Annotated in this window: 50 protein-coding genes and 2 tRNA genes (1 of these 52 only partly in view); 28 read left to right on the top strand and 24 right to left on the bottom strand. The window is 71.5% G+C overall.

The genetic code is table 11. The features are described from left to right. The 8 genes from LB823_RS08205 to LB823_RS08170 all read right to left on the bottom strand — a co-directional run. Window positions 1–836: the 5' portion of a hydroxypyruvate isomerase family protein gene (locus tag LB823_RS08205; protein ID WP_224646379.1), read on the bottom strand. 1 nt of this gene lie to the left of the window's left edge; only the first 836 of its 837 coding nucleotides appear in the window; the start codon lies at window positions 834–836; the stop codon is cut by the window's left edge — 2 of its three bases fall inside, at window positions 1–2. A 223-nt stretch (window positions 837–1059) separates the two neighbouring features. Beyond that, window positions 1060–2433, bottom strand: coding sequence for a nucleobase:cation symporter-2 family protein (locus LB823_RS08200; RefSeq protein ID WP_224646378.1), 1374 nt, complete (start codon window positions 2431–2433; stop codon window positions 1060–1062). A gap of 13 nt (window positions 2434–2446) precedes the next feature. Then, window positions 2447–3352 (bottom strand): factor-independent urate hydroxylase, encoded by a 906-nt coding sequence (gene pucL, locus LB823_RS08195; protein WP_224646377.1) that lies wholly within the window; start codon window positions 3350–3352, stop codon window positions 2447–2449. 5 nt (window positions 3353–3357) lie between these two features. Continuing rightward, window positions 3358–3705, bottom strand: a complete 348-nt coding sequence (gene uraH, locus LB823_RS08190) for a hydroxyisourate hydrolase (protein WP_224646375.1) — start codon at window positions 3703–3705, stop codon at window positions 3358–3360. After that, entirely contained in the window at window positions 3702–4223 is a 522-nt protein-coding gene (gene uraD, locus LB823_RS08185; protein ID WP_224646373.1) for a 2-oxo-4-hydroxy-4-carboxy-5-ureidoimidazoline decarboxylase, read from the bottom strand. The genes uraH and uraD overlap by 4 nt, the downstream gene beginning before the upstream one ends. Window positions 4224–4341: 118 nt before the next feature. Beyond that, a complete protein-coding gene (locus LB823_RS08180) occupies window positions 4342–4722 on the bottom strand; it encodes a helix-turn-helix domain-containing protein (protein WP_224646372.1) in 381 nt (126 codons plus the stop codon). Further along, window positions 4715–4957 carry a thiamine-binding protein gene (locus LB823_RS08175; RefSeq protein ID WP_224646370.1) on the bottom strand — a complete coding sequence of 81 codons (243 nt, stop codon included), beginning with the start codon at window positions 4955–4957 and terminating at the stop codon, window positions 4715–4717. Before LB823_RS08175 ends, LB823_RS08180 begins: the two co-directional genes overlap by 8 nt. 112 nt (window positions 4958–5069) lie before the next feature. After that, window positions 5070–5615: a TetR/AcrR family transcriptional regulator gene (locus tag LB823_RS08170; RefSeq protein ID WP_224646368.1), complete on the bottom strand. Its 546-nt coding sequence runs from the start codon at window positions 5613–5615 to the stop codon at window positions 5070–5072. A 71-nt stretch (window positions 5616–5686) separates the two neighbouring features. Between LB823_RS08170 and LB823_RS08165 the strand changes: the two genes are divergently transcribed. After that, window positions 5687–6658, top strand: coding sequence for an alpha/beta fold hydrolase (locus tag LB823_RS08165; RefSeq protein ID WP_224646366.1), 972 nt, complete (start codon window positions 5687–5689; stop codon window positions 6656–6658). A 43-nt stretch (window positions 6659–6701) separates the two neighbouring features. Then, window positions 6702–7004 (top strand): PIN domain-containing protein, encoded by a 303-nt coding sequence (locus LB823_RS08160; protein ID WP_224646364.1) that lies wholly within the window; start codon window positions 6702–6704, stop codon window positions 7002–7004. Between the two features lie 3 nt (window positions 7005–7007). On the opposite strand, the gene LB823_RS08155 is transcribed toward LB823_RS08160, so the two are convergent. Both LB823_RS08155 and LB823_RS08150 read right to left on the bottom strand, forming a co-directional pair. Then, the gene (locus LB823_RS08155; RefSeq protein ID WP_224646363.1) at window positions 7008–7556 is read right to left on the bottom strand and encodes an isochorismatase family protein; all 549 of its coding nucleotides are present in this window, start codon (window positions 7554–7556) and stop codon (window positions 7008–7010) included. Then, window positions 7553–8887 (bottom strand): nicotinate phosphoribosyltransferase, encoded by a 1335-nt coding sequence (locus tag LB823_RS08150; protein ID WP_224646361.1) that lies wholly within the window; start codon window positions 8885–8887, stop codon window positions 7553–7555. The genes LB823_RS08155 and LB823_RS08150 overlap by 4 nt, the downstream gene beginning before the upstream one ends. 18 nt (window positions 8888–8905) lie before the next feature. On the opposite strand from LB823_RS08150, the gene clpS reads away from it, so the two are divergent. From clpS to trbK, 11 genes are read left to right on the top strand one after another with little or no spacing between them, the layout of a single operon-like run. Next, on the top strand, window positions 8906–9253 hold the full coding sequence (clpS, locus tag LB823_RS08145; RefSeq protein WP_224646359.1) for an ATP-dependent Clp protease adapter ClpS: 348 nt from the start codon (window positions 8906–8908) through the stop codon (window positions 9251–9253). After that, window positions 9254–9862 (top strand): DUF2017 domain-containing protein, encoded by a 609-nt coding sequence (locus tag LB823_RS08140; RefSeq protein WP_224646357.1) that lies wholly within the window; start codon window positions 9254–9256, stop codon window positions 9860–9862. It abuts the gene before it with no gap. Between the two features lie 28 nt (window positions 9863–9890). Continuing rightward, the gene (locus LB823_RS08135) at window positions 9891–10331 is read left to right on the top strand and encodes a Mov34/MPN/PAD-1 family protein (RefSeq protein ID WP_224646355.1); all 441 of its coding nucleotides are present in this window, start codon (window positions 9891–9893) and stop codon (window positions 10329–10331) included. Continuing rightward, window positions 10331–10603, top strand: coding sequence for a MoaD/ThiS family protein (locus LB823_RS08130; RefSeq protein ID WP_224646353.1), 273 nt, complete (start codon window positions 10331–10333; stop codon window positions 10601–10603). The genes LB823_RS08135 and LB823_RS08130 overlap by 1 nt, the downstream gene beginning before the upstream one ends. Further along, window positions 10604–11572, top strand: coding sequence for a PLP-dependent cysteine synthase family protein (locus LB823_RS08125; protein WP_224646351.1), 969 nt, complete (start codon window positions 10604–10606; stop codon window positions 11570–11572). Window positions 11573–11608: 36 nt separating this feature from the next. Beyond that, entirely contained in the window at window positions 11609–12259 is a 651-nt protein-coding gene (locus LB823_RS08120; RefSeq protein WP_224646349.1) for a rhomboid family intramembrane serine protease, read from the top strand. Window positions 12260–12287: 28 nt separating this feature from the next. Beyond that, window positions 12288–13049 carry a cyclic nucleotide-degrading phosphodiesterase gene (locus LB823_RS08115; RefSeq protein ID WP_224646347.1) on the top strand — a complete coding sequence of 254 codons (762 nt, stop codon included), beginning with the start codon at window positions 12288–12290 and terminating at the stop codon, window positions 13047–13049. Between the two features lie 34 nt (window positions 13050–13083). After that, window positions 13084–13866 (top strand): ribonuclease PH, encoded by a 783-nt coding sequence (rph, locus tag LB823_RS08110; protein WP_224646344.1) that lies wholly within the window; start codon window positions 13084–13086, stop codon window positions 13864–13866. Further along, window positions 13863–14483, top strand: a complete 621-nt coding sequence (rdgB, locus tag LB823_RS08105) for an RdgB/HAM1 family non-canonical purine NTP pyrophosphatase (RefSeq protein ID WP_224646342.1) — start codon at window positions 13863–13865, stop codon at window positions 14481–14483. The genes rph and rdgB overlap by 4 nt, the downstream gene beginning before the upstream one ends. A 27-nt stretch (window positions 14484–14510) precedes the next feature. Further along, window positions 14511–15758 (top strand): LCP family protein, encoded by a 1248-nt coding sequence (locus tag LB823_RS08100; protein WP_224646340.1) that lies wholly within the window; start codon window positions 14511–14513, stop codon window positions 15756–15758. A gap of 56 nt (window positions 15759–15814) precedes the next feature. Further along, complete coding sequence (gene trbK, locus LB823_RS08095; RefSeq protein WP_224646338.1) at window positions 15815–16096, top strand: entry exclusion lipoprotein TrbK; 282 nt, start codon at window positions 15815–15817, stop codon at window positions 16094–16096. A gap of 69 nt (window positions 16097–16165) precedes the next feature. Here the strand turns inward: trbK and LB823_RS08090 are convergent, their stop codons facing one another. Then, complete coding sequence (locus LB823_RS08090; protein ID WP_224646336.1) at window positions 16166–16522, bottom strand: hemophore-related protein; 357 nt, start codon at window positions 16520–16522, stop codon at window positions 16166–16168. A 339-nt stretch (window positions 16523–16861) separates the two neighbouring features. Between LB823_RS08090 and LB823_RS08085 the strand changes: the two genes are divergently transcribed. Then, the gene (locus tag LB823_RS08085; protein WP_224646334.1) at window positions 16862–17290 is read left to right on the top strand and encodes a hypothetical protein; all 429 of its coding nucleotides are present in this window, start codon (window positions 16862–16864) and stop codon (window positions 17288–17290) included. A 165-nt stretch (window positions 17291–17455) separates the two neighbouring features. Here the strand turns inward: LB823_RS08085 and LB823_RS08080 are convergent, their stop codons facing one another. Together LB823_RS08080 and LB823_RS08075 are read right to left on the bottom strand one after the other, a co-directional pair. Then, window positions 17456–17962, bottom strand: coding sequence for a hypothetical protein (locus tag LB823_RS08080; RefSeq protein ID WP_224646332.1), 507 nt, complete (start codon window positions 17960–17962; stop codon window positions 17456–17458). A gap of 38 nt (window positions 17963–18000) precedes the next feature. Then, window positions 18001–18082: transfer RNA gene (locus LB823_RS08075), tRNA-Leu, on the bottom strand. An 86-nt stretch (window positions 18083–18168) separates the two neighbouring features. Here LB823_RS08075 and LB823_RS08070 point away from each other — a divergent pair. Beyond that, entirely contained in the window at window positions 18169–18639 is a 471-nt protein-coding gene (locus LB823_RS08070; RefSeq protein ID WP_224646330.1) for a hypothetical protein, read from the top strand. After that, entirely contained in the window at window positions 18636–19013 is a 378-nt protein-coding gene (locus LB823_RS08065) for a DUF3817 domain-containing protein (RefSeq protein ID WP_224646328.1), read from the top strand. Before LB823_RS08070 ends, LB823_RS08065 begins: the two co-directional genes overlap by 4 nt. A 66-nt stretch (window positions 19014–19079) precedes the next feature. Here the strand turns inward: LB823_RS08065 and LB823_RS08060 are convergent, their stop codons facing one another. Further along, entirely contained in the window at window positions 19080–20864 is a 1785-nt protein-coding gene (locus LB823_RS08060) for a long-chain fatty acid--CoA ligase (protein WP_224646327.1), read from the bottom strand. Window positions 20865–20964: 100 nt separating this feature from the next. Here LB823_RS08060 and LB823_RS08055 point away from each other — a divergent pair, with 100 nt between their 5' ends. Then, window positions 20965–22776 carry a DEAD/DEAH box helicase gene (locus tag LB823_RS08055; protein ID WP_224646325.1) on the top strand — a complete coding sequence of 604 codons (1812 nt, stop codon included), beginning with the start codon at window positions 20965–20967 and terminating at the stop codon, window positions 22774–22776. A gap of 109 nt (window positions 22777–22885) precedes the next feature. Further along, window positions 22886–27103 (top strand): AAA domain-containing protein, encoded by a 4218-nt coding sequence (locus LB823_RS08050; RefSeq protein ID WP_224646323.1) that lies wholly within the window; start codon window positions 22886–22888, stop codon window positions 27101–27103. Between the two features lie 27 nt (window positions 27104–27130). Here the strand turns inward: LB823_RS08050 and LB823_RS08045 are convergent, their stop codons facing one another. Further along, entirely contained in the window at window positions 27131–27937 is an 807-nt protein-coding gene (locus tag LB823_RS08045) for a shikimate 5-dehydrogenase (RefSeq protein WP_224646414.1), read from the bottom strand. Between the two features lie 78 nt (window positions 27938–28015). Between LB823_RS08045 and LB823_RS08040 the strand changes: the two genes are divergently transcribed. Continuing rightward, on the top strand, window positions 28016–29314 hold the full coding sequence (locus LB823_RS08040) for a hypothetical protein (RefSeq protein ID WP_224646321.1): 1299 nt from the start codon (window positions 28016–28018) through the stop codon (window positions 29312–29314). Here the strand turns inward: LB823_RS08040 and LB823_RS08035 are convergent. Beyond that, the gene (locus tag LB823_RS08035; RefSeq protein ID WP_224646319.1) at window positions 29289–30107 is read right to left on the bottom strand and encodes an NAD-dependent deacylase; all 819 of its coding nucleotides are present in this window, start codon (window positions 30105–30107) and stop codon (window positions 29289–29291) included. The two genes, LB823_RS08040 and LB823_RS08035, sit on opposite strands and share 26 nt — an antisense overlap. Before the next feature lie 308 nt (window positions 30108–30415). Here LB823_RS08035 and LB823_RS08030 point away from each other — a divergent pair, with 308 nt between their 5' ends. Genes LB823_RS08030 through LB823_RS08020 form a run of 3 tightly spaced genes read left to right on the top strand, consistent with a single transcriptional unit; the run spans window position 30416 to window position 45629 of the window. After that, complete coding sequence (locus tag LB823_RS08030; protein WP_224646317.1) at window positions 30416–39712, top strand: type I polyketide synthase; 9297 nt, start codon at window positions 30416–30418, stop codon at window positions 39710–39712. Between the two features lie 17 nt (window positions 39713–39729). Then, window positions 39730–40155, top strand: a complete 426-nt coding sequence (locus LB823_RS08025) for a holo-ACP synthase (RefSeq protein ID WP_224646315.1) — start codon at window positions 39730–39732, stop codon at window positions 40153–40155. Between the two features lie 20 nt (window positions 40156–40175). Further along, entirely contained in the window at window positions 40176–45629 is a 5454-nt protein-coding gene (locus tag LB823_RS08020; protein WP_224646313.1) for a carboxyl transferase domain-containing protein, read from the top strand. Window positions 45630–45939: 310 nt separating this feature from the next. Here LB823_RS08020 and LB823_RS08015 read toward each other — a convergent pair whose 3' ends face one another. Both LB823_RS08015 and bcp read right to left on the bottom strand, forming a co-directional pair. After that, window positions 45940–47085, bottom strand: coding sequence for an acyl-CoA dehydrogenase family protein (locus tag LB823_RS08015; protein ID WP_224646311.1), 1146 nt, complete (start codon window positions 47083–47085; stop codon window positions 45940–45942). Window positions 47086–47101: 16 nt separating this feature from the next. After that, complete coding sequence (gene bcp / locus LB823_RS08010; protein WP_224646309.1) at window positions 47102–47575, bottom strand: thioredoxin-dependent thiol peroxidase; 474 nt, start codon at window positions 47573–47575, stop codon at window positions 47102–47104. Window positions 47576–47593: 18 nt separating this feature from the next. Here bcp and LB823_RS08005 point away from each other — a divergent pair, with 18 nt between their 5' ends. Then, complete coding sequence (locus LB823_RS08005; RefSeq protein ID WP_224646307.1) at window positions 47594–47989, top strand: hypothetical protein; 396 nt, start codon at window positions 47594–47596, stop codon at window positions 47987–47989. A 30-nt stretch (window positions 47990–48019) separates the two neighbouring features. On the opposite strand, the gene LB823_RS08000 is transcribed toward LB823_RS08005, so the two are convergent. Then, window positions 48020–48883 (bottom strand): LysR family transcriptional regulator, encoded by an 864-nt coding sequence (locus LB823_RS08000; RefSeq protein ID WP_224646305.1) that lies wholly within the window; start codon window positions 48881–48883, stop codon window positions 48020–48022. A 124-nt stretch (window positions 48884–49007) separates the two neighbouring features. Between LB823_RS08000 and LB823_RS07995 the strand changes: the two genes are divergently transcribed. Continuing rightward, complete coding sequence (locus LB823_RS07995; RefSeq protein ID WP_224646303.1) at window positions 49008–50342, top strand: NAD(P)/FAD-dependent oxidoreductase; 1335 nt, start codon at window positions 49008–49010, stop codon at window positions 50340–50342. Here LB823_RS07995 and LB823_RS07990 read toward each other — a convergent pair. Next, window positions 50280–51500 (bottom strand): Ig-like domain-containing protein, encoded by a 1221-nt coding sequence (locus LB823_RS07990; protein ID WP_224646301.1) that lies wholly within the window; start codon window positions 51498–51500, stop codon window positions 50280–50282. The genes LB823_RS07995 and LB823_RS07990 overlap by 63 nt on opposite strands. Before the next feature lie 99 nt (window positions 51501–51599). Here LB823_RS07990 and LB823_RS07985 point away from each other — a divergent pair, with 99 nt between their 5' ends. Continuing rightward, window positions 51600–51845, top strand: coding sequence for a hypothetical protein (locus tag LB823_RS07985; protein WP_224646299.1), 246 nt, complete (start codon window positions 51600–51602; stop codon window positions 51843–51845). A gap of 232 nt (window positions 51846–52077) precedes the next feature. Beyond that, window positions 52078–52611 (top strand): hypothetical protein, encoded by a 534-nt coding sequence (locus tag LB823_RS07980; protein ID WP_224646297.1) that lies wholly within the window; start codon window positions 52078–52080, stop codon window positions 52609–52611. 56 nt (window positions 52612–52667) lie between these two features. Here the strand turns inward: LB823_RS07980 and LB823_RS07975 are convergent. Both LB823_RS07975 and LB823_RS07970 read right to left on the bottom strand, forming a co-directional pair. Then, window positions 52668–52740: transfer RNA gene (locus LB823_RS07975), tRNA-Lys, on the bottom strand. A 93-nt stretch (window positions 52741–52833) separates the two neighbouring features. Next, window positions 52834–54003: an acyl-CoA dehydrogenase family protein gene (locus LB823_RS07970; protein ID WP_224646295.1), complete on the bottom strand. Its 1170-nt coding sequence runs from the start codon at window positions 54001–54003 to the stop codon at window positions 52834–52836. Window positions 54004–54073: 70 nt separating this feature from the next. Between LB823_RS07970 and LB823_RS07965 the strand changes: the two genes are divergently transcribed. Together LB823_RS07965 and LB823_RS07960 are read left to right on the top strand one after the other, a co-directional pair. Then, the gene (locus LB823_RS07965; RefSeq protein ID WP_224646292.1) at window positions 54074–54598 is read left to right on the top strand and encodes a PH domain-containing protein; all 525 of its coding nucleotides are present in this window, start codon (window positions 54074–54076) and stop codon (window positions 54596–54598) included. Then, on the top strand, window positions 54585–56102 hold the full coding sequence (locus LB823_RS07960) for a PH domain-containing protein (protein WP_224646291.1): 1518 nt from the start codon (window positions 54585–54587) through the stop codon (window positions 56100–56102). The genes LB823_RS07965 and LB823_RS07960 overlap by 14 nt, the downstream gene beginning before the upstream one ends. On the opposite strand, the gene LB823_RS07955 is transcribed toward LB823_RS07960, so the two are convergent. Both LB823_RS07955 and LB823_RS07950 read right to left on the bottom strand, forming a co-directional pair. Beyond that, window positions 56089–56568 carry a nitroreductase family deazaflavin-dependent oxidoreductase gene (locus LB823_RS07955; protein WP_224646289.1) on the bottom strand — a complete coding sequence of 160 codons (480 nt, stop codon included), beginning with the start codon at window positions 56566–56568 and terminating at the stop codon, window positions 56089–56091. The two genes, LB823_RS07960 and LB823_RS07955, sit on opposite strands and share 14 nt — an antisense overlap. A 40-nt stretch (window positions 56569–56608) precedes the next feature. Beyond that, a partial coding sequence (locus LB823_RS07950) for a S1 family peptidase (protein ID WP_224646287.1) occupies window positions 56609–57273 on the bottom strand: 665 nt, incomplete at its 5' end.

Raw genomic sequence — 57273 nt, 5'->3', positions numbered from 1 at the left:
CAGGAGGCGGCGACGACGCGGGCCGCGCGCTGCTCGCGGGGGAGCCAGGCGAAGGGATCGTCCTGGGTCTGCTTGTACTCCAGGCCGATCGGCCCGCGGTAGCCCACGCGCTCGAGGTGGGCGAGGTGGCCGTCGAGGTCGAGGGTCCCGGTGCCGGGCTCGCCGCGGCCGGGATCGTCGGCGATCTGGACGTGGCCGATCAGGCCGGCGTGGGTGTCGATGGCGGCGGCGACGTCGTCGCCGTTGACCTGCAGGTGGTACAGGTCGGCGAGCAGTCGCAGGGAGTCGACGCCGGACTGCTCCCGGACGCGGTCGATGACGGTCACGGCGTCGGCCGCGGTGAGCAGCGGGTAGCGCGGGGCGCCGCTGACCGGCTCGATGAGGACGACGGCGCCGATCCCGGCGGCGGCGCGGCCCGCGGCGGCGAGATTCTCGGCGGCGACGGCGTCCTGCTCGGCGGGGTCGCCGCCGTCGATCCGGTTGCCGTACAGGGCGTTGAAAGCCGGGATGCCCAGGCGCTCGCCGATGCCGACGACGACGTCGATGTTGTCGCGGAACTCGGCGACGCGGGCGGGATCGGAGAGGATGCCGCGCTCGCCGCCGGGCATGTCGCCGGCCGCGAAGTTCAGGCCCGTGAGCTGCACGCCCGCGTCCTCGATCGCCGTGACGAAGGCGTCGACCTGACGGTCGCTCGGCACGGCCGTGGGGAACGGCCACCAGAACTCGACGGCCTCGAAGCCCGCCTCGCGGACCGTGCGGGGCCGCTCGAAGATCGGGGTGTCGGCGAGCAGGATCGAGCAGTTGACCGTGTACTTGGCGGGGGCGTTCGCGTTCATGGGGGCTCCTTCATCAGGCGGGGCGTACGGGCGATGCAGGTTCTGGCGAGGTCCGATACGACCTGCAAGCTTTCGCCTGTCGGAAAGATCATTTCCGTACAATGGAATTGTGGCATGTGATGGTGATCACGTCAAGGGGTTCGGGAAGAGGAGAGCCGGAGTGCGCATCGCACACTCCGGCTCTCGTCGAGGCGGTGCGGCCGGGCGGCCGACCGGGCGTGCCTCAGTCGCCGTTCGGGATCGGGTTGCCGCGTTCGTCGGGGGCCGCCGCGAACACCGAGACGTCCGGCCGGTTGCCCGCCGTGATCTCGTTGAACAGGAAGTTCAGGACCACCGCGACCACGGCGGCGGCGCTGATCCCCGAGTGCATGACCGTGCCGACCGCGGTCGGGAAGGCGTGCCAGAAGTCGGGCGCCGCCACGGGGATCATGCCCATGCCGATGGAGACGGCGACGATCACCATGTTGAGGTTGCCGTCGAAGTTCACGCGGGAGAGCGTCTTGATGCCGCTGGCGGCCACGGAGCCGAACAGCACCAGGCCGGCGCCGCCGAGCACGGGGTAGGGGATCGCCGCGATCACCCGGCCCACGACGGGGAGCAGTCCCAGGAACGCGAGGATGCCGCCGCCCATCGCCACCACGTACCGGCTCTTGATCCCCGTGAGCGCCACCAGGCCCACGTTCTGCGCGAACGCGCTGCACGGGAAGGCGCTGAACGCGGGGGCCACCGCGGTCGAGAGCATGTCGGCGCGCAGGCCGTTGGCGACCCGCTTGGAATCGACGGGGGTGCCGACGATCTCGCCGATGGCGAGGATGTCGGCCGTGGTCTCCGTCATGATCACCAGGATCACGATCGTCATCGAGATGATGGCGCCGATCTGGAACGTCGGGCTGCCGAAGTGCATGACCGGCGGCAGCGAGAAGATCGGTCCGTCACCGACCTTCGAGAAGTCGAGCTTGCCCATGAAGGCGGCGATGATCGTGCCGACGACGATGCCGATGAGGATCGACAGCCGCGAGATCGCGCCCTGGAACAGGCGGCTGATCACCAGGATGATCAGCACCGTGGCGCCGGCCAGCCCGATGTTGGCCATCGAGCCGTAGTCGGCGGCCTTGGCGTTGCCGCCCTGCGCCCAGTTGAAGGTCACGGGCAGCAGCGACAGGCCGATCACCGTGATGATCGTGCCCGTCACCACGGGCGGGAAGTACCGCACCAGTTTCGCGAACACGGAACTGAGGACGAGACCGATCAGGCCGGCGACGATGATCGCGCCGAAGATGGGCCGCACGCCGCCGTCCTGCGCGATCGCGGTCATCGTCGAGACGCTGGCGAACGAGAGGCCCTGCACGATCGGTAGGCGCGCGCCGAGCGGGCCGATGCCGATGGTCTGCAGGATCGTCGCGAGGCCGCTCACGAACAGGCCCGCGGTCACGAGCAGGCTCATGTCCGTGGCGGACAGGCCCGCGGCGCCGCCCACGATGAGCGGGGGCGCGATGACGCCGCCGTACATCGTCAGGATGTGCTGGAGCCCGTAGACGAAGGTCTTGCCGAGCGGGAGGCGTTCGTCCTCGGGCCGGACCTCGGTGGCTGTGGTCATGGTCGTCGCCCCGCTAGCAGAATCCGGGCACGCCGTGCCACGCCGAGCCGGCGTCGGACGCGTCGTCGCGCACGACGCTCGCCTCGATCAGGCCGTAGGGGCGGTCGGCCGCGATGAACACCTCGCCGGGGTTCTCCACGCCGAAGGGGGCGAGGTCCACCAGGAAGTGGTGCTTGTTCGGCGCCGAGAACTTGATCTCCGCGACCTCGGGGTGCTGCTCGAGCACGGACTGGCCCATGCCGTACAAGGTCTGCTGCAGTGCCTTGCTGTGGATCTCGGCGAACCGCTGGAGCATGATCGCGCGGATCGAGTCGAAGGACTTGTCCCAGTCCACGTCCGTGTGGTCGTAGCGCCACTTGGCGACGAGCGACGTGGCGAGGATCCGGTCGTCGGTCTCCTGCAGCGTCGTGTACTTGTCCTTGAGGAAGCCGTGGAACTCCGAGCCGGTGGACTTGAGCAGCGTCAGGTCGTGGATGCCGGACACCACGTGCGCGCGGCGGTCGGCGCCGCGGCCGTCGACGTTGACGACGGTGGACCGTACTCCGCCGCCGGAGCGGACGAAGGCGTGGTCGTGGCCGGCACCGTCGACCTGGATCCGGTCCCAGGGGTACTCGTGCACCTCGATGCGAGCGCCGTCGGCCTTGGGGGTGGAGTCGATGAAATGACCGCCCAGCGTGAGGGCGTAGTCCTCGATCGCGCCGATGCCCTTCTCCTTGGCGAAGGCGAACGAGGTGTTCTTCTGGGTGTCGGTCGGCAGCACCGCCGCCTGGTCGCCGCTGATGTGGGCGTCGGTGAAATCGCCGCGCAGCGCCGAGGACACGTTGAGGTCACGGATCGTGTGCCGGGCGGTGTCGCGGTAGATCCGCACCACGCGGTTCTCCGCCTTGCCGTACTGGTTGGGGCCCAAGTGGATTGCCATGGTGGTCAGCTTCCTTTGTAGGTGGAGTAGTGGAACGGGCTGAGGAGGAGCGGGACGTGGTGGTGGGGAACGGCGCCGTCGACCGCGATCAGGCGGAAGGTGATGGCGACCTCGGGGAAGAAGTTCTCCTGCCCCGTGGCCGTGGAGTACGTCGCGGTGTCGAAGGTCAGGCGGTAGACGCCGGCGGCCAGGTCGTCCGGGCCGAGGTCGCGGATCCGGCCGTCGTCGTCCGTGACGCCCTGTGCCACGGATTCGACGGTGCCGTCCGGCCCGACCCGGTCCATCCGGATCGGGACCCCGGCTGCGGGGACACCGCGCGCGGTGTCGAGGACGTGGGTGGTGACCGTGCTCATGACTGCCTCTCTGCGAGTTCGTCTTCCAGTTCGAGGACCCGGGCGAGGCGGCGCAGCGCGATCCCGCGGAGCTCGCGGGCGACTTCGGCGGCCTCGGCGTCCGGCGCGTTCTCGAGCCGCCGGTGCAGCTCGGCGAGCACCGTCGTCGCGTCCAGTCCCGCGGCGTTGATCAGGAAGACGCGGTCGAAGCGCTCCTCGTAGGCGCCGTTGCCGGCGAGGAGGGCGGCCTGCGTCTGCGCGTCGGTGGCGACGCCCGACTGCTCCCTGCGGGACCACGCGGCCTCGGTGGAGGCGCCCGCGGCGCGCTCGCCGATCCGCGGGTGGGAGGCGAGTGCGCGATCCACGTCGGCGGGGGTGAACGCCAGGGCCGCGGTGCCGGCCACCCGGAGGGCGTCGGAGGCATCGGCGTAGGGCCGTCCGTCGATGACCGCATCGCTCCAGGAGCGCACATCGCAACACGCGAGTAGAGTCGCCCGGATATCGGCCTCAGGCGCCGAGTTGAAGTCTTCGAGGTCCATCTGACCTGCCTTCTTTCGGTCTGCGGAAGAGGTTTTCCACTGATCGAAGAATGACATGTGATCTGAGTCACGTCAACAGTTTGTTGAAAAAATGTTGCCGAGCGTCGCTCGGTCCAGGTCAGGCGCGCAGGCGGTTGAGGTAGTTGTACACCGTGAACCGGGTGACTCCGAGCGCCTCGGCCACCGTCTCGGTGGACTTGCGGAAGGTGAACGCGCCGCGCTCCTCGAGCAGGCGAACGGCTCGCTGCTTGTCCTTGCGGTCCAACTCGTTCAGGGGTGCTCCCAGTTCCTCCGCGAGCAGCTCGAGGAGGGTGTCCAGGTCGCCGGCGAGGGGTTCCGCCGGGTCCGAGGCGGAGAGGCGCACGCCACCCACGATGCGGCCCTCCCAGCGCAGCGGCACGTCCGACGGCCGCAACTCGGCCACTGTCACGACGGTGCCGTCGATCCGGTCCACGAGGTCCCGCACGGCCTCGAGCAGCGGATGTCCGGGTTCAGTCATCGGTCCGCTCGATCTGCACGGTGACGCGGGTCGCGCCGCCTGTGAACGCCGCATCGAGGGCGTCCCGCAGTGCGTCGAGCACGGAATCGCGGTCACCCTCCACGGAGGTGCCGAGCGGACCGAAGTCGTGTTCCAGGCCGGCGGCCCGCAGTGCTCCGACGGCGCGGTCGGCGTGCGTCGGCACCGTTCCCTCGCCCTCGAAGGGTTCGCTGGTGAATTCGGCGGTCAGGCGCATGTCTGCACTGTAGCCCCGCCCCGATCGGAACTTAACAGCGTTAGCCCGCACTGCTTCCTGGGGAAACGTGTGCATCCGGCGCTCACTACCCGCGGGTCGGGTCCGGCGCGCGTCAGGTCCGGCGCGGGGCCGGGCCGGCGAGGTCGCGGACGGCGGCTTCGGCTTCGTCGGCGGTGACGACGCCGATCAGCGCGCGGTAGGCGAAGCCGTCCGCCGCGGCGAGGAGGGCCCGCGCGCGGTCGCGGTCACCGTCGAGCAGGTCCGTCGCGAGGTCCTCGGCGCCCCGCAGCGTCTCGTCGACGATCGCGCGGAGGTTGGGATCGGTGACCGCCTCGGCGAGGTAGGCGTACCAGACCTTCGCGCCGAGACGTCGCGCGCCGTCGCGCGGGATCGCGTGGGTGAGCAGCATCGTCAGGGCCTCGCCCGGATCGTCCGGGACGGGGTGGGCCCGCTCCGCCAGCGCCAGGTACGACGTGAGTGCGTGCCGGACGATGGCGTCGCGGGTGGGGAAGTAGTGCTGGATGCGGCCCATCGAGATGTCGCCGCGCGCGGCGATGGCGCGGAGGGTGACGGCGGAGATGCCCTCCTCGGCGATGATCGTCCATACGACGCGGTCGATCTCCGCGCGACGTTCCTCGTGGTCCACCTGCTTCGGCACCCGTCGATCGTAGCAATGCGAGTGCATCGCGAACTTGTTACAATGCGAATGCATTGCCAAGGAGGTGCGACATGGGACGACGGATCCGGCGAGCGGCGTTGGTCGGGGCGGTGGCGGCGGTGGTCCTCGGTGCGGTGGGCGCCTACCTCGTGCGCGATCCGAGCCCCGTCGGGTACTGGCGGTCGGCGGACGCCCGCGCGACGTACCTCGAGCGGTACGACCGCGCCCTCCGTGACCTGCCGGCACCGTCGGAGACGCGGGACGTGCGCACCGGGTACGGCATCGTCCGCGCCTACCGGTTCGGGACGCCCCGGCCCGGGGAGGCGCCGATCCTGTTGGTGCCGGGGCGATCCTCGGGTGCCCCCATGTGGGCGGACGTAGTGGCGCGCCTGCGCGATCGGGAGGTCTACGCCGTCGACGCGCTGGGCGATGCGGGCATGAGCGTGCAGGACCGGCCGCTGGCCGGCGCCGACGACCAGGCGGCCTGGCTCGCGGAGACGATGACGGCCCTCGGGATCGGCCGCGCGCACCTCGTCGGGCACTCCTTCGGCGCGTGGAGCGCCGCGAATCTCGCGGTGCGCCATCCCGATCGGGTCGCCACCCTGACGCTGTGGGAGCCGATCCTCGTCTTCGCCGGGCTGCGCTGGCAGATGTACGTCGCGACGCTGCCCTCGGCGCTGCCCTTCCTGCCCGAGTCGTGGCGGCGGAAGGGGCTCGCGTCCATCGGCGGGGCCGACGAGGCCGACACCACCGGCAGCCCGATCGGCGCCATGATCGACGCCGGCGCGGCGGGGTACCGCGCCGCGCTCCCGACGCCCGTCCAGCCCGACGACGCCGCGCTCGCGCGACTGACGATGCCCGTCTTCGTCGGACTCGGCGGCCGGAGCGCGGTCACCGACACCGCTGCCGCCGAGCAGCGGGCCCGCACCCTGCCGAACGCGACGGTCCGCGTCTGGCCGGACGGGACACACTCGCTCCCGATGGAGTACCCCGACGAGCTCCTTGCCGAACTGTCGGCCGTCCAGGCCCGGCAACCGTCGTGACCTGTTGTACGTACATGTACACAGCCGTACATGACCACCGTCAGTGCGCGCGGGTCTTGCGTCGGATGAGACGACGCGATTGCTCGAGCTGGTCGGCCGGCTCGACCTGTATCCGTTGGATGACCCCACTGCGCACTTGGCGCTGTCGCTCGCGGTGTCCTACGGGCTCCGAGCCGCGGACTCCGTGCACCTCGCGACGGCGATCGCCGCGGGTGCCGATCGCTTCCTGACCAACAACCGCAAGGACTTCCCGAAGTCGATCCGCGAGATCGACATCATCTACCCGGACGACCTCCCGGATCCCGGCGACGACCCCGCGGGCCCCGGCGACGAATCCGACGAATGATTCTCAGGCCACCGTGATCCCGGCGGCCGCGAACTCCGCCAGCGCGGCCCGCGTCGACTCCTCGGCGACGCCCGCGGTGTAGTCGGCGAGCACGCGCACCGTCAGGCCGGCGGCCACGGCGTCGAGGGCGGTGGCGCGCACGCAGTGGTCGGTGGCGATGCCGACCACGTCGACAGACGAGACGTCGTGCGCCGCCAGCCATTCCGCGAGCGAGGCGCCGTCCGGGTCGTGCGCCTCGAAACCGGAGTACGCCGCCGAGTAGGCGCCCTTGCTGAACACCGGCACCCGCACCGGCAGCCGCAGGTTCGGGTGGAACTGCGCGCCCTCGGTGCGCGCCCGGCAGTGCACCGGCCACGAGTCCACGTAGTCCGGGGTCGCGGAGAAGTGCGCGCCGGGGTCGATGTGCCAGTCGCGGGTCGCGGCGATCACCGGATAGGACTCCAGCAGGTCGTCGTGGATGCGCCGCGCCACCTGCGCGCCGCCCGCGACGGCCAGCGAGCCGCCCTCGCAGAAGTCGTTCTGCACGTCCACGACGATCAGCGCCGTCGTCATCGCTTCTCCTCCAGCCGGGTCGGGATCGCGGGCTCGCCGTTCGACAGTCCCAGGCCCTCCCACGGCAGCGTCACCAGGGCGTCGCGCAGGTGCGCCCGCGCGTCCTCGAGGGTCGGCAGCCCGTCGACCTGGTCGCCGCCGCGCACCAGCGGGATCTGCAGCGGCGTCGCGGTGAGGTGCGCCGGCACCGTCGGGGTGGCCCCGGGCCGGTGCAGCAGCTCCTCGACGATGGTGCCGGTGCCGCGCGCGAGCCGCACCGCGCGCTTCTCGCCGCCCTGGGTCTCTTTGTGCGAGCTGCGTTTCGCGACGGGCAGGCCGTCGACCTCGACGAGCTTGTAGACCATCCCCGCGGTGGGGGCGCCCGAGCCGGTGACGAGCGAGGTACCGACGCCGTAGACGTCGATCGGCTCCGCGCGCAGCGCGCCGATCGCGTACTCGTCCAGATCGCCCGAGACCACGATCTTGGTCCGCGTCGCGCCCAGGCCGTCGAGCTGCGCCCGCACCTGCCGGGTGATGATGCCGAGGTCGCCCGAATCGATCCGCACGCCACCGAGCTCCGGTCCCGCGGCCCGGACCGCGCGGTTGACGCCCTCGGTGATGTCGTAGGTGTCCACCAGCAGCGTGGTGCCGGGCCCCTGCGCCGCGACCTGGGCCGCGAAGGCGGCCTCCTCGTCGGGGCCGTCCGGGCCGGTGTGCAGCAGGGTGAAGGCGTGCGCGGCCGTGCCGCCCGACGGGACGCCGTACGTCCGGGCCGCTTCCATGTTGGAGGTCGTGGCGAACCCGGCGAGGTAGGCGGCGCGGGCGGAGGCCACCGCGGCCCGCTCGTGCGTGCGCCGCGAGCCCATCTCGATCAGCGGGCGCCCCGCGGCCGCGGACACCATACGGGCGGCGGCGGAGGCGATCGCGCTGTCGTGGTTGAGGATCGACAGGATCAGCGTCTCCAGGATCACGCCCTCCGCGAAGGTGGCGCGCACGGTAAGGAGCGGGGAACCGGGGAAGTAGAGCTCGCCCTCGCGGTAGCCGTCGATCTCGCCGGTGAACCGGTAGTCCCTGAGCCAGGCCAGCGTCTCCGCGTCGAGGAAGCGCTCGACGACGGCGAGCTCGGCGGGCCCGAACCGGAACCGGCGGAGCTCGTCGAGCACCCGCGTGGTGCCGGCCACCACGCCGTACCGGCGGCCCGCCGGGAGCCGTCGCGCGAAGACCTCGAAGACACAGGGCCGGTGCGCCGTGCCGTCCTTGAGGGCCGCCGCGAGCATGGTGAGCTCGTACTGATCCGTGAGCAGGGCGGAGCTGCGCCAGGAGGAGTCGGCCCCGTTTTCATCTACCGTCACACTGGGTACCCTAGAACCATGACCGACAGCAGCGCAGCGGCCCCGGGAAGTGACGGTGGTCCGGGCGGAGGTTCCACTGCTGCCCAGCCCGGTACGTCCGCGGTGCTCGAACGCAAGACCGACGAGGCGCTCGACAAGCCCTGGGTCACCGTGGTCTGGGACGACCCGGTGAACCTCATGTCGTACGTGACCTTCGTGCTCCGGAAGCTGTTCGGCTTCAGCACGGCCAAAGCCAAGGAACTGATGATGCAGGTGCACACCGAGGGGAAGGCCGTGGTCTCCACGGGCGACCGCGACAAGGTGGAGGCCGATGTCCGCAAGCTGCATGCGGCCGGCCTGTGGGCGACGATGCAGCGAGACGACTGAGTGCGTAACTGGCAGGTCAAGCGGGGCGTGCGCGGCGATGTCCGCTTCGTCTCGAAGATGGATCCGGAGGAGGTCGGCCTCGTCCGGTCCCTCGTCGGATCCCTGGTCGAGTTGTTCGACGAGCGGGAGGACTCGGCACCGCACGACGACCTCGCCGAGCTGACCGGGTTGCGGACCGGCCACGCCGAGCCGCCCCAGGAGACCGTGCTGCAGCGCTTGCTGCCCGACTTCTACCGGCCCGACGCCAACGCGCCGGGCGCGACCGAGGCACCGTCGGGCGAGCTGGCCCGCGACCTCAACGGCGCGCTCCGCTCCCTCAACGAGCCCGAGGTGATCGACGCCAAGCGCGATGCCGCGCAGACGGTGCTCGCCACCCTGCCCGAGCGGGCCGGCACCGTCTCCCTCACCGAGTCCGAGGCGCAGGACTGGCTGACCTGCATCAACGACCTGCGGCTCGCGCTCGGCACGCTGCTGGGCATCACCGCCGACCTGCCCGACGGGCCGTCCTCCGAGGACCCGGCCCGGGCCGGGCACGTGGACGTCTACCACTGGCTCTCGGCGATGCTCGACGTGCTGGTCTCGGTGATGCTCGACCGCGAGCCGGAATAGCCCGCGCCCGGCGGCGGTTGCACGGCACATGACGGAGCCGGGCCCGCCGCGCGGGTTGACGATCAAGCGCGACCTGGTGGAGCGGATGATCGCGCACGCGCGCCGCGACCACCCCGACGAGGCGTGCGGCGTCATCGCCGGGCCCGAGGGCTCCGACCGCCCCGAGCGGTTCATCGAGATGCTCAACGCGGAGCGCTCGCCCACGTTCTACCGCTTCGACTCGGGCGAGCAACTGCGCGTCTGGCGCGGGATGGACGACGCCGACGAGGAGCCGGTGGTGATCTACCACTCGCACACGGCCACCGAGGCCTATCCCTCCCGCACCGACGTGAAGTTCGCCTCCGAGCCGAACGCCCACTACGTCCTGATCTCCACCCGCGACGACCTCGGCCCCGACGCCGAGGTCCGCAGTTACCGCATCGTCGATTCCGTGATCACCGAAGAGCCCGTCCACATCCTGGAGGATTGATGTCCGTCACCGTGTCCATCCCGACCATCCTGCGCCCGCTCACCGGCGACCAGAAGCGCGTCCCCGCCGACGGCGCGACGCTCGCCGCCGTCATCGACGACCTCGAGACCCGCCACGCCGGGATCAAGGACCGGCTCATCGCCGACGGCGCGCTGCACCGGTTCGTCAACGTCTACGTCGACGACGAGGACGTGCGGTTCACCGGCGGCCTCGACACCCCCGTCGCCGACGGCGGCACCGTCACGGTGCTTCCCGCGGTGGCGGGCGGATAGGTGCGCTTCGACTCGCTGCTCGACTCGCTGGGCGGGACGCCGCTGGTCGGGCTGCCGCGCCTGTCGCCCCGCTGGGACGGGGCCGACGGTGCGCCCTCCGTCCGGCTCTGGGCCAAGCTCGAGGACCGCAACCCGACGGGGTCGATCAAGGACCGCCCGGCGCTGCGGATGATCACGGAGGCCGAGGCCGACGGCCGGCTCCGCCCCGGCGACACCATTCTCGAGCCCACCTCCGGCAACACCGGGATCAGCCTCGCGATGGCCGCGAAGCTCAAGGGCTACCGGCTGGTGTGCGTGATGCCCGAGAACACCTCCGCGGAGCGGCGTCAGCTGCTCACCATGTACGGCGCCGAGATCATCTCCAGCCCTGCCGCGGGCGGCTCCAACCGCGCCGTGGCGGAGGCGAAGAAGCTCGCCGCGGAGCACCCGGACTGGGTGATGCTCTACCAGTACGGCAACCCCGCGAACGCCCGCGCGCACTACACGGGGACGGGGCCGGAGCTGCTCGCCGACCTGCCCGAGATCACGCACTTCGTCGCGGGTCTCGGCACGACGGGCACGCTCATGGGCACCGGCCGCTACCTGCGCGAACACGTGCCCGGCGTGCAGATCGTCGCCGCCGAGCCGCGGTACGGCGAGCTCGTCTACGGGCTCCGTAACCTCGATGAGGGCTTCGTCCCCGAGCTCTACGACGAGACGGTCCTGACGCGGCGGTTCTCCGTGGGCGCCTACGACGCGGTGCGCCGCATGCGGCAGCTCATCGACGACGAGGGGATCTTCGCCGGCGTCTCCACCGGCGGGGTGCTGCACGCCGCGCTGGGCGTCGCGAACAAGGCCCTGGCCGCGGGCGAGCGCGCCGATGTGGCCTTCGTCGTCGCGGATGCGGGATGGAAGTATCTGTCGACCGGCGCGTACGACGGTACGTTGGAAGATGCGGAGGAGGCCCTCGACGGCCAGCTCTGGGCGTGAGTGAAGCACCGCCTCCGCTCGCGCGAGGAGGTCGCCATGACGGTTCCCATCAAGGACGAGCGGTCGCCCGTGCGGCGGGTGGCCGGGAGCACGGCCGGACGGTCCGCGATCGTGATCGCGGTCTTCGTCGCCGCGCTATGGGCCATCGAGGTCGTCGACACCGTCGCCGGCAACTCCCTGGACCAGTGGGGCATCCACCCGCGGGACGGCGGCGACGCGATCCGCGGGATCGCCGCCGCCCCGCTCCTGCACGGCGGCTGGGAGCATCTGGCCGCCAACAGCGTTCCCGCGCTGATCCTCGGCTTCCTGGGCCTGATCGCGGGTGCCGGCCGGTTCCTGCTCGCCACCGCGATCATCTGGCTGGTGTCGGGCGTCGGCGTGTGGGTGACGGGCGGCACGAACACCGTGGTGATCGGGCTGTCGGGGGTGCTGTTCGGCTGGATGACCTACCTGGCGGTGCGGGGGCTGTTCACCCGCAAACCGCTCGACATCATCGTCGGCGTGACGCTCATGGTGCTCTACGGAGGCATGCTGTGGGGCGTTCTGCCCGGTCAACCCGGTGTCTCGTGGCAGGCGCACCTGTGGGGCGCCGTCGGCGGCGTGCTCGCGGCGGTGCTGCTCGGGCGCCGCGCCCGCACCGAGTCCGGACCTGGCAATTCGCGTGAGGTCGGCGCGATTGCCTCGTGACGATCGCGGATCTGGCAGCATGTGCTTCATGCGTCTCACCATCCTCGGGTGTTCCGGCAGCGTCGGCGGTCCTCGGGCGGCCTGCTCGGGATACCTCTTGGAGGTGGACGGGCAGGATCCGGTCGTCATGGATTTCGGACCCGGGGTGTTGGGGGAGTTGCAACAGCGAGTCGACCCGAACACGGTCACCGTCATGCTCTCGCACCTGCACGCCGACCACTGCCTCGACGTGCCGTCGCTGCTCGTGTGGCGGCGCTACCACCCGGAGCCCGCGGTGGGCCGCGCCCGCCTGATCGGCCCCGCGGACACCCCGGAGCGCCTGGGGCGCGCCTCCGCCGAGTCGGCGGCGATGCTCGACGACATCTCCGACACGTTCGACTTCTCCGCGTGGGCCGAGGGTGAGGACCACGTCGTGGGAGGCCTCACCGTGCGTCCCTTCCGCATGTTCCATCCGCCCGAGTCGCACGGCCTGCGGATCACGTCGCCGAGCGGCAAGGTCCTCGCGTACACGGGCGACACCGGCGTCTGCGACAACCTCGTCGAGGTCGCCCGCGGCGCGGACGTGATGCTGGCCGAGGCCAGCTGGACGCACGACCCCGCGAACCGCCCGCTGGGCGTGCACCTCTCGGGCGTCGAGGCCGGCCAGGCCGCCGCGGACGCGGGCGTCGGGCGGCTGCTGCTCACCCACATCCCGCCGTGGACCTCGCGCGAAGCGGTGCTCGCCGAGGCGCGCTCCGTCTACGACGGGCCGGTCCACGCCGTGACGGGCGGCGACGTCTTCGAGCTCTAGCGCCCCCGCCGACGGGAGGCGATAGGCTGGGTCCGTGAGCAGACGCGCAGACGGCAGGGCCGACGACGAACTCCGCCCCGTGACCATCACCCGGGGATTCACGCAGAACCCCGCCGGTTCGGTGCTGGTGGAGTTCGGCAACACCAAGGTGCTGTGCACCGCCAGCGTCGAGCTGGGCGTGCCCGGCTGGCGCCGCGGATCGGGCCAGGGTTGGCTGACCGCCGAGTACTCGATGCTCCCCGGCGCCACCCACGAGCGCAGCCGCCGCGAGTCCACCAAGGGCAAGGTCGGCGGCCGCACCCACGAGATCTCCCGCCTCATCGGCCGGTCGCTGCGCGCCTGCATCGACCTCGCGGCGCTGGGCGAGAACACGATCGCCATCGACTGCGACGTGTTGCAGGCCGACGGCGGCACCCGCACCGCGTCGATCACCGGCGCCTACGTCGCGCTGTGCGACGCCGTGACCTACCTCGGCGCCGCCGGCAAGCTGACCGACCCGCAGCCCATCTCGTGCGCGATCGCCGCCGTCTCGGTGGGCGTCGTCGACGGCCGCGTCCGGCTCGACCTGCCGTACGAGGAGGATTCGCGCGCCGAGGTCGACATGAACGTCGTCGCCACCGACACCGGCACCCTCGTCGAGGTGCAGGGCACGGGCGAGGGAGCCACCTTCGCCCGCACCACCCTCGACTGGATGCTCGACTCCGCGGTCGCCGGCACCGAGAAGCTCTTCGCCGTGCAGAAGGAGGCGCTCGCGGCGCCGTACCCGGGCGTGCTGCCGGAGTTCGAGGGCGAACAGAAGAAGAAGTTCGGGCAGTGACCGGCACCCGGCTGCTGCTCGCCTCGCGCAACGCGAAGAAGCTCCGCGAGCTGCGGCAGGTCGTCGCCGACGCGGGCATCGTCGGTCTCGAGGTCATCGGGCTCGACGAGGTCCCGGCCTTCGAGGAGCTGCCCGAGGACGCGCCGTCGTTCGAGGGCAACGCGCTCATCAAGGCCCGGCAGGGCTACGAGCGGACCGGACTGCCCTGCCTCGCCGACGATTCCGGCATCTGCGTCGACGCCCTCAACGGCATGCCCGGCGTGCTCTCGGCGCGCTGGTCCGGCCGCCACGGGGACGACCCGGCGAACACCGCCCTTGTGCTCGCGCAGATCTCCGACACCCCGGACGAGCGGCGCGGCGGCGAGTTCGTCTCGGCGTGCGCCCTCGTGGACGGCACGGGGGAGCGGACGGTGCGCGGCACCTGGCGCGGCACCGTCCTGCGGGAGCCCCGCGGCGACGGCGGCTTCGGCTACGACCCGGTCTTCCTCCCCGAGGGCTCGGACCGCACCGCCGCGGAGCTGACCGCGGAGGAGAAGAACGCGATCAGCCATCGCGCGCGGGCGCTCGCCCAGCTGGTGGAGCCGCTCCGGGCACTCGCGGCGCGCGTCCCTGAGTAGCGCCGCTCCGCGCGGTAATGTCGCCGCGTGAAGCGCAGACCGTCGGGAGCGCGGGGTGGCCGCGTGGCCATCGCGCTGCTGTCGGCCGTCGTGCTCGCCGTCACCGGAACCGTCTGGTGGAGCACCAATCTGGTGATCGGCGGCTTCAACGTCTCCCGCGCGCTCGCCGAGGCCAAGGTCGCGAAGTCCACGGGCGGCGCGAAGAACATCCTGCTGATGGGCCTCGACACCCGGCGCGACCAGAACGGCGACCCCCTCCCCGCCGACGTGCTCCAGCAGCTGCACGCCGGTACCAGTGACAACGGCGGCTACAACACCAACACCCTGATCCTGCTGCACGTCCCCGCGGACGGGAAGAAGGTGACCGCCTTCTCGATCCCGCGCGACGACTACGTGACCTTCGTCGGCGTCGAGTCGAAGAAGAAGGGGAAGATCAAGGAGGCCTACGGCACCCGCAAGGCCGAGGTCGAGGACGAGCTCGCCGCCACCGGCGTCTCCGACCGCAAGGAACTCGAGAGCAAGGCCCGCGAGTCCGCCCGCGCCGCCACGATCGCCACCGTCGGCCGGCTCGTGGGCGTGCCGATCGACCACTTCGCCGAGGTCAGTCTCGTCGGCTTCTACGATCTGGCGCAGACGCTCGGCGGGGTCGAGGTGTGCCTGAACAACCCCGTCCGCGACAGCTACTCCGGCGCCGCCTTCCCCGCCGGCCGGCAGAAGCTGAACGCGGCGCAGTCGCTGGCCTTCGTCCGGCAGCGGCACGGGCTCGCCGACGGCGACCTCGACCGCACCCACCGGCAGCAGGCCTTCATCGCCGGAGTCATGGTGCAGCTGCAGAAGCAGGGCGTCTTCGGCGACGTCCGCAAGCTGCAGTCCCTGATCGCCGTCGCGCAGAAGGACGTCGTCGTGTCCGACGGCTGGGACCTGCAGGAGTTCGCGCAGCAGGCCGGCCAGATCGCCGGTACGAACCTGACCTTCACGACCCTGCCGGTGCTCGGCTACGACATGATCGACCAGCAGGCCGTGAACCTGGTGGACCCGAAGGCCATTCGCGCGCAGGTGCAGAAGGCCTTCGGCCAGTCCGTGCCCGCGCCGGACGATGCCGACGAGGCCTCCGACGCCGCGGAGACCGGTGGCGCGACCCCGGCCCCGAAGCCCGTGGGCTTCACCGCACCTCGCGCGCCGGGCACGACGACGGTGCCGACGACCGCCGCAGCGGGTCCGGTGCCGGATTCCGGGACCACGCTGCGCGGCGGCGAGATCCCCTGCGTCGACTGATGCGACCCGCGTGTCGGTAGGGTCGACCCGTCCCGTCGTCCAGCCGGAAGGTGCCCATGTCGAAGCCCACCATCGGAATCCGCCTCGGTGCGGCGGTGCTCGCCGTCGCCGCGCTCACCCTCACCGGCTGCACGAAGCAGGGCGGTGACACCACCTGCGAGAACTATCAGAAGATGTCCGACGCGGACCAGCGCGAGCAGGTGACGAAGCTGTACAAGGACAAGCACGGCGACGAGCCCTCGGCGCTCGTGATCACGGGACTGCAGCAGCAGGCGATCGTCTACTGCAAGACGGCGGGCAAGCCGGATTCGAAGATCAAGGAGATCCCGATCTCCTGACGGATCGTGCTCGTACGGCGAAGGCGCCGACTCCCGGTGGAGTCGGCGCCTTCGTGGTGCGTGGGGCGATCAGTACTGCGAGCAGGTCGACGCGACGACGCCGATCGTCTGATTGATCTTCCCCTGGTTCTGGCCGTAGTACGCCGCGAGCTGCGGGTTCTGCCGGCCCAGCTCGTGGATCCGAGCGGTGCGCTCGGCGGGCGGCAGCGTCAGGATCCGTTCGGCCTCGGCGCGGCCGCCGGGCACCTGATTCACCATCGTCGCCGCCTCGGGCGCGACGGCGACCAGCGCGCGTTCGACCTGGGCCACCGTGCAGTTCGTGCCGGGTACCGGGTCGGACGGTGCCGCCTGAGCCATCGCGGCGGGGGCCAGGGCGAGGGCGCCGGCAGCGCCGGCGGTGGCGGCGATCTTCCATCGTGTGAGCATGTCGTTCTCCCTTCGTCGTCGCTCGGATCCACCGGTGGGCGGTCCGAGCCACTCCTCCGAACGTAGCGGGGTGAAACTGAGTTCCTCCGAAGAGAATTCACAGGCATTCACAGGAGGCGGACGGGTTCGGCCGGGAAAACCCACTATCGCCTGGAGCTTCTTTCATGAGAAGCGACGAGGAGATCTCCGCAAACGGCATCCTCTGTTGTCCTATGTCCGCCGGTGATTGGCCGGCGGTGTGGTAGCGGCGAGTGGCGGTGCGTTGCGTGCGGGCGTGCCCGACTGTTCGGAGGCCTGCCATCTGCACTGTTGTCGATTCGGTGCGCTATGTTAAGCATCATGAACTCAGGTCATCGGTCGGAGGTCGCGGCGATCTCGGCATTCGCGCTGCCTCTCGTCGCGCTGGTGCTGCTGTCCGGCTTCAACGGCTTGAGCCCAGATCTGGTGTCGAAGGTCCGGGTGGATCTTGTGCTGATCGGCTTGGCGGTCTGCGCACTGGGCGGGTTGGGCCTGCTGTCGCTCGGTCGAGGCGCGGGGATTCTCGGCTTCGTCGCCGCCGTCGTGGTCGGGCTCTGCGACGTCGGAGCGATGATCGCCGGCGCATCTGCCCTGTCGGCGATCTCGAGCGGCGACGTACCCGGGTTCGCCGTCGGGCTCGGGCAGGTGGTGGCGGTGGCATTGGCGGCTGCAGGCGTGGCGTTCGTGGTCCACCTCGCAACCTTCACGCGGCCCGGGCGGGGCGACGGCGCACCGTCGCGCGAGGTCTGACGGCCACGCCGCACGCCGAGCGCCGCGGGGCAATCGGCAGCGCGCACCTGCGCCGGTCTCGTTGCCTTGCTGCTGATGTGGAGGATGAGTTGATCGGCGGCGGGCGCGTTCCTCGTTCCGGCCCGGAGTGCCCGAGGCGTAGGAGCTCCGGCCGGTGGCTCGACGCTAGAGCAGCGCGCGGGCGGCCGTCGCGGCCGCCGCGACGACGAGGGGGAGGCCGAACATCGCGGCCAGGCCCGTCGGGCTCAGCTGCTCGCGGACGTGGAACATGTAGTCGCCCCATCCCTCGGCCGATTCGGTTCCGCGGACGACGACCCACGACGGACGCCACCAGCACAGCACGATCCAGTCGAAGATCAGGTCGATCACGCAGAACGCGAACAGGGTCGCGAAGGCGATCCCGTAGGCCTGCAGGAACCCGGAGGCGGGGGCACCGTCGATCCAGGTGACGGTGGCGGTGAAGACCGCCCCGACGAGCGTCACCAGAAAGAGCGTTGCGAGCGCGGTGCCACGGCGCCGCTCCGCTGCGGAGAACTCGGGCATCAGGGCGCGGACGTCGGCGGGGTAGTCACCCGCGAGAGCCGCCTGGCCCCACGTGGCGCAGGCGAACAGCGCGACGGTGGGGAGGAGGAGCAGCGGCAGTGCAACGCCGAGGAAGTGCGAGAGCCACATAGGTAAACCTTACCTTAGTGACGAAGTGTTTCGGAGAGTGCGCCCGGGGGGACTTGAACCCCCACCCGTCTCCAGACAGGAACCTAAATCCTGCGCGTCTGCCAATTCCGCCACGGGCGCGTGCGGCAGTGGATGGTTCTCCGCTGCGGCGCAGGTCACGATACCGGCATTCGGACACCGCCGGGTTGACGGGTACCGTCGAGGTCGTGAAACGTCGTCGTCATCGCCCCGCGCTGATCGCGTTCGTCGTGATCGCCGCCGTGGCGTTCCTGGCGCTCGGCTGGTGGCAGTGGGGGCGCTTCGAGTCCACCGCGGGCTCCGCGCGGAACCTCGGCTACGCCCTGCAGTGGCCGCTCTTCGCCGTCGCGGCGGTCTGGGGCTACCGCCGGTTCGTGCAGCTCGAGGACGAGGCGGAGCTGCAGGACCGGCTCGTCGCCGAGGCCGAGGGAGGCGCGGATGCCGCGCCCGAGGATTCCCCCGTCGAGCGACCGGCCCTCGCGCCGCGGTCGACGGTCGCGCCCGCGGGCACGCTGACCGCGATCCCGGACGGCTTCCTGCCCACCCGGGTGGCGGCACCGTCGGCCCCCGACACCGCGCCGGACGACCCGGCGCACGACGAGTACAACAAGCTCCTCGCCGAACTGGCGGGGAGCGAGCAGACCGAGGAGAAGAAGTGACCGACGCACCCGCGCCGACGGCGGAGAAGCTGGCGGCCAAGCGCCGTGACCAGGTGGCCGCCGCGCTCAAGCGCTACCGCTTCATGGCAACCCTGACAGGTGTCATCCTCCTGGTCTTCTGTGCGGAGATGGTCTACAAGTACGCTTTGGCCCCGGCGTTCGGCTGGGAGAGCCCGGAGTGGCTGTTCTACTTCGGGGCCGTCCACGGCTGGTGCTACTTCATCTACCTGATCATCACCGTGGATCTGGGGTCGAAGGTCCGATGGCCCGCGAAGCGGTTCTTCCTCACGCTCCTCGCCGGCACGATCCCGTTCGCTTCGTTCTACTTCGAGAAGAAGAACTCGGACGAGATCCGCGCGCAGTTCGACCTCTGACGCGCCGCGAACGCGAACGCCGCCCACTCCCGCAGGGGAGGGGCGGCGTTCGTCGTCCGGGGGCGATCAGGCGTAGATCGCGTCGACCTCGTCGCCGTACTTGTCCATGACGACGTTGCGCTTGACCTTCAGCGTCGGGGTGAGCTCGCCGCCCTCGATGGTGAAGTCGGTGCTGAGCACGCTCCACTTCTTCACCTGCTCGGCCTTGGAGACCAGCGCGTTCGCGGTCCCCACGGCGGACGCGATCTCGGCGAGCAGGACGTCGTTGGCGGCGGCCTCCTCGAGCGTCATCTCGGCCGGCAGCCCGTGCGCCGCGAGCCAGCCCGGCAGCGCCTCCTGATCGAGGGTGATGAGCGCGCCGACGAAGGGCTGCTTGTCGCCCACGAGCATCGCCTGCGAGACCAGCGGGTGCTGGCGCAGCGCGTCCTCGGTCTGCGCGGGCGCGACGTTCTTGCCTGCCGCGGTCACCAGGATCTCCTTCTTGCGGCCCGTGATCGACAGGTAGCCGTCGGCGTCGAGGGAGCCCAGGTCGCCGGTGTGGAACCAGCCGTCCTGCAGCGCCTCGGCGTTCGCCTCGGGCAGGCCCCAGTAGCCGCCGAAGACGACGGGACCGCGGAGCAGGACCTCGCCGTCGTCCGCGATGGCGACCTCGTTGCCGGGCACGGGCCGGCCGACGGTGCCGATCCGCTGCTCGGTGGGCGTGTTGCAGGTGATGGCCGCGCTCGTCTCGGAGAGGCCGTAGCCCTCGTAGACGGTGACGCCGGCGCCGCGGAAGAAGTGGCCGAGGCGCGCGCCGAGCGGTGCGCCACCGGAGACGGCGCAATCGCACTGGCCGCCGAGCGCCTCGCGCAACTTGGAGTAGACCAGCTTGTCGAACAGAGCGTGCTTGAGCTTGAGCACGAGCCCGGCGCCGCCCGTGTCCCGGGCCTTGCTGAACTCGATGGAGGTGTCCACCGCAGCGTTGAAGATCTTGCCCTTGCCGGCCTCCTCGGCCTTCGCGCTCATGGTGTTGTACACCTTCTCGAAGACGCGGGGCACGCTGAGGATGTAGGTGGGCTTGAGCTCGCCGAACAGGCCCGTCAGGTTCGACAGGTCGGCCGTGTGCGCGACCCGGATCGAGTGCTGGACCGCGGCGACGGAGATGGCGCGCGCGAAGATGTGGGCGAGCGGCAGGAACATCACCGTGCTGGCGTTCTGCCCGGCCATCTTGTCCAGGCCCGCGTGGATCGCGTCGTACTCGCTGAGCAGGTTGTCGTGGGTGAGGACGACACCCTTGGGCTTGCCGGTCGTGCCCGACGTGTAGACGAGCGTCGCCTCCGCGGCGGCGTCGACGGCGGTCGCGCGCGCGAGGTAGTCCTCGTCCGAGACGCCGGCGCCGTCGGCCACCAGGGCGTCGACCAGGCCGTCCTCGATGACCCACACCTGCGTGTCGGCGGGCACGCCCGCGGCGATCCGGTCGGCCGTGGCCCGGGTGTCGGTGATGAGCGCGACGGACCCGGAGTCCGCGAGGATGTGCTCGACCTGCGCGGCCGAGTTCGACTCGTACACCGCCACCGTCGAACCGCCGACGGACCAGTTCGCGTAGTCGAGGAGCGCCCACTCGTACCGCGTGGGGCTCATGATCGCGATCCGGGTGCCCGGCGCGATCCCGCGGGCGATGAGGCCCTTACCGACCGCGGTGATCTGCTCGTTGAACTGGGCGGCGGTCACGGGCGACCAGCCGGAACCGGAGGGGCGCAGGAACAGTTCCGTCGACGGTGCCGACGACGCGAGATCGCGGACCCGCGTGGTCAGATTGTCGGACGGTGCGTGGGTCCGGGTCGGTTCCGTGGACTCGATGCGCAACTTCATCTCCTCATGCAGATAGTGGAATGAGCACAACCTATCGGAGGATGTCCGATTCCGATAGTGTTTCGCGTGCGCGGCGGATACCGCTTATGCTGGGGAAACAATGTCTGATGAATTCGGTGCTGAGCGCACCGCCCCCGCCGCCGTCGTCAACGACGCGCAGGCTCCGGAGAACGAAGCCGAACCGGTGACCTTCCTCGACCTCGGAATCGATGAGCGCGTGCTGCGCGCTCTCGCCGAGGTCGGCTACGAGAACCCCTCGCCGATCCAGGCCGCCACCATCCCGCCGCTGCTCTCCGGCAGCGACGTCGTCGGCCTCGCGCAGACCGGCACCGGTAAGACCGCCGCGTTCGCCGTGCCCGTGCTCTCCAAGATCGACGGAGACAGCCGCAAGCCGCAGGCGCTCGTGCTGGCCCCCACCCGCGAGCTCGCGCTGCAGGTGTCGGAGGCCTTCGGCAAGTACGCAGTGCACATGCCCAACATCACCGTCCTGCCGATCTACGGTGGCCAGAGCTACGGCGTGCAGCTCTCGGGCCTGCGCCGCGGCGCGCAGATCATCGTCGGTACCCCGGGCCGCGTGATCGACCACCTCTCCAAGGGCACCCTCGACCTGTCGAACCTCGAGTTCCTGGTGCTCGACGAGGCCGACGAGATGCTCACCATGGGCTTCCAGGAGGACGTCGAGCGGATCCTCGCCGACACCCCGGAGTTCAAGCAGGTCGCGCTGTTCTCGGCGACCATGCCGCCGGCGATCCGCAAGATCTCCAAAAAGTACCTGCACGACCCGGTCGAGGTCACCGTCAAGTCGAAGACGGCGACGGCGTCGAACATCACGCAGCGCTACCTGCAGGTCGCGCACCAGCGCAAGCTCGACGCGCTCACCCGCCTCCTCGAGGTGGAGGAGTTCGACGGGATGATCATCTTCGTCCGCACCAAGTCGGCCACCGAGGAGCTCGCCGAGAAGCTGCGTGCCCGCGGGCACGCGGCCGCCGCGATCAACGGCGACATCGTGCAGGCGCAGCGCGAGCGCACGATCGGCCAGCTCAAAGAGGGCAAGATCGACATCCTCGTCGCCACCGACGTCGCCGCCCGCGGCCTCGACGTCGAGCGGATCAGCCACGTCGTGAACTACGACATCCCGCACGACACCGAGTCCTACGTGCACCGGATCGGCCGTACCGGCCGTGCCGGCCGCAAGGGCGACGCCCTGCTCTTCGTGACCCCGCGCGAGCGGCACCTGTTGCGCGCCATCGAGAAGGCCACCCGGCAGCCGCTCACCGAGATGGGGCTGCCGTCGGTCGAGGACGTCAACGCGCACCGCGTGGAGAAGTTCGGCGAGTCCATCACCGAGAATCTCACCAACGACCACCTGCAGATGTTCCGCAGGCTGATCGAGGACTACGTGGGCGCCAACGACGTGCCCCTGGTCGACGTGGCCGCGGCGCTGGCGCTGCAGTCGCGCGACGGTGCCTCGTTCCTGCTCAAGCCCGATCCGCCGGAGCGCGAGCGCAACGCCCGCGACCGCAAGGACCGCGACTTCGGTGACCGCGACGCCCGGCCCGCCCGGGGCCGGGACCGGGATCACGACCGGGAGCCGTCGACCCATCGCAAGACGGGCCGCCCGATGGTGCCGTACCGGATCGCGGTGGGGAAGCGGCAGCACGCCACCCCGTCGCAGATCGTCGGCGCGATCGCCAACGAGGGCGGGCTGCGGCGCAGCGACTTCGGGCACATCAGCATCCGCCCGGATCACAGCATCGTGGAGCTGCCGGACGATCTGGACCGGGACGTCTTCGACGCGTTGGAGCGGACCCGCATCTCGGGTCAGCTGATCAACCTCGAGCGCGACCCGGGCGCACCGTCGGGCCGGCCGAGCGCGGGCAAGCAGCGTTTCCGCGCGGGCCGCAAGCGGTGACGAGCGTGTCGGCGTTTGCTCACAGATGTATTAACCTTTAGTCAAGGTGTAGCTCGACCCGGGCGCGCCGACTGTCGGCTGCGGCCGACCCGAGAGACTCGAGGAGCGCATGACCGCCGCCGGTGACCAGGGCGACGGCCCCGGTGGCCGTCGGGATCGCGTCGTCCGTCTGCTGCAGTACCTGGACGAGCTGATCCGGTCCCGGTCCGTCGTGACGCGGGACCTCGACGATCACCTCGCGGTGCTGCCGCTCACCGGCGACGGTGCCCTCACCGACAGCTGGGACGCCGACGCCAAGCCCGGCGCCACCATCTTCACGGTGCCGCGTGACGACGCCCCGGACTCGCCGCACTCCCGGCTGCTGCGCGTCTTCGACGAGCTGACCGACCACCCGGAGTCGGTGGAGCTGGTGCTCGCCTCCGGCCTGCTCACCGCCCGCGACGGTGACACCGCCATCCGCGCGCACCTCCTCACGCAGCCCGTGCTGCTCGAGCGCGACCGGCGCGGCAAGCGGCTGACGGTCGTGCTCCCGCGCGACTCCGTGCCGCGCGTCGAGGACTCGCTGCTGCTGGCCGGGCTCCCGTCCTTCGACCTCTCCGGCTCCGCCGAACTGCAGACGGAGCTGCGCGAGAACGCCCGCACCGTGCTCGATCCCGCGTGCCAGGAGTTCACGTCGACGTGGCTCGGCGCCGCGGCGAAGGACGGGGGAGCGCACGTCGAGTTCGCGCCGGCGCTCGTCCTCCGCACCCGCGGCTCGGCGCCCCTGCTCGGCTTCTACGACGCGATGAAGGCCGACGTCGCCGACCCCGAGCGCGACGTGCCGATCGGGCTCGCGCAGCTCGTCGAGGGCGTGAGCTCGGAGGAGCGGATCCGGCAGCTCGCGGTGGACGGCGCGATGAGCCCGCTCGAGCTCCTGGACGAGGCCTACTACGTGCTGCCGTCCAACGTCGAGCAGCGGGACATCCTGGCGCACATGGGCGCCGACTCCGGCGTCGTGGTCGAGGGACCGCCCGGGACCGGCAAGACCCACACCATCGCGAACCTGCTGGCCGCGCTGCTCGCCAAGGGGCAGCGCGTGCTGGTCGTCTCCGAGAAGGCGCAGGCCCTCGCCGTGCTCGAGGAGAAGCTGCCGCCGGAGGTGCGCCAGCTGGTCGTGTCCGTCACCGACGTGACCAAGGACGGCTCGGCCTCGCTCGCCGCGTCGGTCACGGAGATCGCCACCCGCAAGTCCACGTACTCCGAGGCCCTCGCCGACGCCGAGATCCGCGACCTGCGGGCCAAGCGGGACCGCGCGATCGAGCGCCGCGAGGAGCTGGTCCGCGAGGTCTGGTCGCTGCGCACCGCCGAGAGCGAGGACTCCGACTGGCTGGCGTCGGCCTACTCCGGCAAGCCGGCGGAGATCGTCGCCCAGGTCCGCCGGGACGCCGACAAGTACTCCTGGCTGCCCGGCCCCGTCGACGGCGCGGTGCCCCCGCTCGACACCCGCGATTTCGACCGCCTCGTCGCCCTGCTGCGGCGCAACGACGAGAACTTCTCGCGCCGCCTCGCGCACAACCTTCCGAACCTCTCCGAGGTCCCCGACGCCGACGAGCTCGAGGCGCTGTGCGCCACCCTCGCCGATTCCCCGTTGGCGGGCGCCGACAGCGGCGCGCTGACGCACGTCCTCGGCGGCGTCGACGCCGATCGCCTCGCCGTGATCCGGGCCCGCGCCGACCTGATCCACGAACTCGTGGGGCGGGTGCGCCGCTACCCGCCGTCCGCGCAGCTGCTGGCCGAGGACATGCTCATCGGGGACCGCGCGCACCTCGCCGCGAGGTTGGGCGGCCTGGAGGAGCAGATCGCCACGGCCCGCAACGCCGACGGCGAGCTCGAGGGCGTCGTCGTCCAGCTCAGCGACACCCCGGACGCCAACGATCGCGCCGCGATCGAGGACTACGCGCGCCACCTCTCCCTGGGCAACGAGCCGCGCAAGCGGTTCCGCAAGCCCGAGCAGAAGCAGTTCGAGGCGACCGGTCTCGGCATCGTCGTCGACGGTGTCGACGGGGCCGACAAGGCGCACCTGCGCGCCGCCGCACAGCATCTCAAGGTCGAGGACGTGATCGGCCGCGTCGGCGACGTGCTGCGCGCGCTGGGGCTCGAGGCGCCCGCGACCGACCCGTCCGGGCGCACCGCGACCCGGGGCCGCAGCGAGCGGCTCAGCCAGGCCGCCGACCAGCTGCTGCGCGCACGCACCGTCGTGCGCCTCGTCGCCGAACGGGATCGCCTGGTGGAGGCCATGCAGGCCCTCTCCGAGCACGCGCCGCGACCCAAGGACCTCGCCGAGACGGATCAGACCGCCCGCCAGGTGATCGCGATCTCCGCCGCCGCCGGTGCGCGCGACGCGCACAGCCGGCTCGACGCCATCCGGGTGCAGGTGCAGGAGATGGTCGAGCGCGGACCGTCGCCCGAGGGCGACGCGATGGTCGCCGCCCTGCGCGGCTACAAGTACCCCGCGATCCGCGACGCCCGCCGCGCCTGGGACGCCGCCCGCGCCGAGCGCGACGACCGCGGCGCGCTGGACCTCCTCGCGCTGCGCCTGCGGACCAAGGCGCCCGCCCTGTTCGACCTCGTCGCCCGCACCGCCGACGACCCCGTGTGGGACGTCCGGGTGCCCGAACTGGCCGCGGCCTGGTCGTGGCGCCGCGCGGTCACCTGGGCCGCGTCCCGCGTGCACCCCGGCGACGACGCCCAGCTCGAGGCCGACCTGCAGGCCGCGGAGCAGGACGTGGCGCACTACACCACCCGGATCGCGACGGCGAGCGCGTGGCGGCAGTGCCTGCGCCGCATGACCTTCGACGAGATCCAGGCGCTGCACGCCTACCGCGACCATGTCTCCTCGATCGGGCGCGGCTCCGGCCGGCACGCCGAGCGCTTCCGCGTCGCGGCGCGCGAGGCGATGCGGCAGGCGCAGTCCGCCGTCCCCGCGTGGATCATGCCGATCTCGCAGGTCGTCGCGTCGATCTCCCCGGAGCGCAACGCCTTCGACGTGGTCATCGTCGACGAGGCCAGCCAGGCCGACATCACCAGCTCCTTCCTGCTGTGGCTCGCTCCGCGCGTGATCGTCGTGGGCGACGAGAACCAGTGCGCGCCCTCGGCGTTCACCGGCGTCAGCCTCGACGACGTCTTCGCCCGGTTGGACGCCCAGCTGCCCGACATCCCGCCCTACCTGCGCGACTCGCTGACCCCGCGGTCCAGCCTGTTCACCCTGCTGCGCACCCGCTTCGGGCACACCGTGCGGCTCCGCGAGCACTTCCGGTGCATGCCGGAGATCATCGACTTCAGCTCGCGGCAGTTCTACAGCGATGCGCCGCTGATCCCGGTGCGGCACTACGGCGCCGACCGCCCCGTCCCCCTGCGCGTCACGCACGTGCCGAAGGCGAAGGTCGTGGGCGAGGGCGCGCGGATCAGCAACCCGACGGAGGCGCAGGCCATCGTCGACCAGTTGGTGCGCTGCTTCGCCGACCCGCTCTACGCCGGACGCACCTTCGGCGTGATCGCGCTGCAGGGCCAGGGGCAGGTCGACGAGCTGTACCGGCGGCTGCGCGAGAGCATCGACCCCGACGAGTGGGACGCCCGTCGCCTGCGCGTGGGTACGCCCCCCGACTTCCAGGGCGACGAGCGTGACGTCGTGCTCCTGTCGATGGTCGTCGCGCCGGACTACCGCTTCCGCGCGCTGACCGGCCGCGACTTCCAGCGCCGGTTCAACGTCGCCGCGTCCCGCGCCCGCGATCAGCTGTGGCTGTTCACGTCCGTCGACGAGCAGGACCTCAAGGCGAACGACCTGCGCGCCTCGCTGCTGCGCTACGTCACCCGTGCGGACGTCGAAGTGGCGCAGCCGATGCCGCCCGACGTGCCGACGGATCGTCGCGTCGAGCCCTTCGACAACCTCTTCGAGCAGCAGGTCTTCGTGCGGCTGCGCGACATGGGCTACCACGTCAACCCGAAGGTCGTGGTGAACAACCGCTCCATCGACCTCGTGGTCACCGGCGAGCAGGGCCGGCTCGCCGTCGAGTGCGACAGCGCCGACTTCGCCTCGACGCCCGAGCAGGCCCGGTCCGACATCGAGCGCGAGCGCGAGCTCCGACGGTGCGGCTGGGAGTTCGTCCGCGTCCGCGAGTCCGTCTTCGCGACCGACGCCGACGCCGCGATGTCCGTCGTGGTGCAGGCGCTGGACCGCCGGGGCGTCCGCCCGCTGACCCTGCAGCGCGCCCTCACCGTCGGCGAGCGCGCCGACGACGGCTCCGTCGAGCTGTGGGAGCCCGTCGGGCTCGACATCGATACGGAGTAGGCCGCCCGACACCCGGGCGACCCCGGATCAGGCGCGCGAGTACTCCGACGCCACCCGGACCAGCTCGGGGTCGGGGCGGACGCCCGTGTAGAGCACGAACTGCTCCGCGGCCTGCAGCGCGATGACCTCCGCACCGGTGATCACCGTCGTGCCCGCGGCGCGCCCGGCCCGCACCAGCGGCGTCTCGGGCGGCATCGCCACCACGTCGAAGACGGTGTCCGCCGCCGCGATGAGCGCCGCCGGGAAGGAGAGGTCCTCGGCCGCCGGACCGCCCGCCATGCCGACGGGTGTCGCGTTGACGAGGACCCGCGCACCGTCGGGCGCCTCGGTCGCGTGTCGGAAGCCGTACAGGTCCGCGAGCGCGGAACCGGCGCCCGCGTTGCGGGCCACCACGGTCACGTCGGCGCAGCCGTGGTCGCGCAGGGCGGCGACCACGGCCTTCGCCATGCCGCCCGAGCCGCGGACCGCGACGGGGAGCGTCGGATCGACGCCGTGCGAGGCCAGCAGGGAGGCGACCGCGGCGTAATCGGTGTTGTACGCGTGCAGCACGCCGTCCTCGTTGACGATCGTGTTGACCGAGTCGATCGCACTCGCCGACGGCTCCATCACGTCGACCAGCTCGATCACGGCCTCCTTGAACGGCATCGAGATCGCGCAACCCCGCACGCCGAGCGCCCGCACGCCGCCGATGGCCGCGGGCAGGTCCGAGGTGGTGAAGGCCTTGTAGAGGTAGTTCAGGCCGAGCTCGCGGTACAGGTAGTTGTGGAACCGGGTGCCGATGCTGCTGGGTCGGCCGGACAGCGACATGCACAGCACGGTGTCGCGGTCGGGCATGGCGATCGAGTCGTTCACCCCGCTCACCCTAATCCGGCGGATCGGGAACCGCGGGCGCACCTGGTGCGTCCAATTGATGTGACGGATTTCCAGGGCATCGGTCAGACCGCGTGGGAGCAGATGTCGGTCTCCGAGATACGGCACTTCGCGCGCGGGCTCTCCGGTTCGGGGGTCGCGGCGGACGCGCGTGCGATCGGCAGCGCGGGGAACTCGCACGCCGACAGCCTGGCGGAGCTGCAGCGCGACGCGGGTCTCCTGAGCGCCCGCTGGCGCGGCGAGGCCAAGGACCAGTCGTACGTCGAGATCGGCCAGTACACCGACCGCGCGTACACGAACGCCGTCGCGCTGCGCCGGCTGGTGGGCGACGTCGAGGATCTGTCCGACACCGCGACGACCACGAACGGGAAGTTCAGCGACCTGCCCGATCCGCCCTCCCGCGACGAGGCGTGGTCGAACTCCGGCTATCGGAACCAGGTCGCGGAGAGCGTGCGCAGCACCTACTCCGCGCCGGTCCAGACATCCGCGTCCACCCTGCCGCTGGGCGAGAGCCGCGGCCGCACCGACTTCCGCCACGTCGGGCCCGCGGCGACCAAGAACAACGCCGCGGGCACCGGGGCGCCGACGGAGCCCGGGACGGTGTCCCCGACCGACGGCGCCGGCGCGGGCGACGGCGGGACGACGGACACGGGCACCGGTGCCGGGACCGACACGGCGGTGACCGGGACGGACCCCGTCGACACTGCGACGACGGGCACGGACACCGCCGCGGACGAGACCGGCACCGGCACGGGAACGGGGACGGGGACGGGTGGCGGCGCGGGAACGGGGAGCGGCACCGGCGGCGGCGACACCGGCGCGGGCGCGGGCGAGGGGCTCGGGGGTGGCAGCGACCCGACGACGGACGACGCGACCTACGATCCGCTCGCCGACACCGCGACGCCGTCGTCGCTGCTCTCGCCGTCCACGGGCGTCCCCGTCACGTCTGCGGCCCGCACCGGCGCCGGGCTGTCGGGGATCGGCGGCCGCGGCGACGTCGGGCGCACCGCCTCGCCGCTCGGCCTGCGGCAGGACGCCGCGGTCGCGCGATCCGCGGCGCCGCAGGTCGGAACGGGAGCGACCACCACGGGCGCGCGGCCCTCGACGGGGCCCTACGGCATGCCGGCGGCCGGCGCGGGCGCGCAGCGCGGTCAGGGCGACGGCCGGCACCGGCTGCCCGCGTACCTCATCGATCGGAAGAACGGCGAGGAGATCGTGGGCGGCATGCCGCTGGTCGGCCCCGGCGTCATCGGCCAGTGGAAGTCCGACAGTCCGCCGGACTCCCCGCGCCCGCAGGCGCCTTCGGCGCCGCCCGCTACTGGCGAGCCGCGCCCGCGTTGATCGCCGCGACCAGGGCGGGCAGCGTCGTCGCGGCGGTGCCCCGCCAGTGGTACGAGGCGGCCTCGCTGAGTGGCGTGGCCTCCGGGTTGATCTCGATCACCGGGATCCCCGCCGCGAGCGCCGTCTCCGGCAGTCGCGCCGCGGGGTAGACGATGTTCGACGTGCCGATCACGAGCACCACGTCGGCCATGACCACCGCGGCCTCGGCGCGGCTCCACGCGTCCATGGGCAGCGGCTCGCCGAACCAGACGATGCCGGGCCGCACCAGCGACAGACAGTGCATGCAGGTGGGCGGCGTGGCGCGCAGCGTCGGCTCCACGTCGGCGTCGTCGGGGAGGAACGCGTCCGCCCCGAGGTAGGGCGTGCCGCAGTGCTCGCAGCGCGGCGCGAACAGGCTGCCGTGCAGGTGCGAGATGACCCGCGAGCCGGCCCGCTCGTGCAGGTCATCGACGTTCTGCGTGACGATCGAGACGGTGCGGTGCGAGGCCAGCTCGGCGAGGGCGATATGACCGTCGTTGGGATCGGCCTGCCGCGCGACGTGCGCGCGCCACTGGTACCAGCCCCAGACCAGGGCGTTGTCGCGGCTCCAGCCGTCGACGGAGGCGATCGCCTCCGGGTCGTACTGCTCCCAGAGACCCGTCTGCGCCTCGCGGAACGTGGCGATGCCGGATTCGCGGCTCATGCCCGCGCCGGTGAGCACCGCGATGGACTCGGCGGAACGCACCAACTCCGCCACGGCGGCGGGGACGGGGATTGCGGCGGGGCGGTCGGAAGGGTGCATTCCGGGCTGCATCGGCACAGACTACCGACCGTCGACGGGGCGATGGGGTAGGTAACGATTCGATAACAACTGCTACTCGCGGGAAACATCGGTGATCGTGGTCACGTGGTGGTGGACCTGCGTGGATTCATGGGTGTATCGGCAGTCGGATACACCCGTGAATCGATATCTCCAAGCTACTCGCCGGTATACCGACTGGTTACATATCTGCACGTCAGAGGTAGTGCGAATCCTGTGGTCTCATGGAATACGGGTTTTCCGCGGGCCTGCCGCGGACGTGCCGTCATAGCGGCGCGCAGCGAGCTGATCCGAGGAGATTCATGACTGTCGACGACTTCGTCACCGCCAATGCACGCACCGCCAAGGGACCGCGGAGCAACGACGCGCTGGTGGACAGGTTGGCAGCGGGGGAGCAGTACGCGCTCACCTTCGGCGGCCAGGGCGGCCCCTGGCTGCCCGGTCTGGTCTCGCTCCTGGAGCAGACCGGCCTGGCCGACGATCCCGAGTACCGCGACCTCTTCGACGGCTTCGTCGCGCGCGCCGACAGCGTGCTCGAGCCCGTCCGCGCCGAGCTGCTCCGGGCGCAGGCCCTGACCTTCGACCCGATGCGCTGGCGCGACGCCTCGATCGCCGCCTCCGAGGCCGAGACCACCGACGAGGACGAGGACCAGGCGCAGGCCGCCGCGGGTCCGTCGGCGCGCCGGCTGCTCGCCCCGCAGGTCGACGGTGCCGTCTTCTCCGTGCCCGGCGTGCTGTTCGCGCAGCTCGTCGCCCTGTACGGCCTCGAGGCCCAGGGCCTCGACCCGTGGGACGTGCCGCCCGTCGCCGCCATCGGCCACTCGCAGGGCCTGCTCGCCGTCTCCGCCTTCGCCTCGCGCGGCAACGAGGGTGACCTCCTCGCCATCGCGCGCCTCATCGGCGCCGCGGGCCGCGTCGTCGCCCGCCGCAAGGGCCTCGTCGCCCTCGGCGGCGCCACCCCGATGATGGCCGTCACCGGCGTCCGCCGGGACAAGCTCGAGAAGCTGCTCGCCGACTTCACCGCGACTGTCGCCTTCGACGCCTGCGGCCCCGTGCTCGCGGTGCGCAACAACCGCAACTCCTTCGTGCTCACCGGCACCCCGAAGCTGCTCGCCGGCTTCCGCGAGTTCTGCGAGTCCGTCGCCGAGGCCGAGGAGGAGCAGCGCAAGGAGAAGCTCACCGGCGGCGCCGCCTTCGCGCCGAAGTTCGAGGACGTCGCGGTCGACATCGGCTTCCACCACCCCGCCCTCGCCGACGGCGTCGGCCTGGTCACGGAGTGGGCCGAGCGCTGCGGCCTCGACGCCGCCACCGCCGCCCGCCTCGCCGCGGCCGTCCTCGTGGAGCCCGTGGACTGGGTCGACGAGGTCGACGGCGCGATCGGCAAGGGCGCCCGCTGGCTCATCGATCTCGGCCCCGAGGACATCGCCACCAAGCTCTCCGCAGCCCCCGCGCGCGGCCGCGGCGTCGGCCTCGTGCCCGCCACCACGCTGCGCGGCGCCCGCAACCTCTTCTCGCCCGGCGGCGTGCCGGAGCTCCCGCTCGCCTGGTCGGAGTTCTCGCCGCGCCTGGTGACCCTGCCCGACGGCCGCACCGTGCTGTCCACCCGCTTCACCGAGCTCACCGGCCGCAGCCCCATCCTGCTCGCCGGCATGACCCCGACCACCGTCGATCCCGGCATCGTCGCCGCGGCCGCCAACGCCGGCCACTGGGCCGAGCTGGCGGGCGGTGGCCAGGTGACCGAGCCGATCTTCGCCGACAACGTCGAGAAGCTGACCGCGCTCCTCGAGCCGGGCCGCGCCGCGCAGTTCAACTCGCTCTTCCTCGACCCGTACCTGTGGAAGCTGCAGCTCGGCGGCAAGCGCATCGTGCAGAAGGCCCGCGCCGCGGGCGCCCCGCTCGACGGCGTGATCATCACCGCCGGCATCCCCGAGCTGGAGGAGGCCACGGCCCTCGTCGAGGAGCTCACCGAGGCCGGCATGCGGCACGTCGCCTTCAAGCCGGGCACCGTCGAGCAGATCCGCCAGGTGGCGCGCATCGCCGCCGAGGTCCCGCAGTTCCCCGTGATCGTGCACGTCGAGGGCGGCAAGGCCGGCGGCCACCACTCCTGGGAGGACCTCGACGAGCTGCTGCTCGTGACCTACGCCGAGCTCCGCGACCGCAACAACGTCGTCCTCGCGGTCGGCGGCGGCATCGGCACGCCCGAGCTGGCGGCCCAGTACCTCTCCGGCGAGTGGTCGCGCAAGTACGGCGCCCCCGCGATGCCCGTCGACGGCATCCTCGTCGGCACCGCCGCGATGGCGACGCTCGAGGCCACGACGTCGGACGACGTCAAGCGCCTGCTCGCCGAGATCCCCGGCACCCCCGCCTGGATCGGCGCCGGCCACGCCGGCGGCGGCATGGCGTCGGGCCGCAGCCAGCTGGGCGCCGACATCCACGAGATCGACAACACCGCCTCCGCGTGCGGCCGCCTGCTCGACGAGGTCGCCGGTGACGGCGACGCCGTGGCCGAGCGCCGCGACGAGATCGTCGCCGCGATGGCCGGCACCGCCAAGCCCTACTTCGGCGACGCCGACGCGATGACCTACGCGCAGTGGCTCGAGCGCTACCTCGAGCTCTCGGTCGGCACCCGCGAGCAGCTCGCCGCCGCCGACGCGAGCCGCTTCGGCGACTACGGCTGGCTGGACATCACCCACCAGGACCGCTTCCTGTCGATGCTGCACCGCGCCGAGGCCCGCCTCGCGCCCGAGGACCGCGGACCCATCGAGACCGGCTTCGCGGACGTCACCGCGACCGACGACGCCTACGCCGCGCTCGATCGGCTCCTGCAGCGCTACCCGGAGGCGGCCGACACCCGCCTGCACCCGGCCGACGTGCCCTTCTTCGTCTCGCTGTGCCGCACCCCCGGCAAGCCGGTGAACTTCGTGCCCGTCGTCGACAAGGACGTCCGCCGCTGGTGGCGCTCCGACTCGCTGTGGCAGGCGCACTCACCGCGCTACTCGGCCGACGAGGTGTGCATCATCCCCGGCCCGGAGGCCGTCGCCGGCATCACCCGCGTCGACGAGCCCGTCGGCGACCTGCTCAACCGCTTCGAGGCCGAGCTGGTCCGCCGCCGCCTCGGCGAGGGCGTTGTCGCGGAGGCCGTCGCCGGCCGCCGCGTCGTGCCGGGCGTCCAGTCCGTGCCGCTCGCGCGGGCCCTGGCCGCCACGAACATCCTGTGGGCCGGCCGCCTCGTGCACAGCCCGATCGCCCGCCTGGGCGCCGGCAGCACCTGGACCGTCGAGGCCGACGGTGACTCCGCCCTGCAGGCCGCCACCGGCGCCCGCCTGCGCGTGACGGGCGCGAACTCCGTCGTCCTGGAGATCCCGGTGTCGGGTACCGATCTCGTCATCCCGATCCAGGTCCCGGACAGCTGCGCCGACGGCGGCGTTCCCGTGATCGAGCTCGGCGCTGCCAGCGAGTCCATGTCGAAGCTGGTGGCCCTGGCCGCCGCGGGCGACCTGCCCGCCGTCGCCGACGGTGCCGCGACCATCGACTTCGAGTTCCGCGCCGAGGACGCCGCCGACCACGCGGCGATCACCGCGGACAGCCTTCCCGTCGGCCTGTCGGCCCTGTACGGCGACGAGCAGCTGGCCGTGCCGGACGCCTTCGTCGGCCTGTGCTGGCCCGCGTCCTTCGCCGTGGTCGGCGCCGCCACCACGGCCGAGGGCCGCCCCGTCGTCGAGGGCATGCTCGACCTGGTGCACCTCGACCACGCGATCGAGCTGGCCGCGAACCCGACGCCAGGCGTGTACCGCGCGACCGCGCGCCTCGAGGACGTGACCGCCACCGACATCGGCACCGTGGTCACCGTCGGCATCGACGTCCGCGCCCCGGGCGCCGACGCCCCGGCGGTCGTCATGACCGAGCGCTTCGCGATCCGCGGCCGCACCGGCGCCGCCGAGCTGGCCGACCCGCAGCCCGCGGGCGGCGCGCGCGGCGAGACCGCCACCGAGACCCCGCGCAAGCGACTCCGCCAGGCCGTCGTCAACGCCCCGCAGGACATGAGCGGCTTCGCCGCCGTCTCCGGCGACCACAACCCGATCCACACCTCGCAGGTCGCCGCCAGCCTGGCCGGCCTGCCCGGCCCGATCGTCCACGGCATGTGGCTCTCGGCCGCCGCGCAGCAGGTGGCCTCCGCCTCCAACGGCGACGTCATGCACCGCAAGATCCGCGGCTGGACCACGCGCTTCCTCGGCATGGTCCTCCCGGGCGACGAGGTGCAGTTCACCGTCGAGCGCGTCGGCATCGACCGCGGCGGCGAGCTGCTCGAGGTCACCGCGCGGGTCGGCGACGATCTCGTGATGGCCGCGTCGGCCGTGGCCTTCCCGGCCGTCACCGCGTACGTCTTCCCGGGACAGGGCATCCAGGGCAAGGGCATGGGGCTGAACCAGCGCTCGCGCAGCAAGGCCGCGCGCGAGGTCTGGGACGCAGCGGACGCGCACACCCGCGAGAACCTGGGCTTCTCCATCCTCGCCGTGGTCCGCGACAACCCGCTGTCGATCCGCGCGAACGGCACCGTCTACACCCATCCCGACGGTGTGCTGTACCTGACCGAGTTCACCCAGGTTGCGATGGCGACCGTGGCCTGCGCGCAGCTCGCCGAGCTCACCGAGATCGGCGCCCGCGTCGACGATCCGATCATCGCCGGCCACTCCGTGGGCGAGTACAACGCGCTGGCCTCCGCCGGCGTGCTGCCGCTCGGCACGATCCTCGAGACCGTCTTCCACCGCGGCCGCATCATGCAGCAGCTGGTGCCCCGCGATGAACAGGGCCGCAGCCCCTACGCGATGGCCGCGCTCCGCCCCGAGCTCTTCGACGTCGACGACGCCGAGATCTCCGACTGGGTCGAGGGCAACCTCGAGGGCGCCGACGAGTTCGCCGAGATCGTCAACCTCAACCTGCGCGGCGCGCAGTACGTCGTGGTCGGCAACCAGGCCGGGCTCGACGCGCTGGAGAAGGCGATCGCCGAGCGCACGGGCAGCCCGAAGGCCTTCCAGCTGGTGCCGGGCATCGACATCCCGTTCCACTCCTCGGTCCTGCGCGACGGCGTGCCGGAGTTCGCCGCGCGCCTGCAGGAGCTGGTGCCCGCCGAGTTCGACTACACCAAGCTCGTCGGCAAGTACCTGCCGAACCTGGTGGCCCGCCCGTTCGAGCTGACCGCCGACTTCGCGGTCTCGATCCTCGACGTGGTGCCCAGCGAGCCGGTGCGTGAGCTCGTCGCCGACTGGGACGCGGCCGCCGCGAACCCGATGGCCACGGCCCGCACGCTGCTCATCGAGCTGCTGGCGTGGCAGTTCGCCAGCCCGGTCCGGTGGATCGAGACGCAGGATCAGCTGCTCATCGACACCGACCACGGCGGCCTGGGCGTTGAGCGGTTCATCGAGGTGGGCCTCGCGTCCGCCCCGACGCTCGCGAACCTCGCCAGCCGCACCCTGGCCCTGGCCTCGTACCAGCGCGCCGCCGCGACGGTGCTCAACGCTGAGCGCGACGCCGCGAAGGTCTTCGCGACCGACGAGGACGTGGAGGAGGACGAGGGCACCGACGCGCCCGCCGAGGCCGCGGCGCCCGCCGCTGCCGCCCCGGCCGCAGCACCCGCTGCCGCACCGGTGGCGAGCGCACCGTCGGGCGGCCCCCGCCCGGCCGACCTCGGCTTCGACGCCGCGGACGCCACCCGCGCCATGATCGCGATCTGGACCAAGATGCGTCCGGACCAGCTGGAGAAGACCGACACCATCGAGACGTTGTGCGACGGCGTGAGTTCGCGCCGCAACCAGCTGCTCCTCGACCTGGGCAGCGAGCTCAACCTCGGCGCCATCGACGGTGCCGCGGAGGCCGACCTGCCCACGCTGGCCGGCACGGTCACCAAGCTGGCGCGCACCTACAAGCCGCTCGGCCCGGTGCTCTCGGAGACCGTCGGCAACCAGCTGCGCAAGCTGCTGGGCTCCACCGGCAAGCGTCCGAACTACATCACCGAGTACGTCACCGGCACGTGGGAGCTCGGCCCGGGCTGGGCCCAGCACACCGTGCTCGCGCTGGCCACCGGCACCCGCGAGGGCGCCTCGGTCCGCGGCGGCGACCTCGCGACGCTGCTCGACGGTGCCGTCTCCAACGCGGCAGCGCTCGACGCGCTGATCGACCGCGCGGTCGCCGAGGTCGGCGCCGCGCAGGGCGTGCCGGTCGGCAAGCCCTCCGCCGGCGGCGGGGGCGGCGGCGCGACCGTCGACGCCGCGGCGCTCGCCGAGTTCACCTCCGCGATCACGGGGGAGGACGGCGCGCTCGCCGCGTCGGCCCGCGTGCTGCTGCAGAAGCTGGGCCTGGGGACCGTCGAGGGCGGACTGCCCTCGCTCGACGACGAGTCGGAGCGGCTCGCCGCGCTGATCGCCACCGAGCTGGGCGACGACTGGGCGAACGCGGTCGCGCCGGCCTTCGACGCCAACAAGGCCGTCCTCATCGACGACCGCTGGGCCAGCGCCCGCGAGGACCTGCTCCGCGTGTGGAACATGGACCCGGCGACCTTCCCGACCTACAGCAAGCACATCCTGGAGACCGCCAAGGGCGCCGGCAAGGCGCTGCAGGACCAGGCGCAGTGGTGGGAGAAGAAGGCCACCGAGGCCGGCCGCACCGAGCACGCCCGGGCGTACGCCTTCCTCTCCGGCCTGGCCAAGAGCAGCCCGGAGCCGGGCGTCTACGCGGGTGAGGTCGCCGTCGTCACGGGCGCCTCCGCCGGGTCGATCGCCGCGGCGGTGGCCGCGCGCCTGCTCGCGGGCGGCGCGACGGTGATCGCGACGACCAGCCGGCTCGACGACAAGCGCCTCGACTTCTTCAAGGAGCTCTACCGCACCAGCGCCCGGACCGACGCCGCCCTGTGGATCGTCCCGGCGAACATGGCGAGCTACGCCGACGTCGACGGGCTCGTCGAGTGGATCGGTGAGCGCCAGGCCGAGACCGTGGGCCCGTACACCACGGTCCACAAGGAGGCCCTGGTCCCGACGATGCTGTTCCCGTTCGCGGCGCCCCGCGTCTCGGGCGACATGTCGGACGCCGGGCCGCGCGCCGAGCTCGAGATGAAGATCCTGCTGTGGTCGGTCGAGCGGCTCATCGCCGGCCTCGCCGCCATCGGCAAGGACACCGACCTGGCCTCGCGGCTGCACGTCGTGCTCCCGGGCTCCCCGAACCGCGGCATGTTCGGCGGCGACGGCGCCTACGGCGAGTCGAAGGCCTCCCTGGACGCCCTCGTCACCCGCTGGAACGCCGAGAAGTCCTGGTCGGAGCGGGTCACCCTGGCCCACGCGATCATCGGCTGGGTCCGTGGCACGGGCCTCATGGGCGGCAACGACCCGCTGGTCGAGGCCGTCGAGGCGGCCGGCGTGCGCACCTGGTCGACCTTCGAGATGGCCGACAAGCTGCTCGCGAACGCCAGCGCCGAGGCGCGGGAGCGGGCCGCGACGGCCCCGCTGTTCGACGACCTCACCGGCGGCCTGGGCGGTGTGAACCTGGACATGAAGGCGCTCGCCGAGCAGGCCATGGAGGCCCGCCTCGCCGAGGCCGCCGAGGCCGAGGACGAGGGCACCATCGCGGCCCTCCCCGGTGCCCCGGTCGCCACGCTGCGCGAGCCGGACTGGGACGCCATCGAGGCCCGGCCCGAGGACATGGTCGTCATCGTCGGCGCCGGCGAGGTCGGCCCGTACGGCAGTTCGCGCACCCGCTTCGAGATGGAGGTCGACGAGCGGCTCTCCGCCGCGGGCGTCGCCGAGCTCGCCTGGGTGACCGGCATGATCACCTGGGAGAACGACCCGGAGCCGGGCTGGTACGACGCCGAGTCGGGCGACCTCGTGCCCGAGGCCGAGCTGGCCGACAAGTACCACGACGCGGTCGTGGAGCGCTGCGGCATCCGCGAGTTCAGCGACGACGGCGACATCATCGACCAGACGGCTCCGCTGCTGGTGTCCGTCTTCCTGCCCGAGGACATGTCCTTCGTGGTGGCGAACGAGGCGGAGGCCCGCGCCTTCGTCGACGCCGATCCGGAGAACACCGTCGCCGTGCCGATGGAGACGGGGGAGTGGCGGATCACCCGCAAGGCCGGCACCGAGATCCGCGTGCCGCGCCGCACCAGGCTGCTGCGCAGCGTGGGCGGGCAGATCCCGGACGGCTTCGACCCCACGCACTGGGGCATCACGCCCGAGATGATCGAGTCGGTCGACCGCCTGGCCCTGTGGAACCTGGTCGCCACCGTCGACGCCTTCATCTCCGCGGGCTTCGAGCCGGCCGAGCTGATGGAGTACGTGCACCCCTCGCACGTCGCCAACACGCAGGGCACGGGCATGGGCGGCATGAGCTCGATGCGCGACCTGTTCATCAACACCCTGCTGGGCGAGCCGAACCAGAACGACATCCTGCAGGAGGCCCTGCCGAACGTCGTCGCCGCGCACGTCGTGCAGAGCTACATCGGCAGCTACGGCGCGATGATCCACCCCGTGGCGGCCTGCGCCACGGCGGCGGTCTCGGTCGAGGAGGGCGTCGACAAGATCAAGGTCGGCAAGGCCCTGTTCGCGGTGACCGGCGGCTTCGACGACCTGTCGATCGAGGGCATCACAGGCTTCGGCATGATGCAGGCGACCGCGGACAGCGAGAAGATGCTGGCCAAGGGCATCAGCCCCCGCCGCTTCTCCCGCGCCAACGACCGCCGTCGCGGCGGCTTCGTCGAGTCCAACGGCGGCGGCACCGTCCTCCTGGCCCGCGGCGACGTCGCGGCGAAGATGGGCCTGCCGGTGCTCGGCGTGGTGGCCTGGGCGCAGAGCTTCGGCGACGGCGTGCACACCTCCATCCCGGCGCCGGGCATGGGCGCGCTGTCCGTGGCCGCCGGCGGCCCGGAGGCCCCGATGGCCCGCAGCCTGCGGCAGCTGGGTGTCGCGGCGGACGACGTCTCGATCATCAGCAAGCACGACACGTCGACCAACGCGAACGACCCGAACGAGGCGAACCTGCACGAGCGGATCGCCGCGTCGATCGGTCGCTCCGAGGGCGCCCCGATGTTCGTGGTCTCGCAGAAGTCGCTGACGGGTCACGCCAAGGGCGGCGCCGCCGCCTTCCAGCTGATCGGCATGTGCCAGATGCTCAACGAGCAGGTGCTCCCGCCGAACCGCAGCCTCGACTGCGTCGATGACGAGATGCGGAAGTTCCCGCACCTCGTCTGGCTGCGGGAGACGCACCGGTTCGACGAGGGCTTCCGTCCCAAGGCGGGCCTGCTGACCTCGCTCGGCTTCGGCCACGTCTCGGGCCTCATCGCGGTCGTGCACCGCGACGCCTTCCTGGCCTCGCTCGACCCGGCGGCGCGCGCCGAGTACCTGGCGGCGGCGCGGGAGCGCGAGGTCGCGGGTCGGCGCGCGGTGCTCTCGGCGATGTGCGGCCGGTCGGGCCTGTACCGCAAGCCCCCGGCGGGCCGGCGCTTCGGCGCCGACGCGACCTCGGAGGCGACGGACCGGACCGAGGCGGCCCTGCTGCTCGACGAGGCCGTGCGGCTGGGACCCGACGGCACGTACTGCGCCGACGGATGCCGGTAGCCCGATAGGCTTCCGCCATGGCCGTGGTGGGAGTCGGGATCGACGTGGTGCACGTGCCCGGGTTCGCGGAGCAACTCGCGCAACCCGGGACCACGATGCTCTCGTCGTTCAGTCCCGCCGAACGACGGGACGCCGCGGGCGACGTGCGCTCTCTGGCCGCCCGGTGGGCGGCCAAAGAGGCCGTCTTCAAGGCGTTCTCGTCGGGCTTCTACGCCCAGCGGCCGGCCGAGAAGGAGGTCGGCGCGCGGGAGGTGGAGGTGGTCTCCGATGCTTGGGGACGCCCGGCGGTACGGGTGTACGGCCGCATAGCGGCCGATCTCGGGCCGGGTGCGACGATCCATGTGTCACTCACCCACGACGGTGACACCGCGGCGGCGTTCGCGGTGATCGAGAGAACTGAAGAGCGCGACGGTCCGGTAGGGACCGAGTCGCGCACCGGATAGAGCCGAAAGGGAACAAGCGAGTGTTCAGCCGAATCGCCATCGTGAACCGAGGTGAGGCCGCGATGCGCCTCATCCATGCGGTCCGCGACCTGGCCGCCGAGACCGGGCAGCAGATCGAGACCGTCGCCCTCTACACCGACGTCGACCGCACTGCGACCTTCGTCCGCGAGGCCGACATCGCGTACGACCTGGGGCCTGCCGCTGCGCGGCCGTACCTCAACTACGAGCTGCTCGGCACCGCCCTGCAGGAGACCGGCGCCGACGCGGCGTGGGTCGGCTGGGGCTTCGTCGCCGAGGATCCCGTCTTCGCGGAGAAGTGCGCCGAGGTCGGCGTGACCTTCGTCGGCCCGAGCCCCGAGGCGATGCGGCAGCTCGGCGACAAGATCGGCGCCAAGCTGATCGCCGAGGAGGTCGGCGTCCCCGTCGCGCCGTGGAGCCGCGGCCCCGTCGAGACGCTCGAGGACGCCAAGGCCAAGGCCAAGGACATCGGCTACCCCCTCATGCTCAAGGCCACCGCCGGCGGCGGCGGTCGCGGCATCCGCATGGTCGCCTCGGACGCCGACCTCGAGGACGCCTACCTGCGCACCCGCGACGAGGCCGAGCGCGCCTTCGGCAGCGGCGTCGTCTTCCTCGAGCGCCTGGTCACCGGTGCTCGCCACGTCGAGGTGCAGGTCATCTCCGACGGCGAGACCGCGTGGGCCCTCGGCGTGCGCGACTGCTCCGTGCAGCGCCGCAACCAGAAGGTCATCGAGGAGTCCGCCTCCCCGGTGCTCGGCCCCGAGCAGGTGCAGCGGCTCAAGGAGTCCGCGGAGCGCCTCGCCATCAAGGTCGGCTACCGCGGCGCCGCCACCGTCGAGTTCCTCTACCACCCGGGCGACGACCTGCTCGCCTTCCTCGAGGTGAACACCCGCCTCCAGGTGGAGCACCCGATCACCGAGGTCACCAACGACTTCGACCTGGTCCGCGCGCAGCTGCACGTCGCCTCGGGCGGCAAGCTCGACGGCGAGCGCCCCGTCGAGCGCGGCCACGCCATCGAGGCCCGCCTCAACGCCGAGGATCCGGACCGCGACTTCGCGCCCGCCCCCGGCCGCATCGCGCTGCTGGACCTGCCCGCGGGCCCCGGCATCCGCATCGACACGGGCGTCTCCCAGGGCGACACCATCCCCGCCGACTTCGACTCGATGATCGCCAAGGTCATCGCGTACGGCAGCGACCGCGACCAGGCGCTCGGCCGCCTGCGCCGCGCCATGAACGAGACCCGCGTCATCATCGAGGGCGGCGCCACCAACAAGAGCTTCGTGCTCGACCTGCTGAACCAGCCCGAGGTGATCGACGGCAGCGCCGACACCGGCTGGATCGACCGGGTCCGCGGCGAGGGCCGCCTGGTCGCCGACCGCCACACGTCGGTGGCGCTGGCCTCCGCGGCGATCGACGCCTACGAGGACGAGGAGCGCGCCGAGCTCACCCGCCTGCTCACGACCGCGTCGGGCGGCCGCCCGCAGGTGCAGCACGAGAGCGGCACCCCGCTGGACTTCAAGCTGCGCGGCGCGAGCTACCGCGTCCGCGTCGCCCGCACCGGCGCCCACAACTTCCGGCTCGTCATCGACACCGGCGCGGAGACCCGCACCGCCGACGTCGACCTGGAGCGCTTCGACAACCACACCGGTCAGGCCGTGGTCAACGGCGTCCGGTACCGGCTCACCACCGGCACGCACGGCCCCGTCCACGTGGTCGACGTGGACGGCGTCACCCACCGCGTCAGCCGCGACGAGGGCGGCGTGGTCCGCTCGCCCGCGCCGGCGCTCGTGGTGGCCGTCCCGGTCGCCGTCGGCGACGAGGTGGAGGCCGGCGCGCCGATCCTCGTCCTCGAGTCGATGAAGATGGAGACGGTGCTCCGCTCGCCCTTCTCCGCGCGGCTCAAGGAGTGCGCGGTGACCGTCGGCAGCCAGGTCGAGGCCGGCGCGCCGCTGCTGCGCCTCGAGCCGCTCGGCGACGGCGACGAGGAGGCCGCCGGCACCGCCGCCGGCCCCATCGACCTGCCGGCGGAGCCCGCACAGGTGGGCGCCGTCGAGCGCGCCGCCGCGGGCCGCGACGCCCTGCGCAGCCAGCTGCTGGGCTTCGACGTGGACCCGGCCGACGAGAGCCGCCTGCTCGACGAGTACCTCGTGGACCGCGTCGCCGCGGAGCTCGAGGGCGCCGCTCCGGCGGGCGCCGAGCTCGCGCTGGCCGGCGTCTTCGCCGACCTGGCCGAGCTGGGCCTGCGCCGCTCGGTGGGCGGCGACGACGAGGTGCACAGCCCCCGCGAGCACTTCCACACCTACCTCCGCAGCCTCGACGCGGACCGCGCCGGCCTGCCGGACTCCTACCGCGCCAAGCTCGCCGCGGCCCTGGGGCACTACGGCGTCGCCGAGCTCGACCGCACCGCGGACCTCGAGTCGGCCGTCTTCCGCGTCTTCCTGGCGCAGCAGCGGCCCAAGGTCGGCGTCCGCGCCATCACGGCGCTGCTGCGCAAGTGGCTGCGCGAGCCGGCACCGTCGGTCGAGGAGGGCGGCGACGCGCGCGCCGTGCTCGAGCGGCTCATGGACGCGACGCAGTCGCGCTACCCGGTGATCGCCGATCTCGCCCGCGGCGTGGTCTTCGCCTGGTTCGGTCAGCCGCTGCTGCGCGGCAACCGCGAGGGCGTGTACTCGGCGGTCCGGGCCCACCTGACGCACCTCGATCAGAACCCCACGGCCGCAGACCGTTCCGACCGTGTCGCGGAGATGGTGCGCAGCACCGAGCCGCTGGTCCTGCTCCTGGGCGAGCGCCTGGCGGGGGATCACCCCACCGACAACGCCGTCATGCTCGAGGTCCTCACCCGCCGCTACTACGGCAACAAGGGCCTCACGGAGGTCCGCACGCAGGACGTCGCGGGCACGGAGTGGGTCGTCGCCGAGCGCGACGGTGCCCTGATCGCCTCCGCCGCCGTGGCGTACGACGGGCTCAGCGACGCGGTCGCCGGGCTCGCGCAGGTGGCCGAGGGCGCGGCGTCGGTGGACGCCGACATCTACCTCAGCTGGGAGCAGCAGCCCGAGGATCAGGACGAGATGGTGGCGGCCTTCGACAGCGTGCTGTCGGCGCACCCGCTGCCGGCGCAGGTCCGTCGCGTGACGATCACCGTCGCGGGCAGCGGCGGCGCGGTCATGCACCACCACTTCACCTTCCGCGCGGCGACCAACGGGGTCGTCGAGGATCGCCTGATCCGCGGCCTGCACCCGTACATCGCGCAGCGCATGCAGCTCGAGCGGCTGCGCCGCTTCGACCTGACGCGTCTCACCTCGTCGGACGACGAGGAGGTGTACCTGTACCGCGCGGTGGCCAAGGAGAACCCGGCCGACGACCGCCTGGTCGCCTTCGCCCAGGTCCGCGACCTGGCCGCCGTCCGCGACGGCGAGGGCCGACTGCTGGCCCTGCCGACCGCTGAGATCGCCCTCGCCACGTGCGTGGACTCGATCCGCCGGGCACAGGCCGCCCGCCCCAGCGCGAAGCGGCTGCCCACCAACCGGATCGTCATGTACATCTGGCCGCCGGTGGACCTCAGCGATGCGGAGCTCGAGGCGCTCGCCGGGCACATCGGGTCGACGACGGTCGGCGCGGGTCTCGAGGAGGTGCTGCTCATCGGCCGTCGTCGTGACGCGGCGACGGGTGAGCTGGTCAAGACCGAGGTGCGGGTGTCGTTCAGCCCCACGGGTCGTGCCGACCTGCACATCGGTGAGCCGGTCGAGGACACCGTCGAGCCGATCGACGGCTACCGCCAGAAGGTGCTGCGCGCCGCGAGCCGCAACACCGTCTACCCGTACGAGCTGACCTCCGCGCTGGGCGATTTCGTCGAGTACGAGCTCGCCGAGGGTGACATCGCCGACGTGCTGGTGCCGACGGACCGTCCGAAGGGCCGCAACACCGCGGGCATCGTGGTCGGCGTCATCTCCACGGCGACGGACCTGTACCCGGAGGGCGTCAAGCGCGTTCTGCTGCTGGGCGATCCGACCAAGTCGCTGGGCGCGCTCGCCGAGGCGGAGTGCCGCCGGATCAGCGCGGCGATCGACCTCGCGCACCGGATGGAGCTGCCGATCGAGTGGTACGCGCTCTCCGCGGGTGCCCGCATCTCCATGGACTCGGGCACCGAGAACATGGACTGGGTCGCGGCGGCGCTGAAGAAGATCGTCGAGTTCACCCAGCAGGGCGGCGAGATCAACATCGTCTCCGCCGGCATCAACGTGGGCGCGCAGCCGTACTGGAACGCCGAGGCCACGATGCTCATGCACACCAAGGGCGTGCTGATCATGACGCCGGAGTCGGCGATGGTGCTCACCGGCAAGCAGTCGCTGGACTTCTCCGGCGGCGTCTCGGCGGAGGACAACTTCGGCATCGGCGGCTACGACCGCATCATGGGCCCGAACGGCCAGGCGCAGTACTGGGCGGCGGACCTCATGGGCGCGCACTCGATCCTGATGGAGCACTACGCGCACACCTACATCGCCCCCGGCGAGCAGGCGCCGCGTCGTGCCGCGACCACGGACCCGTCCGATCGCGACATCTCGAGCTACCCGCACGTGCTGGCCGACAGCGACTTCACGACGGTCGGCGACATCTTCTCCGCGGAGAAGAACCCGGACCGTAAGAAGCCCTTCGACATCCGCACCGTGATGCGCGCGCTGTCCGACCAGGACCACGAGGTGCTCGAGCGCTGGGCTGGCATGGCCGACGCCGAGACGGCGGTCGTGCAGGACGTGCACATCGGCGGCATCCCGGTCTGCCTGCTCGGCATCGAGTCGAAGTCGGTCCCGCGCCTGGGCTTCCCGGCGACCGACGGGCCGGACACCTACACCGCCGGCACGCTGTTCCCGCAGTCGTCGAAGAAGGCGGCCCGCGCGATCAACGCGGCGAGCGACAACCGGCCGCTGGTCGTGCTCGCCAACCTCTCGGGCTTCGACGGTTCGCCGGAGTCGCTGCGCAAGCTCCAGCTGGAGTACGGCGCCGAGATCGGCCGCGCGATCGTCAACTTCTCGGGCCCGATCGTGTTCTGCGTGATCTCGCGGTACCACGGCGGTGCGTTCGTGGTGTTCTCGAAGCAGCTGAACCCGAACATGACGGTGCTGGCCATCGAGGGCTCCTTCGCCTCGGTGCTCGGCGGCGCTCCCGCCGCCGCGGTGGTGTTCTCGGGCGAGGTCAACTCCCGCACCGGTAACGACGCGCGGGTCAAGGACCTCGAGGCGCAGGTGGCCGAGGCCACCGGCACCGAGCGCGCCGCGCTGCTCGCCGAGCTCGACGAGGTGCGGGGCTCCGTCCGCGCCGAGAAGCTGGGCGAGGTCGCCTCCGAGTTCGACGGGGTGCACAGCATCCGTCGCGCCGTCGAGGTCGGCTCGGTCGACGAGATCATCGCCGCCGCCGACCTGCGCCCGAAGATCATCTCCGTGATCGAGGCCGCGCAGTAGGACTCACGCACGAAGGGCACCGTCGGGACATCCCGACGGTGCCCCTCGTCGTTCCGGCCGCGTCGACGCCTCCCGCGGGGACTTCGTCCTCGACAGTGGGTTGCAACCCGATGCTCGGTGAAGACTCCCCGCGGGAGCCCGAGGTGCCTCGCACGGCGCTCTCGAATTCTGTCCGCTGTGGACACGCTGTCCGATCCGGACAGAATCCGAGAGTCGTGCGGCCGGAACCCTATGGCGACCGTCGTACCCGCCGAGAAACGACGAACGGCCGGGGCGCGCCCTGCGCACCTCGGCCGTTCGTCGTCGAAAATTACAGCGCCAGGTCGCGCCCGATGATCTCCTTCATGATCTCGGACGAGCCGGCCCAGATGCGGGTGACACGGGCGTCCATCCACGCGCGGGCGGCGCGGTACTCGCGCATGTAGCCGTAGCCGCCGTGCAGCTGCACGCAGGAGTCCAGCACCTTGTTCTGGATCTCGGCGGAGATGTACTTGACCTTCGCGGCGTCGACGGCGGTCAGCGTGCCCTCGGCGTGCGCGAGCACGGCCTGGTCGACGTAGGCCTGCGCCATCTCGATCTGGGTCACCAGGTCGGCCAGCAGGAACTTGTTGTGCTGGAACGAGCCGATCGAGGCGCCGAAGGCCTTGCGCTCGCGGGCGTATTCGATGGTCTCGGCCAGGATCTGCTTGGCGTGCGCCACGTTGCCCACCGCGGAGCCGATGCGCTCCTGGGGCAGCTTCTCCATCATGTGGTAGAAACCGCGGTCCACCTCGCCGATGAGGGCGCTGGCGGGGACCCGCAGGTCCGAGTAGAAGAGCTCCGCGGTGTCGGCCTCGGGCTGACCCACCTTGTCGAGCTTGCGGCCCCGCTCGAAGCCCGGCAGCGAGCAGTCCACGGCGAACAGCGAGATGCCGCGGGCCTTGGCCTCCGGGTTGGTCTTCGCGGCGATCACCGCGACGTCGCAGGTGTAGCCGTTGGTGATGAAGGTCTTGGAACCGTTGAGGATCCAGTCGTCGCCGCTGCGCACCGCCGTGGACTTGATCCCGGCCAGATCGGAACCCGCGGACGGCTCGGTCATGCCGATCGCGGCCACGGCTTCGCCGGCGGCGATGGCGGGCAGCCACTGCTGCTTCGCCTCGTCGGTGCCCAGGCGCACGATGTACGGCGTGGTGATGTCGAAGTCGATGCCGACCGAGCTCGCGAAGGCCATCGAGACCTTGGCCAGCTCCTCCTGCGCGATGGCGTTGAAGCGGTAGTCCTCCGCCTCGCCGCCGCCGTACGACTCCGGGATCTCCAGTCCGAGGACGCCCTGCTCGCCGAGGCCGCGCCACACGTCGCGGGCGATCAGCTTGTCGTCGATGTACTGCTCGGCGTGCGGCAGCACCTGCTTCTGCAGGTAGTCCCGGACCGCCGAGCCGAACTGCAGGTGGTCCTCGGAGTAGATGGTGCGTTCCACGTCGGTGGGTTCCTCTCTAGAGCTTCAGGTCGCGGCGCAACTTGGCGACATGGCCGGTCGCGCGCACGTTGTACTGCGCCACCTCGATGGTGCCGTCCGCGCCGATGACGAACGTCGACCTGATGACGCCCGTCACGGTCTTGCCGTACATCATCTTCTCACCGAAGGCCCCGTATTCGGTAAGCACCTGCTTATCCGGATCGGAGAGGAGCGGAAATGTGATCGAGTCGCGCTCCTGGAACTTCTTGAGCTTCTCCGGCTTGTCGGGGGAGATGCCCAGCACGGTGAGCCCGGCGTCGGCGAAATCGGAGAGGTTGTCGCGGAAATCGCAGGCCTGCTTGGTGCAGCCCGGCGTCATCGCAGCGGGGTAGAAGTAGAGGACAACCCGCTGGCCACGGTAGTCGGCGAGCGAAACAGGCTTGCCGTCCTGGTCCGGCAAAGTGAAAGAAGGTGCATTAACTCCCGGCTCCAGCCGCGCAGATGTAGTCATGCAGTTACCGTATCTGGCATGGCCACACAGGACGACACCTCCGGAGCTACCGGCGCAGCCGGCGGCCGGGGTCGCACGAGGATCCGCAACCTGGCGAGCGCTGCGCTCAACGCCGACGTCACCATCGATCAGGCGACGGCGATGCTCGACGGTCTGGGCACGACCATGGAGAACATGGACCGGACGATGACCGACTTCGATTCGACGCTGGTCCGCATGAACCGCGACCTCGAGGAGTTCGAACGCCTGATGTCGGCGATCGCCGCGACGGTGGCGCGCACCGACGCGGCCATCACCAAGGTCAACGCGCTACTCAGCGCCCCCAACGCCGTGCTCTCGGTCGCGGAGAAGGCGATCGCGGGACCGGTCGACACCGTCGGGGCGCTCGGGCGCAAGCTGCTGCACCGCGACTGACCCGCCCCTCGCGTTCGCCCCTGACGCGCGCTACCGGCGGTATCCGTTCGACAGCCCCACCAGCAGCTCCGCGACCAGCGGGTTCGGGGTGGCGTCGGTGCGTAGCACCGCGGATACGGGGAGCGTGAAGCCCGGCGCCGGCCGGCTCGCGATGCCGGGCTGGCGCGGGTCCTCGTACAGCAGCGTCCACCCCTCGGGGTTGTTGATCAGCTCGAAGGCGACGGGGTGGTCGTCGCGGATCTCGGGGCCGAGCCGCACCTCCAGCCCGTCGGCGGTGAAGACCTTGTCTACCAGCCGGTGCAGCAGCACCTGCTGGTGCGGGGGCGGCAGGAGCAGGGGGTACTGCGCCAGCTCCGTGGTCGACGGTGCCCGGCCGAGGGCCGCGAGGGGATGCCGCGTGGAGAAGGCGATGAGCGGGTTGTCCACCCACAGCGGCTCCAGGTAGAGGCCGGGCTCGTCCAGGCGGCCGCGGATGAGCGCGAGGTCGGCCTCGCCCGACTTCACCGCGGCGATGCGCTGTGCGAAGGGCTTGATGAGGAAGTCGATCTCCGCGCCCGGGTGCCGCTCGCGCACGTCGGCAGCGGCGGCCAGCGCGGATCGGGCGAACGACATGTTCGCCGCGAGCCGGATCCGGTCCGGCCGCGGGCGCACCGCGTCGATCGCCTCGTCCCGCTGCCGGAGCAGTTCGCGGGCGCGGGGGAGCAGGGACTCGCCGGCGTCGGTGAGGCGGACGCGTCGCCCGGCCCGCTCGAAGAGCTCGGCGCCCAGCTCCTTCTCGAGGGTCGCGATCTGGTGGCTCACCGCCGACTGCGAGACGAAGCACTGCTTCGCCGCGCGCGAGAAGCCGCCGTGATCGGCCACCGCGACGAGGTACTCGAGCTGCCGGAATTCCATACCGCCATTGTATGAACAGATGCGATGGGTCGCATCATCAGGACGGCGATCTACCAGGTTGAAGCGTGATCATCCATGCACCAATCTGGTAGTAGACAACGACGTCTTGAAGGAGGAGAAGATCATGCGCAGCACCCACGTCGTGGTGATCGGCTCGGGATTCGGCGGCCTCGCCGCCGCGAAGCAGCTGGCCAAGTCGAATATCGAGACCACCCTCATCTCGGCGAACGGCACCCACCTCTTCCAGCCCCTGCTCTACCAGGTGGCCACGGGCGTCACCGTCGGCGAGCGCATCGCGCCGCCCATCGCGGAGGTGCTGCGCCGGCGCCGCACCGTCGACGTCGTGACCGGCTACGTCACCGAGGTCGACGCCGAGCGCAAGGTGGTCACCTACGCGACCGCCGACGGCATCGAGCAGATCGGCTACACCTACCTCATCGTCGCCGCGGGCGCCGCGCAGGCGTACTTCGGCCACGACGAGTGGGCCGACCGCACCTTCGCCCTGAAGACCCTCGAGGACTCAGAGAACCTCCGGACTCGGCTGCGCGCCGCCTTCGACGCACCCGCCGAGATCGCCGCGCGCACCGTCGTCGTGGTCGGCGCCGGCGCCACGGGCGTCGAGGTCGCGGGCCAGGTCGCCGAGCTCGCGCGCCGCTTCCACGACGACGCGGAGATCCGCATCCACCTGGTCGAGGGCGCCGACGACGTGCTGCCCTTCTACGGCGGCACCCTCTCGGGCTACACCCTCGCCGCGCTGGAGAAGGCGGGCGTCACGGTGCACACCGGCACGTTCGTCACCGCGATCGAGGACGACGTCGTCACCGTCAAGGACAAGGCGGGCGCCGAGCGCGAGATCGCCGCGGGCACCGTGGTCTGGTCGGCGGGCGTCAAGGCCACCCCGCTCGCGGGCGTGATCGCCGAGGCCACCGGCTGCGAGACCGATCGCAACGGCCGCCTCCTCATCAACCGCGATCTCACGGTCGGCGGCCGGGCCGACGTCTTCGCCCTCGGCGACATGACCAACCTGAACGGCCTTCCCGGGCAGAGCCCCGTCGCCATGCAGCAGGGTCGCCACGCCGCGGACATCATCCGTGGGAAGACGGGCCCCGGCACGCACTTCCGCTACCTCGACAAGGGCAGCATGGCGATGATCGACACCCCGCACGCCGTCATCCAGCCGCCGCTCGGGCTGCCCGGCCTCACCGGCATCGTCGCGTGGGCCGGCTGGCTGGCCGTGCACCTGTATTACCTGGCCGGCATGGGCAACCGCGTGGCGGTGCTCCGGGACTGGCTGCGCGCCTTCGTCGGCACCGCCCGGCCCGGCTTCACCGCCACCGCCGCGCTGCCCGACGGTGCGCCGACGGTCACCGTCGGAGCCCCGGAGGCGGGGGAGGAGCTACCCGGCGGACTTGGCGTTGCCGGCGCGCCAGACGGACCACGGCAGGTTCCAGTCGCCTAGCCCGTCGGTGCCCTCCAGCACGGGCCCCGAGGTGTCGGTGACCTTGACGATGTCGCCGCGCTTGGTGTTCTGCAGGAACCAGAGCGCGTTCTCGGTGCTCACGTTGAGGCAGCCGTGGCTCACGTTGGTGGAGCCCTGCTGGTTCACCGACCACGGGGCGCTGTGCAGGTAGATGCCGCTGTAGGACATCTGCACGGCGTAGTCGACCAGCGTGCGGTAGCCGTTGGGGGAGTTCACCGGAACGCCGTAGGTCGACGAGTCCATGATCATGTTCTCGCGGTGATCGCCGATGAGGTAGACGCCGTTCGGGGTCTCGTTGCCGGGGCCGCCCATCGAGGTGGGCATCGTCTTGATGAGCTTGCCGTTCTTCGTGACGCGGACGATCTTGTCCTTGTCGGAGACGGTGGTGATCACCTCGTCGCCCACGGTGAACCGGGTGGAGGCGTCCTTCTGGCCGAAGGTGCCGCCGCCGAGGTCCACGCCGTAGATCTTCACGTCCACGCTGACCTTGGTGCCCGGCTTGAAGTAGCTCTCCGGGCGCCAGCGCACCTCGGACGGACTGATCCAATAGAAGGCGCCCTCGACCGGCGGATCGGTGACGATCTTGATCGCGCGCTGCGCGGCCATCCGGTCAGCGATGCGCTCGTCGAACTTCACACCCACGGTCTGGCCGACGCCCACCGTCGAGTTGTCGGCGGTGGTGAAGTACGCCTGCGCCAGGTTGTTCGGCGACTGCGTGCTGAAGGTCTCGTTCGCGACGTTGACGCCGCCGATGCCGTTGGCCTCGGCCCGCAGCTTGTAGGTCTTGTTGTAGCCCAGCGGCTCGGCGTTGATCCAGGAGCGGCCGTCCTCGGCGAGCTTGCCGGCCACCTCCTTGCCGTCCGCGTTCGTCATCACGACCCTGGTCAGCGTGCCGCCGCTCGCGCTCACCTTCACGGGGACGCCGGGCTGCACGTCGAGCGCGCCGTTGCGCACGCTGGAGGTGATCTGCGGGCGCAGCAGGTCGAAGAAGGGCGTCGAGTCGGTGATCTTCTGGCTCTCGTCCGGCAGCGCCGCGTCGCCGGTCGACGACGTGCATCCGGCGATCAAGGCGGCGGAGACGAGCAGTGCCGTCACCGCCGTCGGGATACGTCGATACACGGCGGGACGGTTGCGCATGGCTCAGCTCCAGAAAGGCTCAGTCGGATTCGGTCCATGGGACCGATTGATCCCGATTCTACCGGGCCCGCGGAGGGCGCTGCCGGTACGGTGCGGGGTGTGAGCGACGACGGTGACCGGCCCGATTCCGGAGCGCAGAACGACGGTGACCGCCCGTCGGGGCCGTGGGGCGACAAGGGCTACAACAAGCTGGCGCTGGGGCTCGCGATCGGCGTGGTCTTCGGCGCGAGCATCGGGACGGCGCTGGGGAATCCGGCGCTGGGCATTGGGATCGGCCTCGCCCTGGGCATCGCCTTCGCCATGGCCTTCGGCTACGGGGCCGGTAAGGATGACGAGGCCGACTGACGCGCCGGCCCCGTCGTCCCGACTTGGGTGAGAGCCTGGGGAGAACGCTGCGGGCGGCAGGTGAGGTGGTTGCTCCCCAGGCTCGTTTGCCAGACTAACTTAGCGTAGGTAAATTTAGAAGATTCAATTCTGCGACCGTGGTCACGGTCTGCTCCGTTCGTCGCGGGTGTGCGCCGCGGGTAGTATTTACTGATGTGAAGACTCTGGGGCTACTGGCGAACCGGCGCGGCCGGTGCTGATCGACACTCCGTGGACGAAGCTCTCCGGAGTCAGCAGTCCCGACATCAGTGCCTGGAAGTGGGTGGTCTTCGTCGCCGCCATGCTCCTGCTCATCGTCCCGACCATGGTGTGGAAGGAGCGGTGGGTCACCACCTGGCGGTGGTGGAAGTCGGTGCTCTTCTTCATCGGATTCTTCTGCATCGGGATTCCGGTGGTCGCTGGCGGCGCCGGCCTGATCGTCGGCGACACCTATGCCAAGGCGGACGCCGACGATGTTGTGGCGCAGGTGCTCTCTGCGAATTCGTCGCCGGTCACGAGGGCGACGCGGGTCCTGGTCGAGCCCTCCGAGAATGTGGCCGGGTCCGTCCTCGACGTTCCCTACAAGGGGGAGCGGCTCGACTATCGGGTCGAGGTCACCGGTGTGGCGCGACTCGGCGGCGCCGTCCGGTGTCGCTCGACGTTGTCCTTGCGTCGCGACGACACGCCGAGGGGGAGGTCCGCGCCGGTCTCCGCTCGGATGACGGGGGACTGCCGGCCGGCTGCGTAGACCTCCAAGCGGACACGAAAAAGCCCCCTCCGAAGTGGAGGGGGCTTTCTCGATTGTGCGCCATCAGGGACTCGAACCCCGAACCCGCTGATTAAGAGTCAGCTGCTCTGCCAATTGAGCTAATGGCGCATGCTCGCTCGCTGCGTGCTGGAATACATTAGCAAGGAGTGCCACGAAACGTGAAATCGGCTGGTCAGGGTCGGTTTCTGGGCTAACGGCGGGTCACTGGAAGGCGTTCTGCCCGGTGAGCTTCTGGCCCAGGATCAGGGTGTGCATCTCGACGGTGCCCTCGTACGTCAGCACGCTCTCCAGGTTGTTCGCGTGCCGGATCACCGGGTACTCGAGCGAGATGCCGTTCGCGCCCAGGATCGTGCGGGCGGTGCGGCAGATGTCGATCGCCTCGCGCACGTTGTTCAGCTTGCCCAGGGACACCTGCTCGGGTCGCAGTGCCCCGGCGTCCTTGAGGCGGCCCAGGTGCACCGCCAGCAGCACGCCCTTCGTGTACTCCAGCGTCATGTCGGCGAGCTTCTGCTGGGTCAGCTGGAAGCCGCCGATCGGCCTGCCGAACTGCTCGCGCTCCACCGAATATCGCTGCGCGCATTCCAGTGCGGTCCGAGCGGCACCCATTGCGCCCCAGACGATGCCGTACCGCGCCTCGCTCAGGCATGACAGCGGGCCGCGCAGGCCGCGGACCTCGGGGAAGGCGGCGGAGTCGGGGACGCGCACACCGTCGAGCACCAGCTCGGCGGTCACCGACGCGCGCAGCGACATCTTGTGCTCGATGGTGTTCGCGGCGAAGCCCGCGGTGTCGGTGGGGACGGCGAAGCCGCGGACGCCCTCGTCGGTCTGCGCCCAGATCACGGCGACGTCGGCGAGGGAGCCGTTGGTGATCCACATCTTCCGGCCGTCGAGGATCCAGTCGCCGCCGTCGCGGCGCGCCCGGGTGCGCATGTTCGCGGGGTCGGAACCGTGGTCCGGCTCGGTCAGCCCGAAGCAGCCGATGAGCTCGCCGGCGGCCATGCCGGGCAGCCAGCGCTGCTTCTCCTCCTCGCTCGCCCACTTCCAGATCGCATACATCGCCAGCGATCCCTGCACGGAGACCATGGAACGCAGGCCCGAGTCGCAGGCCTCCAGCTCGAGGCAGGCCACGCCGTACTCGGTGGCGGTCGTTCCGGCGCAGCCGTATCCGTCGAGGTGCATGCCCAGCAGGCCGAGCGCGCCGAGCTTCCGCATGAGGCCGCGCGGGTCGTCGAGTTCGCCGCGCTCGAACCAGTCGGCGACGTACGGCTCCACCTCGCGGGCGGTCAGCGCGCGGACGGAATCGGCGATCGCGCGCTCCTGGTCGTTGAACAGGCCGGTCAGGCCCGCCAGCTCATCGGGATGTGTGGTCATGGTGCCTCCTCGGCGCCACCCTAGCCGGGCGTGGTGGCAGCGGAGCGGAATGTCGTGCTTAGCTGGGCGCATGACCCTTCCCGGAACCCCCGCCCCCGCGGGCGCCGCAGAGGTGCTCAGGCAGCCCGCGCACCAGGTCTCGCCGCGCGCGAAGACCTGGTGGACGGTCCGCGCCGCGATCCGCTGGGTGATCGTGATCCCGCTGGTCACGGTGGTGCTCGCGGTGATCCCGGACGTGCCCTGGTATGTGGCCGCCGCGGCCTTCCTCGTGCTGGCCGCAGTCGCAGCGGCGCACCTGATCGTGATGCCGCGCTTCCGCTACGCGTTCCACCGCTGGGAGATCAACGCGGTGGCGGTGTACTCGCAGGCGGGCTGGCTCACCCGGACCCGCGTCCTCATCCCGATCTCGCGCGTGCAGGTGATCGACACCGTCGCCGGGCCGCTGGAGCGCTCCTTCGGGCTGTCGACGGTCACCGTCACCACCGCCTCGTCGGCGGGCACGGTGCGCATCTCTGGCCTACCCACGGAGACCGCGCAGGCCATCGCCGCCGGGCTGACCGTGAGCGCCGCGGAGGACACCGATGACGCGACCTGACCAGGTGATCGCACCGGCCGTCGACGACGGCTGGAACCGGCTCTCGCCGTGGGGCATCGGCACCCGCGTGATCAAGGCGGTCCCGTCCCTCATCCCCGCCCTCATCGGCGTCTTCTTCCTCGGCCGCGCCGCCGGCCCGGTGTTCTTCGTGATCGCCGGCGTCGCCATCAGCGTGCTGGTCGGCCTGCTGCCCTGGCTCACCACTCGCTGGCGGGTCACCGACGATCAGTTGGAGCTGCGGCACGGCCTGGTGCGCAAGGTCTCCGCGACCGCCCGCCGCGACCGGATCCGCAGCGTCGACGTCACCGCCGGACCCATCGAGCGCGCGCTGAAGCTGCGCAAGGTGGTGGTCGGTACCGGCGTCGGCGGTAAGGAGTCCGCGCTCGTCCTCGATCCGATCCCCGCCGAGGTCGCGGAGCAGCTCGGGCGGGACCTCCTGCGCCGCACCGCGGCACCGTCGGCCACGGAGACGCCCGGCGAGGACGGGGCAGTGGTGGCGCCCCAGCCGAACGCTCCCGAGGAGGAGCTCGCCCGCCTGCGGCCGGAGTGGATCCGGTTCGCCCCGTTCTCGCTGACGGGCTTCGCCGTCGTCGCGGCGGGCGCCGGCATCGGCTTCCGCATCGTCGACGAGGCGGGCCTGCGCGAGCGCGGCTCCGAGCTCGCCGAGTCCTGGTTGGCGAGGATCCTCGACCTCGGTGCGGCCGTGGTGATCCCGGCCGCCGTGGTGCTCGTGATCATGGTGTCGATCCTGGTCTCGGTGCTGGCCTACGTGCTCGCCTTCTGGGGCTTCCGCCTGGTCCGCCGGGCCGACGGTGCGCTGCACACCAGCCGCGGCCTGATCTCGACGGTGGCGGCGACGATCGAGCGCAAGCGGGTGCGCGGCGTGCAGCTGCACGAGCCCGTCCTCATGCGTCTGCCGGGCGGCGCGAAGTTGCGCGCGATCGCCACGGGCACGGATCGCAATCCCACGCTGCTGCCGCCCGCGCCGCGCGCCGAGGCCGTGCAGGTGGCCGACGAGATCCTGGGGCGCCCCGGTGTCATCGAGACGCGTCTGGAGGCGCACGGGCCGGTGGCCCTGCGTCGCCGCTACACCCGCGCGGTGCTGGGCGCGTTCGTGCCGATCGTCGTGCTGGTGGCGCTCGGCGTCGTCGCGCCCGGCGCGTGGAAGGCGCTGCCCCTCGCCGGGGCGGTCCTCGTGGCGATCCTGTCGGTGGCGCTCGCGCGCCTGCGCTACGCCAACCTCGGCACCGTCATCACCGGCGACGCCGTGGTCCTCGGTGCGGGCACCGTCGCACGCACGCGCACCGCGCTCGAGTTCGACGGGGTGACCGGGTTCGTCACCCGGGAGACGTTCTTCCAGCGGCGCGCGGGCGTCGCGACCCTGACCGTCGCCACCGCGGCCGGTGCGTTCGGCGCCGTCGACGTGACGCCCGAGCGCGCGGCGCAGGTCGCGCGCACCGTCCACCCCGAGATCGTGACCGGCTTCCTCGTCAGCGAGGCGTGAGCCGGAACAGCTTGATCGTCCGGCCGCCGGCCCACTCGATGTAGTCGTCGTAGGCGGGCCAGACGGCGACGATGCTGGGCCACAGGCGCTTCCGGTCCGACTCGGAGACACGGCGCGCCCGCACCGGGATGCGGCGCGTGCCCAGGAGCACCTCGGCGTCCGGCGTCGCCTCCAGGTTGAACGACCACGCGGGGTGGTGCTTCTGCCCGAAGTTGGAGGCGATCACCACGAAGTCCTCGCCGTCGCGCACGTACAGCAGCGGGACCGCGCGCGCGACGCCGCTGCGCCGCCCCACCGTGGTCAACGTGAGCTGGGGGAGCAGCGCCTCGGGGATGAGGTGCACCGAGCCGCGACTGATCCGGGTCACCGCCTTGTCGAGCGGGACGGTGGCCCGGACCATGCGGGACACCGCACGGTGTCGCCCGAGCTGCAGGAAACGCGACTTGAGGTCGTCCACGACGGTCATGGCGGCAGTGTAGTGAACGCGGCCCGCCACCGGGCCCCGATCAGTTGGTCGCGAGTCGCGCGCCGCCCGCCGCGCGGAGCGCCGCGTTCAGCGAGTAGTACTGCGTGAGTCGCTGCGTGACCTTGCCGGAGTCGCGGTCGGTCAGCGTGACGGCGTCGGTGATGATGCCGATCGCGGCGTTGTCCGACGTCCGGATGAGCGGCCCGCCGCTGTCGCCCTGCGTGGTCACGATGTCGGCGACGACCCAGTCACCCAGGACCTTCGTCACCTTGCCGCAACGGCGACCGTTCACCGAGCCCAGCTGGCACACCGGGTCCCCGACGCGCGCCGTGCCCACCGACCGCGGTGCCATTCCGGGCGCCGACGCGAGGAGCTTCACCTGCGGATCGGTCAGCCGGAACGTCGCCCAGTCGGGCCCGAACGGGTCGACGGGGGAGTAGTGCCCGGGACGGTTCGGGTCCTCCTTGACCTCGGGGGACTTCGACTGCACGACCTCGCCGACGATCCACTTCTTCACGCCGACCGGCTGCTGCGGCGCGCCGCAGTGCCCCGCGGTCACGCCGAGCCGCTCGCCGTCCGGCGCGGTCACCGCGAACCCCATGGTGCACTGCAGCGACTCGAACCGGCCGCCGCCCAGGGAGCGCTGCAGGATGTCGATGCGATCACCCGGTGCGACCGACTTCGGGGCGGGGGTCTGCGTGGGGG

Source organism: Tsukamurella sp. M9C, assembly GCF_020169415.1.
GTDB lineage: Bacteria > Actinomycetota > Actinomycetes > Mycobacteriales > Mycobacteriaceae > Tsukamurella.
Note: the sequence above shows the minus strand (reverse complement) of the source record. Positions and strands in the feature narration are given on the sequence as shown.

Bases quoted from the DNA above. Each gene is read 5' to 3' on its own strand.
- LB823_RS08200 (WP_224646378.1), bottom strand. From the start codon at position 2,433: ATGACCACAGCCACCGAGGTCCGGCCCGAGGACGAACGCCTCCCGCTC.
- pucL (WP_224646377.1), bottom strand. From the start codon at position 3,352: ATGGCAATCCACTTGGGCCCCAACCAGTACGGCAAGGCGGAGAACCGC.
- uraH (WP_224646375.1), bottom strand. From the start codon at position 3,705: ATGAGCACGGTCACCACCCACGTCCTCGACACCGCGCGCGGTGTCCCC.
- uraD (WP_224646373.1), bottom strand. From the start codon at position 4,223: ATGGACCTCGAAGACTTCAACTCGGCGCCTGAGGCCGATATCCGGGCG.
- LB823_RS08180 (WP_224646372.1), bottom strand. From the start codon at position 4,722: ATGACTGAACCCGGACATCCGCTGCTCGAGGCCGTGCGGGACCTCGTG.
- LB823_RS08175 (WP_224646370.1), bottom strand. From the start codon at position 4,957: ATGCGCCTGACCGCCGAATTCACCAGCGAACCCTTCGAGGGCGAGGGA.
- LB823_RS08165 (WP_224646366.1), top strand. From the start codon at position 5,687: ATGGGACGACGGATCCGGCGAGCGGCGTTGGTCGGGGCGGTGGCGGCG.
- LB823_RS08155 (WP_224646363.1), bottom strand. From the start codon at position 7,556: ATGACGACGGCGCTGATCGTCGTGGACGTGCAGAACGACTTCTGCGAG.
- clpS (WP_224646359.1), top strand. From the start codon at position 8,906: ATGACCGACAGCAGCGCAGCGGCCCCGGGAAGTGACGGTGGTCCGGGC.
- LB823_RS08135 (WP_224646355.1), top strand. From the start codon at position 9,891: ATGACGGAGCCGGGCCCGCCGCGCGGGTTGACGATCAAGCGCGACCTG.
- LB823_RS08130 (WP_224646353.1), top strand. From the start codon at position 10,331: ATGTCCGTCACCGTGTCCATCCCGACCATCCTGCGCCCGCTCACCGGC.
- LB823_RS08120 (WP_224646349.1), top strand. From the start codon at position 11,609: ATGACGGTTCCCATCAAGGACGAGCGGTCGCCCGTGCGGCGGGTGGCC.
- LB823_RS08115 (WP_224646347.1), top strand. From the start codon at position 12,288: ATGCGTCTCACCATCCTCGGGTGTTCCGGCAGCGTCGGCGGTCCTCGG.
- trbK (WP_224646338.1), top strand. From the start codon at position 15,815: ATGTCGAAGCCCACCATCGGAATCCGCCTCGGTGCGGCGGTGCTCGCC.
- LB823_RS08090 (WP_224646336.1), bottom strand. From the start codon at position 16,522: ATGCTCACACGATGGAAGATCGCCGCCACCGCCGGCGCTGCCGGCGCC.
- LB823_RS08085 (WP_224646334.1), top strand. From the start codon at position 16,862: ATGAACTCAGGTCATCGGTCGGAGGTCGCGGCGATCTCGGCATTCGCG.
- LB823_RS08080 (WP_224646332.1), bottom strand. From the start codon at position 17,962: ATGTGGCTCTCGCACTTCCTCGGCGTTGCACTGCCGCTGCTCCTCCTC.
- LB823_RS08060 (WP_224646327.1), bottom strand. From the start codon at position 20,864: ATGAAGTTGCGCATCGAGTCCACGGAACCGACCCGGACCCACGCACCG.
- LB823_RS08055 (WP_224646325.1), top strand. From the start codon at position 20,965: ATGTCTGATGAATTCGGTGCTGAGCGCACCGCCCCCGCCGCCGTCGTC.
- LB823_RS08050 (WP_224646323.1), top strand. From the start codon at position 22,886: ATGACCGCCGCCGGTGACCAGGGCGACGGCCCCGGTGGCCGTCGGGAT.
- LB823_RS08045 (WP_224646414.1), bottom strand. From the start codon at position 27,937: ATGCCCGACCGCGACACCGTGCTGTGCATGTCGCTGTCCGGCCGACCC.
- LB823_RS08035 (WP_224646319.1), bottom strand. From the start codon at position 30,107: ATGCAGCCCGGAATGCACCCTTCCGACCGCCCCGCCGCAATCCCCGTC.
- LB823_RS08030 (WP_224646317.1), top strand. From the start codon at position 30,416: ATGACTGTCGACGACTTCGTCACCGCCAATGCACGCACCGCCAAGGGA.
- LB823_RS08025 (WP_224646315.1), top strand. From the start codon at position 39,730: ATGGCCGTGGTGGGAGTCGGGATCGACGTGGTGCACGTGCCCGGGTTC.
- bcp (WP_224646309.1), bottom strand. From the start codon at position 47,575: ATGACTACATCTGCGCGGCTGGAGCCGGGAGTTAATGCACCTTCTTTC.
- LB823_RS08005 (WP_224646307.1), top strand. From the start codon at position 47,594: ATGGCCACACAGGACGACACCTCCGGAGCTACCGGCGCAGCCGGCGGC.
- LB823_RS08000 (WP_224646305.1), bottom strand. From the start codon at position 48,883: ATGGAATTCCGGCAGCTCGAGTACCTCGTCGCGGTGGCCGATCACGGC.
- LB823_RS07995 (WP_224646303.1), top strand. From the start codon at position 49,008: ATGCGCAGCACCCACGTCGTGGTGATCGGCTCGGGATTCGGCGGCCTC.
- LB823_RS07990 (WP_224646301.1), bottom strand. From the start codon at position 51,500: ATGCGCAACCGTCCCGCCGTGTATCGACGTATCCCGACGGCGGTGACG.
- LB823_RS07970 (WP_224646295.1), bottom strand. From the start codon at position 54,003: ATGACCACACATCCCGATGAGCTGGCGGGCCTGACCGGCCTGTTCAAC.
- LB823_RS07965 (WP_224646292.1), top strand. From the start codon at position 54,074: ATGACCCTTCCCGGAACCCCCGCCCCCGCGGGCGCCGCAGAGGTGCTC.
- LB823_RS07960 (WP_224646291.1), top strand. From the start codon at position 54,585: ATGACGCGACCTGACCAGGTGATCGCACCGGCCGTCGACGACGGCTGG.
- LB823_RS07955 (WP_224646289.1), bottom strand. From the start codon at position 56,568: ATGACCGTCGTGGACGACCTCAAGTCGCGTTTCCTGCAGCTCGGGCGA.